Consider the following 56,141-nt stretch of genomic DNA (forward strand, 5'->3'; position numbering starts at 1 on the left):
GATCGAACTGTTCTTCAAGGAGTTGAAAAGCACATTGGGCTTCGCCCAATGCCGCCTGCGCCGGTTCGAGGCGACGGAGGGATGGCTGGAGCTGGTCCTGGTGACGTTCCTGTGGCTGGAGTGGCATCGGGCGAGGCAACTGGCCAAGTCCGGCCTGACGACGAAGCAGAAAGAGCGCTGGCGACACCAGCGAACCCACGGCCTCTGCCTGGCGGTCCGCCGCCACAGCGAACAGGCCGACTTGGAATACCTGGCCCGCGCCATGCAAACACCCGGCGGAATCCGGCGTTTGCGACGAAAACTCCGGCAGGCCATCCCGGCCGAGTTTCGCACCGCCGGATAAAAAGCGCAACTTCAAAACTGGCGCGTCGGGCTATGGTTGCGACGGGCTTTGGACTTGGGAACCAGTCACGCCTTTCAAGCTGGAACCATACGCAACCATAGCCCGACGCGCGAGCGAGGGAACTGCGATTTCCAGTGGTCCAACGGTTTCCCGACGGGCGATGGCAGGGTTCGACAGGGTATGGTGGGAGAAGGTTAGAGGAGGGATTTTTGGCTCTTTAAGCCGCTATTCTAATCTGATCCGCTCACACATGGAGGTAACCGACGAATTGCTTCCTCTCGGAACCATGCTTCGGCATCTGGAGGCAGATTGGCTTGGATTTTTTCAAACTCCATCGATCCATCAATATCCGAGTAAAACGCCAAAAACACTAACTCGCCACATAAACGATCTGAAAATTCAAGCCACATCCCGTCTCGTTGGAGATCGGAAGCCATGACCACTTCATAGCGAATGTCGAAATCAGAGTTTTGCATCAATCTGAGTCATCGATTCAATAATCCGGCTGATGTTCCGGGTCGGCTACGGCCCGCATGTATCGGGCCAAAAACATTTGCGTGGCCTGAATGGTCTGCCATTCAGCGAAGGCAATTTTGACTTCGGAACCTTCTTCGTTCGCTTGGATGTTTTCGGTGGCGAGGGTCAGGCCGCGGTGCAGGAAGTCGAAGATTTCCGCGAGGCGGGCCGATTGGGAGGGAGAAAGTTTTTGCGGCAGAGGGGGCAGGTCGCTTTCCGTCCTGGCCCAGTCGTAAGCGGTCCGGTCGGAGACGCCGTTGGTTTGCGAAATGGCGTTGAGATCAAAGTTGAGATCGTCCCCCGGAACGGTGCCGGGGGTCGTTATCCCTTCAGTCGGGACATTGCCGGCCTTGGCGGTGGGGCGTTCGGTGGCTTTGCGAGCGGCAATTTCCTCAAGCGTGCCGTACAGGAGCATCGAGCGGCCGACGTTGATCTGATCGCCGGCCCGGAGGCGGCGAATTTGGATGGGTGAGCCATTCACCCGTGTGCCGTTGGTGCTTTCGAGGTCGGTGAGGATCACATCGCCGTCTTCCTGTTGCACCTTGGCATGGAACCGGCTGATTCGCTCGTCGTTCAGGCGCAGCAAATTTCCCTCTTCCCGGCCGATGGTGACCGGAATCGGCAGATCACGGAAGATTCGCCCCTTGTCCACACCCTCAATCACCTGAAACGTCAGCGTCTTCATTTCACGCCCCTGATTGCAAATCCCGCCGACGGGTCGGGACTCACACACATGGCTTATAGCACACGGTCCCGTGATGCGTTTACACAGTAACGATATTTTTCGCCAACTTCAACGGGTTGACCCGTCAGTTGCCCAGATTCCCGCCACTTCTTTGGCCGTGGCAAAACGCACCCCCGCCAAGCCGCGAAACCACGTGAGTTGTCGCTTGGCGAATTGCCGGGTGCGCAGTTGCACTTCCAAGATGGTGTCGGCCAGCGAGCGGCCTCCGGACAGATGCTCCCGGATTTCGCGATAGCCGAGGGCCATCGAGGCTTCCCGGCTCCATCCGAGTTTGTTGTCGGCGAGTCTTCGGACCTCTTCCACCCAGCCGGAATCAAACATCCCGCGAACACGGGTGTCTATTCGATCATAGAGGATTGGACGGGGGATATCCAAGGCGAAACAGACTTCCGGGCCAAAAGCCGGTTCGCCGTCTCCCCACCAGCCTTGTTGCTGCCACTCGCCCAACGGCTTCCCGGACAGTTCCCAAACTTCCAACGCCCGGACCACCCGCCGCACGTCGTTGGAGTGCAAACGCCCGGCGCTCGCCGGATCGACGGCTGCCAGCCGGGCGTGCAGAAGTTCGTTTCCCGTTGTGGCGGCTTCGTGTTCCAATCTCGCCCGAACGTCGGCATCCCGAGGCGGGCCATCAAAAAGCCCGCAGAGCAGGGCCTTCAGATAAAGCGGTGTCCCCCCGACGAACATCGCCCGGCGTCCCCGGCTTTCAATATCGCGGACGCATTCGGCCGCCCGTTTCAGCCACCACGCCACGCTGGCCGATTCCCACGGATCAAGTTCGTCGACGAGATGATGCGGAATCCGTTGTTGATCTTCTGCCGATGGTTTGGCCGTGCCAATGTCCATGCCCCGGTAGACGGTCATCGAGTCGGCCGAGATGATTTCGGCCTTGAGGCGTTCGGCCAATTCCAAAGCCAAGGCCGATTTCCCGGAGGCCGTTGGCCCGGTGAGGATGAGTGAGTTTTGGAACGGTTCGATCACGGGGCACGGAAATCGTAAATGACAAACGACCGCGTTTCGGCCATCGGCTGTTGTTTTCGGATGAATTCCAACGCCGTCGGCATGGATGGCGTAATCAACGGATCGCCCAGAAGAATGCTTTTGCCGACAGCCACAATGTGCCCGCGAACATACTTGGCGAAGTCTTCCGGTTTCTCGGCCGGATAAATCCCATTGTGGTGTAGCGGCAATAATCGGTTGGGATCGTCCGCGATTTTCGGGTCCATTCCATAATACCACACGCGGCAAAGCGGCAGTCCCCGTTCTTCCGTCCAACGATCGAGTTCGGTCACTCCCTGCCCCCAATCGGAATTGGAGTCGCTCAAATATAGGTGAACCCGATCAGGGCCGCCCCAAAGTTCGTTGGCATACCGCAAACCATCCGGCCAGACTTGCAGGGGAGGGACCGCCGCCAGACCGCTGAACAACAGCAGAACCGACCAGCGCAACCCGGATTTCCATTTCTCGCTTGTCCGGGCAAAACCGACGCCGAGCATCAGCAGAAAGAAGACCACAAACGGGAAAATGAGCCGAATGCCGATCTGAACCCGGATGTTAAACGCAAACAGAAACAGCCCCAGCACAATGAGCGTCAACGGGGTCGCCAAAGATCGCGGTTGGGCAAGCAACAGGAGGAACAGCCCCAGCACGGGAAGCGTCAGTTTGATGCTCAGGGCCACCGGGAAATAATGCCGGACGGCACGCGGATACCACTCTCCAAGCAAATAGGCTCCGTGTCCCCGGATGTTGTGTTTGATTTGATAAACCACGCCCTGTCCGGCGTTGGGGAATATCTTGGCGTTCCGGGTGAGCCAGCGCATTGGCGGCCCCCACGTTTCATCCTGAAGGTTCTCGGCCCATTTCACCCCCGAGGGGAGAACCACCCAATCGCAACCGCAATAGCCCCAGAGAACCACGGTCGCCACCAGAAGCATTTTCCAAAAATCGGCCCACAACGGGCGAACCTGATTCCAGACATGCGGAATCCGACCGACGCCGACCGGGGGACTCCAGATGCGATTGACCCGCCAGCGGGGAATTTCGAGGGCGAACATCACGATGGGCACAAAAGTAAGAGCGGATGCCTTTGCCGTCATCGCCACGCCGTAAAGGACGCCGGGCAAAAACCATCTTCGGAACCATCCCCTGGTGCGGCCAGTTTGGTAATGAAACGTGAACAACAACATCGCGGCCGTAATGGCGATGTCCGTGGTCGCCAGACAGGCATGGCCGAGCAGACTCGGCTCTGTCGCCAGCAACACGACTCCCAAACGCCCGGCCCAAGCCCCGCCGTAGAGGTTGGCCACGCGAAAGCCATACACAAGCAAAACCCACCAGAAAACGAGGTTCCCGGTCCGGCCGATTTGTAACAAGCGATGGAATTCTTTTTCCTCGTCAAACGGCTGGCCGCGAACTTGTTCCCAGAGGTAAACCGGCAGATATTCAACGTCCACCGGCAAGGGCATCGTCCCGGCCTTCATCAACTCGAAGTTACTGCCGGTCCGCCATGATTTGAGGGAAGACCGGAGATAGAAGGGTTCGTCAAACGTCGCCGACAGTTCGGGGGATGCGGACAGAATCCACCCGGTCGAGAGAAGACCCCACAGGACCACCCAAAGAACATCCGGCAAGCGACGCATCCGCAATCAACTCCCGCTGATGGAATTCCCTTGCGGGTCTTCCCTTCCGTGAGTAGAGATGAATACCCTGTCTTTCCCTAATTGACCAGACCGGAATACCGATGGCCGACACGCACGAACTAATTCGCAACGACTTCCCGAGGGGCGATTTCCGGGCGGTGTTGTTCGATTTCGACGGCACGCTCTCTCTCTTCCGCGAAGGCTGGCCCCGTTTGATGACGGACATGATGGTCGACTTTCTGCGAGAGGCAGGGTGTGTCGAACCAAATGATTCGCTTTCCCTGCGGGTCGAAAACTTCATCATGGAACTCAACGGCCGGCCGGCCATTTTCCAGATGATGCGTCTGGCCGAGGAAATCACCGCGTTGGGGAAAACTCCTTTGCCCGCCGAGAGTTACCTGCGGGAGTATGACCGCCGCCTGCTGGCGATGACCGCCGACCGCACGGCCGAGGTGGAACGCCAGCCCGAAAAGGCCGCCGTTTGGGCGGTCCCCGGAACACACGATTTTCTCGAAGAACTGAAACGCCGGGGTTTGAAACTGTACCTCGCCAGCGGCACGGAACGGCATTTCATGCAACCGGAGGCCGACTTGTTGCGGGTAAGCGGGTTCTTCGAGGAAATCCACGCCCCCACGGCCGGGGACCGGAGTTTCTCCAAGCGGGCCGTGATTGACCGCATTCTGACGACGCATTCCCTCCAAGGGCATCAATTGATCAGTTTCGGGGATGGCGTCATCGAAACCGGCGAGACCCGCAAAGCCGGGGGAGTGGCGGTGGCCGTCGCCAGCGACGAGGGGGGCAATGGAACGATCAACCAGTGGAAGCGGATTCGGCTGGCCGAGGCCGGGGCCGACTGGGTGATCCCTGATTACACCGGCCAGAAGACTTGGCTGCCCGAACTGCTGGGATCATGAGCTTTTCGCCACTTCGGTGTTGCCCGAGGCCGTGTGTTGGGGCACAATACGCTCTTCCCGCCTTGAACTCACCTTGAAAGGTTTCCGGCATGACTCGGCTGTTTCTGTCCCTCGGCCTTCTGACGGCCGTTACCGCGATTGCCCAAGCCCAAGCTCCCGTGGAAGTGCGCGCGCACACCGCCTTGGTGCATCACATCGCCTTCAGCCCGGACGGCAAGTTCTTCGCCACGGCCGGCTTCGACAAGACGGCCAAAATCTTCGAGTACAACAACGGCCAGCCCAAAGAACTGAAGCCGATCGCCGGACACACAGACCCGGTGTATTGCGTCGCTTTCAGCCCGGATGGCAAACAACTGGCGACCGCCAGCCTCGACAAGACCGTGAAACTCTGGAACATCGCCGACGCCAAGATGGTGATCGAGTTCAAGGGCCATACGGACATCGTTGACACCATCGCCTTCAGCCCGGATGGAAAAACGCTCGCCTCCGGTTCCGGCACGCAGGACAAATCGGTGCGGCTCTGGAACGTCGCCGATGCGAAGGAAATCAAGAACCTCGGCGCTCATGCCGGTTCCGTTTACTCGGTGCTGTTCTCGCCGGATGGCAAAACGCTGTTTTCCTCGGGCGCGGACAATCTCATCAAGGTCTGGGACGTGCCCGGCCTGAAACTGGTGAAAGATTTGAAGGGGCATGAGATCGGCGTGACCGGGATCACGCTGGCCGGAGATCCGAACACGCTCGTGTCCATCAGCCAAGACCGGACGATCCGTGTGTGGGATGTGGCGGGCGGGAAGGAAACCAAGAAGTTTGGCCCGACGACCGATGACCTGTACGGCATCGCCTGGTCAAAAGACACCAAGACCATCGTGACCGCCGGTTATGCCGGAAATCTCAATGTGTGGGATCTGACCAACTCGAAGCCGGTGTTCACGACGCGGATCAAGAATCCGACGTATTGCGTGGCCTTCGCCCCGGACGGGAAGACCATCCTCGCGGGGCATGAAAACGGCACGGTGACGATTACGAAGAGATGAGCCGGTGAAACTTGTTCCGTTTCACTCGTCCGAAACCAGTCTGGCAATCGGCTGGGTGGCTTCGATATGGGAACAGATGATTTTGGCGATCACGGTCAGGGGCACGGCCAGGAACATCCCGGTCAGGCCCCAGCAATAGCCCCAAAATGCCAAGGAAATCAGGATCACCAGCGGGCTGACTCCGACAGCTTTGCCGATGATGGCGGGTTCGCCAACCGTGGCTGTCAGAATGTGAATCGTCAGCAGAATTGTCGCAATCGTCACAAATTCCCAGCCAAATCCAAACTGAAGCAACGCATACAGCGTGGGAAGCGAATAGCCGACCATGGCGCCCAGATACGGGATGAAGTTTGCCAGAAAATTCAGCACGGCCCAGACAAGGGCGAAGCGCGTTCCGAACACAAACAACACCACAAAAATGGGCACGGCCAGTGTGAGACTGGCGTATACTTTGGCCCGCAAGTAGTCGGCGATTCCCGCGTTGATGCTGGCGATGGTTTGCATGATCTGATCGGCCCGGTGATCGGAAAAGGCCGACCGCACCCGCTGCGGAAACCGACCGGCCTCGACCAGCATGAACATCAGATACAGGCCCACCACCACGCCAACCGACGCGGTCTCGGCCGCCACCCCGGCCACCCGGCCGATCAAATCCCGGATCACGTTTTCGCTGTTTTGCTCGGTCTGGGTCAGCTCGCTTATCATCCGCGTGGAAGATGGAAAGCGTTCCCCGCAGTAGGCCGTGAACTGGCCGATTAGGGATTTGGCTTGTTGAGAAAGGGCCGGAAATTCTTCGTAAAGCGTCCGGGCGTTGGATTGGACGATGGCCGTCAGGCCCGCGAGAGCCAGAAGAAAGAGTACCGCCACCGCCACGATGGCAAACCGGCCGGGAACCCGCTGTTTCACCCGTTGGTGAAACGGGATAATCACATAAGCGAACAGAACGGCGAGCAAGAGGGGTTTGAGAATCACCCCGAGTTCCCGCAACAGGAAAAGCCCGGTGGTGAGAATAATCATCACCCACGCCACCGTGGCCAGCGGAGGAGAGGATTCGACAACGGAAACAGACGGCGGCTCGCTGTTCATGGCGTGATTATTGAAGCAAGGCCGCTTCAATGTTCAAGCCCGGACCAAATCCGAGGGCCACGCACGGACCGGTCGCCCCGCGTTGCCGCATGCGATCCAGAATGAACAGCACCGTCGCGGAGGACATGTTGCCGTTCTCGCCCAGCACTTCGCGGGAGGCCCATGTGGCCTCTTGCGACAATCCCAATGCCGAAACCACACCGTCAAGGATTTTCGGGCCGCCGGGGTGGATCGCCCAATGTTTCACATCCGGAATGGTCAGGCCGTGCTTCGCCAGCCATTTGTCCATCCAGCCGCGAAGTTTCTGCTGGATCACTTCGGGAATCTTCTTGGAAAGCGTCATCACGAAACCGTGATCGCCGATGTGCCAGCTCATGGCGTCGGCGGCCTCATGGACGACATGGGAACCGTTGGCCACCAATTCCCAGTGCTTGCCCTTGTGATGCCGGCCGGGGACGCCGACAAATGCCGCCGCCCCGTCCGCGAAGAGGGCATTGGCGACGATTTTTTGCGGTTCCCAGCCGTAGTGGTAATGCAGGCTGCAAAGCTCCACCGAACACATCAGCACGCAGGCGTCCGGGTCTGACCCGGCGAAAGCGTTGGCCACCCGCATGCCGTTCAGGCTGCCGTGACAGCCCATGAAGCCGACATGGGTGCGCTGGACATCGGCAGAGATGCCGAGTTCGTTGGCCAGTTCCAAATCAAATCCGGGGGCGGCAAATCCGGTGCAGGAAACGGTCACCAAGTGGGTGATGTCCTTGGGGAGCCGTCCGGCCGCCTCCAAGGCCGTGGCCGTGGCTTTGACCGCCAGCCGGGGAGCCTCCCGGCGATAGAGTTGCATCCGTTGATGGGTTGTGGGGCCGTGCTGGTCGCCGGCTTTGGGCAGGAACGGCGACCCGGAGATGGTCGTCCCCTCGATCAAATCCGTGACAACTTGTTGCCCGAGGCAAACATGTCGGTGACGAATTCCCGTGCCGCCGTACATGGCCGGCAGCCATGTTTTTTGTTCGGCGGTGTTGCAGCACAACAACTCGGCAACTTCAAGCGCCTGCTGTTGACTCATTGTCGCGGGCGGGACTGCCGTGCCAAGCCCAAGGATGGCTAATGTCATTCCGGCCTTTGGATTTTCACAAAGCGGGAGAATTAAAGGAGCATTTCTCGTGCCCCCGCGGAAAGCAACCGGGCGGCGAGTTCCGCCCCGACGTTGAGGGGCTTATCCATAGGCCCCCGGAGACTTTCGGTTATTCTACGCACTCCGTCCTGAGAATACACGCCCGCTTTGAGGGTAATTTCGGATTGTTCAAGTGTCACAATCCCCCCAATCGGGACCAAACACCCACCTCCAAGCGCATAGAGCATGGCCCGCTCAGCCAAAACGCTTGTCATCGTCGGCCGGTGTGTCAGGGATTCGAGCACATCCCGTGTCTCGTGGTCGTCCTCCCGGCATTCCAAACCGATGGCCCCCTGCCCCACGGCGGGCATCATCCAGGAATTGTCGAGAAGATGGGTAATCCGGGAGCCCAATCCCAGCCGAACCAATCCGGCCTCGGCGAGGACGATGGCGTCCAAATTCTGATCGGTCAGTTTTCTCAACCGGGTTTCGACATTCCCGCGAAGATCGACGATCTTCAAATCCGGCCGCTGGTGCAGCAACATGGCCCGCCGCCGGAGACTGCTGGTGCCGATCACCGCTCCTTGGGGCAGATCCTCGAATCGCTTGTGCTTGGCAGAGACAAACGCATCCCCCGTCGGCCCCCGCGCGGGCACCCCGCCAAGCATCAATCCCGCGACCGGGAAGGTCGGCAGATCTTTGAGGCTGTGAACGGCGATGTCGGCCCGGCCGTCCAGCAAGGCTTCTTGGATAGCCTTGGTAAACACGCCGAAGCCCCCCATCGCCGAAAGCGGCCGGTCCAGCACCTGATCGCCGATGGTGTCGATGATGACCAGTTCGACCTCCTGCGGAACGATCAGGGGCCTTAGAAGGGCGGCCACATGATTCGCCTGCCAGAGGGCGAGTTGACTGCCGCGAGTGCCAAGCCGGAGGGGATTCATGGAAAGGATGGTGTGTGGGTGCCTATTTTTAAAGTTGGTCGCGGACCTTAGATGTGATGGCCTCTGGGGCGGCATCAATTCAAGCCTTCCGGTCGTGCATTTCAAAGAAGGTTCTGTCCCATTCGGTTTGGTATTCAATTCCCCTTCGGATCGGGCCGGCCTTTGACAGTGTCCCAAACCGCGAGGACATTGACATGCCGATCCTCGGCGATCACTTCGTACTCAACCGCCAGTATTTCGAGTTCAATCGTGTAAACCGTGTCAAATTCAAGCGTTCCGTGAGTTTCCGCATTCAAAGACAGAATCTCATCAAGTTGATTTGACAACTCCGCCAAACGGTCACGATTGGCGGAATGAATCCAAACATCCGCCAGATCGTTTTCCGCATTGGCCGTCCAGAGGACGAGATAATTCATTGCATCTCTCGAAGACGGGCGAGAATTTCAGAGAGTGGCTTGCCACCTTTCTGTTTTCGACGTTCTTCAATCTCCTCACGCGAAAACGGCGACTTGGATTTGGTGGTGGTTTGGGATTTGACATCGAAGTGTCCCAGAACAACACCTGTTGGATCGACGAATTTGACCGCGTCGGTTGCCGAACGAATCTGTTCCGCTTGTTCTTGGCTGAAGGTAATGATGGTCATTGAATTCTCCCAAGGGCACAACGAATCGGGGATGTGATTCCTCCGATTCTCAGAAATCCATCATATCACGCCACATTATCACGCGGGTCGGTGATGACGCCGGTCAGGGCGCTGGCGGCGACCGTCATCGGACTGGCGAGGAACACTTGGGCTTCCTTGTGGCCCATGCGGCCGGGGAAGTTACGGTTGGTGGTGCTGATGCAGGAAATCGGCGTGTTCAACCGGCCGAAGGTGTCGGACGGGCCACCGAGACAGGCCGCGCAGGAGGCATCGCCGATGCTGGCGCCGGCGTTGAGGAAAATTTCCTCCAACGTGTGCGTCCCGATTTTCTCGGTTTTCAGGCCGCGAGCGACTTCCGTGGTGGCGGGAACAATGAACGTCGGGATGCGCACCTCGGCCCCTTGCAGGATGGCGGCGGCCGCCCGGAAGTCGGTCATTTTGCCGCCGGTGCAGCTTCCGATGTAGGCCCGGTCCAGCTTGGTTCCCCGGACGGAACTCACGAGGGCCTTGTTGTCCGGCGAGTGCGGCTTGGCGACCACCGGCTCCATCTTGGAGAGATCAAAGACTTTTTCGTAGATGTATTTGGCATCGCCGTCGGACTTCATAACCGTATATGGCTTGTTGCCGCTCTTTTTGCCCCGGCTGTTCACATAGTCGAGGGTCACTTGGTCGGGGGCAATGCAGCCGTTTTTACCGCCGGCTTCGATGGCCATGTTACACAGGGTCATGCGCTCTTCGATGTTGAGGGCGAAGACGCCGTCGCCGTCGAATTCCATTGCCCGGTAGGTGGCTCCGTCGACACCGATTTCCCCGATGACCGAGAGGATGAGATCCTTGGCCATCAGGTATGGGGGAAGTTTCCCGTGGAACACGAACCGCATCGTCGGCGGCACTTTCAGCCACAATTTGCCGGTTCCCATCACGAAACCGGCGTCCGTGTTGCCGATGCCCGTGGCGAATTCGCCGAAGGCCCCGGCGGTGCAAGTGTGACTGTCTGTCCCCAGCAGGATTTCCCCCGGACGGGTGTGCCCTTCTTCCGGCAGGGCGATGTGGCAGACGCCTTTGTAGTTTTCGGTGCCGACATCGTAGTAGTACGGCAGGTCTTGCTCTTTCACGAAATCCCGCAGCACGTCCACGTTGCGGTTGGCCATCGCATCCTTGGTGAAGATGTAATGGTCCGGGATGATGACGACCTTTTCGCGGTCCCACACATTGGCGTTGGCCCCGAAGTGCTTTTTGAAGACGCCAATCGTGCCCGGTCCGCAAACGTCGTGGGTCATGAGGACATCGACATTCACCCAGATGTTGTCGTTCGGGCCAACCGCGTCCCGGTTCGCCGCTTTTGCCAGCACTTTTTCCGTCAACGTCATACCGGCCATCTGGATGCACTCCGTCCGATTGCAGGGAAAGATTGTGAACTTAGATTGTAGCGACCGAAGGAAGATTCGTTCACGCCTTGGATGACGGGAATCTTCCACTGGTCATTGTCGCCGAGTTCCCTATGCCAAATGTTCCGGCATCCATGGCCGGGCCGTCCGATACCCCAATGTGGGGGATTGGCGTGATATTGTGTGCCGAACTTTGTTCACCGCTCCGGTCGTGTGGCCCTCAACCGGCGGTCAGCAGCACACCCGATTCATCGCCCGGTGAATCGGCGACCTACATTCCCAAAAAGGAAGGGCATCATGGCCGGCAAGAACAAGACGAACCGCAGTCTGAAGAAGCGGTTCAAGATCACCGGGACGGGAAAGCTGAAGCACAGCAACACGAAGCGACGCCACTTGTTGGCCGGTCGCCGGTCGAAGTCGAAGCGGCAGGCCCGCCAGCCTGGCGTGACGACCGGACCGACGGCGGACAAGTACATCATCGCGATGGGCGGCCTGTAACCAGCCCCGAGTTGCCTTCACACCCAAACTAACACCCCGGAGGATTTTGAAACATGCGAGCAAGAAGCGGTAAGACCGTCCTTCGCAAGCGCGCCCGGACCCGGAAACTCACCAAGGGTTTCCGTCTGAGCCGTCACAACCTGTATCGACAATCGTTGGTGACGTTGATTCGCGGCCGCAAATATGCGTACCGCGACCGTCGCAATCGCAAACGGCAGTTCCGCCGATTGTGGATCATCCGTATCAATGCCGCCTGCCGGATGCGCGGCCTGCGTTACAGCCAGCTCATCTGCGGGCTGATTAACGCCCATGTTGAACTGGACCGGAAGTCCTTGTCCGAAATCGCCATTCACGACCCGGTTGCCTTCGACAAGATCGTCGAAATCGCCCGGGCCCACATGCCGAAGGATCTCAAATAAGTCGGCCCCGATAAAAAGTGAACCAACGAAAAGCCCCGCCAAATTGGCGGGGCTTTTTTATTTGCGGATCGCGATGAACCTTTCGGGTCGGAATTCGTCCGGCGGGTGCGGCGGGGGAATCTCGTCCACCACCACAATCCAGTCCTCCGAATCACGGATGATCTGGCACAATTTTCCGTGTGTGTCCGTTTCGACAATCAAAAGCCGGGCATCGAATCTCTTCAAAATTTCCAGTGCGTCCGGTTCCCCGGCTTTCACGTTGAGGCAGACATCCCAGTGTTGTTTGCTGAATACATGGGCATGAGTGAACAGCGTCACCGGCATTTCCGGCGGCAACGCCCAAACGAGAAAGTCTCCCTGTGTTTCGCTGCTGAAGATGACGCCCTTAAACTTGCCGTCCGGGAACTGGCGATTGATTTCCGTCCGCAACTCTGGAATCCACCCCCCGTGACTGCTTTCCTTGGAATCCAAGAGTTCCCATGCGAGCCGCCAGGGTGTTGCCTTCGACAAGACGGTGTTGCGCTCCATCGGCGGCGCCACAGGAACGTATCGCTCTAAGACAAGCGAACCCAGGCAGTAGGCCGTGATGGCGGCGCCGACGAAGAACTTCCACCGTTTCGGTTCCCCTTCCGGCAGGCTTGGAATCGTCGGAAAGCGTTCACCCAAGCCGGGTCCAAGCCGGGCGAGCAGCCACATGGCGATGATCCACCACCAAAGCAATGACCGCTCCTGCCACCAAGGCCAGAGGGCAAACGGCAACGCCACGAGCCACCCGGCCGCTCCGACTTTTCTTCGGCCGAGAAACCAGATGAATGCGAGCAGCACCAGCGACATGATGTATGGCCAATGAGTTCCTCCTTCGAGCTTGAACGTCATCGGCAGCCATTCGGACATGGTCTTCAAATTCGGGTGGCCGGAGAAAGCCACGATGTGCCAGTAGAGTGCTGGCCCGTGCGGGTTGACCATCGTGGCAAGAAACGACAAAACGCCGACGGTCACCAGTTGTCGCGTCTCCGAATCGGCGAAACCTCGCTCGATGGTCCGCCCCAGTGTGTGTAAACCAAGGACGGCCAAACCCACCACGAACGTGCCGTGCATGTTGGCCCACAAACCGAACATGAGAGGCAGGCCGACCATCCAACCACGGGAAAGCCTTGGGGAGCTGAGTGAATAGAGTAGCACCGTCATGAAAAACAGCCCAAAGGCTTGCGGCCGCTGGATGGCCGTGCCAAGGCCGCTTGCCAAAAGGTATAACCCGAGGCAAACGGCGGCCCAGGCGTTGGACCCGCCGAACCGTCGGAACATGAGCCAGGTGAGCGTGAACCGGGCCATCATCATCAGGAAGTGGAACAGGTTGAGAGCCTCGGCCCCGGAGGCCAACCGCCCCTCCGAAGAGAGGGCGAATATCTCCCCGAATTTGTAGAGCTTAAAGTACAACACTTGCGACAGCCACGCGACATGGGCAAACGGCGCTTCGTGATCGGTAAACGGCGAGAGGGGTTCGTGGTCGAAAAAGCCAAGCTTCAAATAAGCTTCGCCATATTTTGCGTGCGCCCACACATCCGTGTGCCAAAGGGGATAACGAACGAGGGAGAAGAATGCGAGCGAAAGTATCACGATGCCAAGCAGCATGCCATTCGTGATGCGGGGAATTTTCATGAGGAAATGTTAGCATTCAAAATTGACGGGCGTGAGTGACGAACACACTCAACTTGGAAAACAATCACTCGCCGAGGTAATCCAAGCCGATGTCCAGAGCCTTTGCGGAATGGGTCATCGCCCCGACGCTGATGCGGTCCACGCCTGTGTCGGCGATTCCTCGGATTGTTTCAAGACTTACCCCGCCGGAGGCTTCGAGTTGCACGGCCGGGTCGAGCCGGTTCCGGGTGGCGACGGCCGTGCGGAGTTGATCGTTGGTCATGTTGTCGAGCAAAATGATATCCGGTTTCAGAGGGAGCAGTCGGTCGAATTGTTCGAGCGAATCAACCTCCACTTCGAGGACAACCCCCGGATAATCGGCCCGGATCTTGGCCAGCCGACCGGCGAACACTTTCCAGAAATCCTCCGTCGATCCGTGCGTCTCGGCCTCGCGGATTGCCGCCAGATGGTTGTCCTTGATGAGGATGGCGTCGTACAAACCGATGCGATGATTCCGGCCGCCGCCGCAGCGCACGGCATATTTTTCGAGAAGCCGCCAGCCGGGGGTGGTTTTGCGGGTGTCCAGCAAATGGGTTTTCGGATTTCCGACTGTGTCCACAAATTGTTGGGTGAGCGTCGCCACGCCGGAGAGCCGTTGCAGAAAGTTAAGGGCAGTCCGTTCCACCGCCAGCAGGCCTCGCATTGGCCCGGCGATGGTGGCGATCACCGCCCCTTTTGTGAGCCGGTCACCGTCGGCCAGTTTGCCCTCGAATTTCAACCGGGGATCAATTCGCCGGGCGACGGCTTCCGCGACCGCCAACCCCGCCAAGACACCCTCGGTGCGGGCGGCAAACGCCGCTTTCCCCTCCAGTTTTTCCGGGATGGTCGCCACGCTGGTGATGTCCCCCAAGTCGCCGAAGTCTTCGAGCAAGGCGAGGTCGATCAGATGCAAGGCCGAGGCTTGTTCGGCTTTGGAGAAAGTCGGCATGGGGCACTTCGATCATCGGGGAGAAACTTGGTTTTGTTTTACAACCCCGTGATCCAGACCAGCCACATATCCTCCCGAATATTTCACGTTGATGGCCGTCAATGACCACTATCGTGATTAGGAACTCAACCCCCTCGTTTTGGAGTTTTGAATGCCTCGGCCAGCCATTCGGTTTCTCTTGGGTTTGGCGATATTTGCCATCCCCCTCGTCTCTTTTGCGGATGAGCCAAAACTCAAAACCGAAAACGTGATCTTCGTCATGTTGGATGGTTTGCGCTGGCAGGATGTCTACACCGGGGCCGAGGAAGATTTGCTGAACAAAGAACGCGGCGGGGTGGCGAATGTCGCCGACACCAAGAAACAATTCTGGCGGGAAAAACCCGAGGAACGACGCCAGGTCTTGTTGCCGTTTTTGTGGAACACCGTCGCCAAGGAAGGGCAGCTTTTTGGCAACCATCAAAAACAAAGCGTGGTCAGTGTCACCAACGGGATGTGCTTTTCCTACCCCGGCTACAACGAGATTCTGTGCGGTTTCCCGGACCCGAAGGTCAACAGCAACGCCAAGATTCTGAACCGCAATGTCACCGTGCTGGAATGGCTGCACAACAAGCCGGAATTCAAATCCAAGGTGGCGGCGTTTACCTCATGGGATGTGTTCCCGTTCATCATCAACACCGAACGCAGCGGCATCCCCGTCAACAGCGGGATGAAACCTCTGACGGGCGTGGAACAGACCGACGAAGTGAAATTATTGAACCGGCTGATTGTCGAGAATCCGTTTGTGGGTGAAACCACCCGGCACGATGCCCTCACTTATCATGCTGCCCGCATTTACTTGAAACAGAAAAAGCCCCGCGTGTTGTTTGTGAGCTTCGACGAGACCGACGAGCATGCCCATGCCGGTCGGTATGACCGTGTGTTGGGATCGGCGCACAAAGCCGATGGCCTGATTCGCGATCTTTGGGAAACGGCCCAAGGAATGCCGGAATACAAGGGGAAAACAACACTCATCATTTCCACGGATCACGGCCGGGGCGGCCCGCCGCTCGAATGGAAGAACCACAGCGCCAAGATCAAAGGGGCTGAGTTCATTTGGGCGGGGATTCTCGGGCCGGACACGCAACCGCTGGGCGAACGGGAAAAGACGGACCCGCAGACACAAAGCCAAATCGCGGCGACGTTGGCCGCATCTCTCGGATTTGATTACTGCAAGGATGTCCCGCAGGCGGGCAAGCCGTTGCCGGGAGCGATCGGCGCCGGGAAGTGATTCCCGCTCAGTCGTGCCGCAGAGCTTCGATCGGGTCCAGTCTCGCGGCACGCCACGCGGGGTAAAGCCCGAACAACACGCCGATGCCGCTGGACACGAAGAACGAGTAGATCATCGAATCCCATTGCGGAGCCGAGGGAATCGGCCTGTATCCGAAAACGGACGACGCGAACGGCACGCCGTAGGCGATGGCGATGCCCGCCCCGATGCCGAGGATGCCGCCGATGGTGGTTTGCACCACGGCCTCGACCAAAAACTGAAGCACGATGTCTTTCCGCTTCGCCCCGAGCGCCCGGCGAATGCCGATCTCGCGGGTTCGTTCGGTCACCGTCGCCAGCATGATGTTCATGATGCCGATGCCGCCGACCAGCAGCGAAATCGAGGCGATCAGCACCAGCAAGTTCTTGAAGTTCTGTTCGGTTTCCTCGGCTTGTTCAAGCCGGTCAAGCGGGATGGTGATGGCAAAGTCCCGCTTGAGATGGCCTTCCTCCAGAATCTGCTTCACCAAATCGCCGACGGCCTTCACCTTTTGTCGGCCCTCTCGGGAGTCCACATCCGCATCCACGGTCATCGTCACCTGGCTGATTTCCACCTTCTCGGCTCCGCGCGAGCCGGAAGTGCGGATGAATATCGTGTCCCCCACCCGGCGGCGGGAGGTGGGCAGGGGCATGTAGACATCACTGTTGAAATCCTCGGCCGCCTGCGATCCGCCGCTGCCGCCGGTGGGCATCCGGTCCTTCAACACGCCGATCACTTGAAAATCCTGCCCGGCCAGCACGATGGTTTGATCCAGCGGGTTGTCAAACGGGAACAACCGGTCGGCTGACACCGAGCCAAGGACGACCACGTTCCGCATCAGGATGCCGTCTTGTTGCACCAAGAAGCGGCCGCTGGCCATTTCCAACCGGTTGACTTCCATGTATTCGGGCGTGGTGGCCACCACCCGGCCGTTGTGCATTCGTTCCAGTCGACGAATTTCACGGGGAAACACCCGCATCGGCACCAAGCGGTTCAGGACGGAGATGTTTTCAAACTTCTCATAGTCACGGAAGGTGAGACCATAGGTTGCCACGAAACTGCGGGAACCGGTCGCCGAGTCGTCCGGCGGCTTCTGGCTCCGGGCGATGATGTTGGTGGCTCCCTGACGCTTGATGGCGTCCAAGGCCTCTTGCATGGACCCTTTGCCGAAGGCGAGCAGCGCGATCACCGAGGCGATGCCGATGATGATCCCCAACACCGACAGGAACGCCCGAAGTTTGTGCAGCCACAACCCCCGGATGGCGAGGATGGTGTTCCGACGGAATTTGACCAACTCGGTTAACATCGATTCAAATCCAAATTGGGGGCGAGACCGCCGTTAGTCTCTGTTCCGCACATCACTCTCAATATGCCCGTCCCGTAACCGAATCACTCGCCTCGCCCATTCGGCAATGTCGTTTTCGTGGGTCACCATGATGATCGTCTTGCCGATTTTGTTCAAGCCGGTGAGCATCTCCATGATTTCCACGCTGGTTTTCGAGTCGAGATTCCCGGTGGGTTCGTCCCCCAGGATCACGTTCGGGTCGTTTACCAGCGAACGGGCGATGGCCACCCGCTGTTGCTGACCGCCGGAGAGCTGCAACGGGCGGTGATCGAGGCGTTCCCCGAGACCGACCATTTGGGCGAGGCCGATACACCGTTGCTTCGTCTGGGCATTCAGGTTGATTCCCTGATAAAGCAGCGGCAGTTCGATATTTTCCACCACCGTGTATTGCGGCAGCAAGTTGTACGACTGAAAGATGAACCCAAGATACCGGCTGCGCACATCCGAAAGCCGGTCGTCGCCGAGTTTTGAGATATCCCGGTCGTTGAGGAAATACTGGCCGGAGGTCGGACGGTCCAGACAGCCGAGGATGTTCATCAGGGTGGATTTGCCCGATCCGGACGGACCCATGAGCGCGACAAAATCCCCGGTTTCGATCTCCAAATCGATCCGCTTGAGGACGTTGACGGTCACGTCCCCCATGTAATAGTTCTTGACCAGATTTTGAATGCGGACGATGGCGGCCATAAATCTCTTGGATTCGGAAGTTCACAAAGCGGGATCGAACTTCATTTCCCCGGCGGGCCGCCTTTGCCGCTGCCTTCCTTGCCCTTGCCGCCGCCTTTCCCGCCTCGGGTTCCCTTTTCGGCCGTGTCCTCGCGGGTCTTGGCCTTGTCCCCGAGGATGGCTTTCGGGTTGAGGATCACTTGATCGCCGGCCTTGATGCCTTCGCGAACTTCGGCCATCTTCTCGTTGCTGATGCCGAGTTGAATCTCCCGTTCTTCCGGACCGGCCGGCCCCATGACCAACACCTTGCGGTTTCGGCCGCTCTCGGCCCCGCCGACAATGGCCTGCACCGGCACGGCCAGGACATCCTTCACGGTGTCCTCGACATGGATGGTCACCTCGGCGCTCATCCCCGGCCGCAGACCTTCGATGGGTTCGTCGATCACCACGATGGTGGTGTAGACCTTCACATCCGAGGACATGAAATCGGATGAAGAAGCAACCGTGGCGACCGTTCGCACGTGGCCCTTGAAAATTCGCTCCGGGAAGGCATCCACCCGGATGCTCGATGGCTGGCCTTGGGCGGCGAGACGATATTCCCGGTCGCGGTATTCTTCTCGTTGGAGTTCCAAGTTTTCGTCCGAATGGGCGACCAAGGCGTGCAAGGGGTTGAGGTTCAGCAACAACCCGACCCGGACGGATTCGTGGATGCCCGTCGATTTGCGATCATCCCCCTTGATGCGGGAGAACATCGCCTCGTGGACACGGGTGGTCACCTGCATCACATTGAGGTTTGGAATCCGCATCATTTTCTGGCCTTCTTGCACAGAGGCCCCCTGTTGGATCAGCCCGCGTTCGGAAGCGCTGAACCGGCTTGATTCAGGGATGTAATAGACGACGATGCCATCCTGCGGGGCGTGGATCTTGCATTCTTTGATCTGCTCGTCGATGTCCCGGAGTTTGTCTTCTTCCTGCGAGAAAATCGACCGTTTCGTCCGACGTTCCGCATCAGCTTGGACTTCCTTGGCGTGCGCTTGGTTGGTCACGCGGTCAAACGCCCGCCATGCTTCCTGCACCTTTGCGGACAGGTCTTTGACTGTGCGGGCCGAGATAAACTTCTGGAGAAGTTGTCGTTCGGCCTTCACCTTCTTGAGGGCTTCGCGGGCGCTGGACAGACGAGATTCGTCCGCTTGCACTTGGGCCGGGGAAAGATAGCCCTTAAGTTGCATCCGCTGGGAATAGGAAGCCCGGTCCTTGGTCATTTCCAAGTCGGCCTCGGCCAGTTCAATGCGGCCAGTCACGTCGTCGATGGCTTGTTGAAATTCCCCGTCCGAATCGTGGGTGTCGATCTTGCGACGGGCGAGGAACGATTCGAGGCCCGCCTCCATGTCCAGCAACATGATCCGGGCATCCTCGCGTTTTTGTTGCAACAAGGTGCCCTTCGGCAGGCCGACATACTTTTCCAGATCCAGTTCCGCGAGTTGAATGGCGATCCGGGCGGTTTCCCGGTCGCTTTCGTTCTGATTCACCGTGATGAAAAGGTTTTGCTCGGCCGCGATCATGGCCGCGTGCGCCTGTTCCTTGACGATCTTTTGGGCGCGTTGTTGGTCTTCAAGGGCGGAGGAGTCCAGCGTCATGATCGGCTGGCCCTTGACCACCTTTGTGCCGTCGTCGATCACCCATTTGATGGTGGCCGCGTAGTTCCCCTTGGAACCGGCCTTCACCCGGCAGATCACATCTTTGTTGTCAGATGATTCGAGCGTGCCGCGCTCCACCACGGTCAGGTCGAGGTTTTCGTTTTTCACCGCGTGAAGGAGAATGTCGGCCCGGTTGGCCGCCGAACTCATCCCGTACTTCCAGTACAACCCGCCGCCGATGCAGAGCATCAGCACGATGCCGGCGGCGATGAGGATCGCGGGGGTCGTCGAGGATGTTCCTTCGTCTGTTTCAGCGGGATTCGGCGAATCGGGCAGGGGGGCCACTCCCGCCAGCCCCGAGGGGGGAAGGTTCGGGGAGAACGGCTGGCCGTTCTCCTCCGGATGTTGGATCGGGGAGGACGGCGGGGAGAGGTTGCTCATCAATCCAAACTCCGCGCGGATCGAGCGGAAGTTGCTCGATATCGCGATAGAACGACATTCTGGCCACCAAATAATTCACCCAGATGGTGTACAACGAATTCTGGGCCTGAAGCAGGGATGCCTGGGCGTTCAACAACTGCTGAGTCAGCGAGGCAGCGTTCGCGGCCTGTTGTTGAGTTTGGGCGGCCGCCCGCCCCGGTTGTCCCCCGGCATTGTCCGGGGTTGGCGGGGCTTGCAGCACATCAAGGGCGTTTTCCACCTGATCGAAGGCCACTTCAACCGCCCGCTGCTGGATGCGGTAATTCTCGGCCAAAACCCGCAGGGAGCGGAGATCCGTCCGCACGTCGTTCAGGATAAAGTCTTCAGTGGCCTGTAGGTTTCGCCGCTGACGCTGGTAGGCAATCAGGGCTGTTCGGTAGGCATTACGCTCGGCCCGGCGCACCAGCGGAAGTTCTCCGCTGATAACCAATTGATGGACGCTGTGAGAACCGCTGATGGCTAGTGGTTGGTTCTCGCCGGGGTTGGTCGTGGATTGGTAATTATAACCAACATTCACCACTCCAAGCAAGGCATTTGCGGAAACGGCGATTTTTCTCCACGCATCCACCAGCTGGCCGCGAGTGTTCATCAATTCCAAACGATTGCCCAAGGCCATTTGGGCGGCGACGGTTTGGGACCGGTCGAGGTCGTCCTCCAGCAGGTTCACATTCTGCACGATCACGGCCGGGAGTTTCGGCCAGGACTTCCGCACGGTTTGCTGGCGTTCGCGGCGGGCCTCGCTAATCACCAGAATAAAGTAGTTCACCGCCTCCTCGTATTTGACGGCCGAGTCCCGCAGGGTATTCGGTCCGCGCTTGCCAAGACCGGCTTCATAATTTCGCAGGGCCAGTTCAAGCTGACCGATGGCGATGTTGCGGGGGAGTTCCGCCAGTCGCGCGGCTTCCACCGGGGGGAGTTTCTCTCCGCGCAGTTCGACTTGGGCTTCCCGCAATTCCAAGTCACGCAACTCTTCGCCGAGCGTTTTGATTTCGTCCTTGATGACATTCATGGTGAGTTTCTTCCAGCGTTCCCATTGAGGCGGGAAATTTTCCCGGAATTTGGTTCCTTTCACCAACGGGGAACTACGGGAAAGATTGTCTAACAGTTCTCGCAACCGCACTTCAATGGGCATCGTGGCGGCCAATCCCCCGGCAAACAACAGCAATGGTTGCCGGAGGCGAAGCGGGTATTGTTCAATCTCGTCATGCACGGCCGCAAAGTCCTTGCGCACATCCGTGAAACGGGCGAGCAAGTCGTTCATGGGCCGGATTGGTTCGTCGTCCAGGGCCAGCGGCGTTCGGGTCGGCACACCGAGTTGCAATTTGAATGAATCAAGCCCGTTCTGCACATCCTGCTGCCGGGCGAGATACGTCGACTGGCCGCGAAGCAATTGCTGCTCGACCTGCCCGATTTGAAGTTCGGAAACGTCGCCGCGACCTTGGTATTCCCTGAACAGGTCGAGGTATTTGGTCAGCGTCACAATGTTTTCGCGCTCATTGTTTTGCTGGGCCGAGGAAAGCAGGGTGGGAAGATAACCCTGCGACGGGGCATTGAGGCTCGGGCCAACCCCCCGCAGGCTTAAGCCCGCATATGAGTACGGCGCATTGAGAATGTCCCCGCCCCCGGCGATGCTCACGTAATAGTTTTTGCGGAACCGGGCATAAGAACGCACGCCGTACACCAAATCGCGCTCGGCCTGTGTCAGCGGTTCCAGCGTGACCGCCCAGCCGCCGCCACGAAGCAATGGTTGTGTGAGTGTGAGGGCCAGATTTGAGAAACCGATGGTTGGTTTCTTGGTGCTCAGGTCGATCACCAACCGGTTCGCCAGTTGGGCCACCAGCGTGGCCCCGGTCGGGAACAATTGCGAAACCCCGGTGTTGCTGTTGAGCGTCCACCGCGATCCCGGACCGTCGGGTGAATTGGTTGCGGACAATTCGCGAACAGCCTGCTCCGTGGCGTAAAACTGCGAAATGAACGCAAAGCGTTGCAGTGTGACCGGTAACGCCGCCGTATAAACGTCTTCCCGGCGGTCTTGAAATTCCCGACTGTTGAAAAGGCTCAGTTCGGCCGCTTGGTCCAGCGTCAGCACGAACGGCGGTTCAATTGTTTTCAAGGCCCGGTCAAAGCTACTGGCGTTCGGGCCGGCCGGGGTGACGTCCGGCAATGGCAGCCCGTTCGCCTCACGCATCGCCCGGTTGTTGGCATCGCAACTGCGGATAAATTCCAGATAACCGCCCCCCTCGCGATCAGGGACGGTGCAAAAGTGGCTGCGAATCGGTTGCGGATTCGGGGCGTGGCTGTCGGTGTATGGATCGTCCGTCGGCTTGCCGGGTTGATCGGGATTGCGATCAAAGTCGGCGTATCTGGCCCGGCCGTCCGGGTAAACACGCCATTGATCGAGCTTCCACCGGTCGTCGTCGTTCCTGTTGTCCAGCAACCCCTCGACATCTTGGTCGGCCCGGTCACGGTAAAACTTGCGGGTGCAACCCAAGGCCGTTAGGGCCAACAATGAGACGAATACCCAGCGGCGCCAAGGCTGAACAGCCCGGAGAAACGAACCGATGGCGCGAGGGGTGGCGTGGTATCCCATACAATCGTTATCGGCCGAAGACTTTGCCCAACTTTACTTTCTCCTTTCGGCACAATCGGCAAAATTCGCCCGATTATCCGAACGAGCGTTTTGCCGTTCCTCTTTTCTGTTTGGAAAACCAGATATTGCCGGATATAAAGATTGTGATTGATCTGACTCACGAACGGATTGCGACCCGGAGATCGCCATTGATGGCGATGGAACGGGCGAATTCGGCTGGGATCAACCCGGCTGGCCGACGATCCATGTGATGATTCATGGACGAATCTCTTTTTTGACGCCCCTCCTGTTAAGAGAGAACGGCTTGGACCCGGAGTTTCGCAACATGCGCCATTGGCACGTATTGACTTGTTTGATTTCCCTCGCGCTCATCGGCTCATCCGAGGCGGGGCCATTCCGAAAAGGCAAGCCGGACCCCGAAATCCATGTTCCGGCCCTGATTAATGTTCTGAAGACGGACAAGGACGAACGTCGACGAGCTGACGCGGCCGATGAACTCGGCGAACACGACGGCAAAGCCTTCCCGGCTATTGTCCCGACCTTGGTGGAAGCCCTCACAAACGATCCCAGCTCGTCCGTCCGGACCGAAGCTGCCGAATCCCTCGGGAATGTCCGGCCGATATCCTCAAAAGCGGGATATGCCCTCGAACAGGCGATCAACAACGACAAGTCGTTCACGGTTCGCGTGGCCGCCCGGACATCGTTGCTGCAATATCGGTTCATGGGCTACACCGGCGCCAAACCGGACGCGACCGTGGCCCAAACGGCCGAACCGCCGTTGGCCTCGCTGACGGCCGATTCGTTCAAGCCGACGCCGAGTTCCACCCTGATTCACCCGGCTCCCACGACCCCCACGATTCCGCCTTCAAGCAACATGCCTCTGCCGCTTCCCCAGACGGGGACGCGGGAGCCCTCCAATAACTCAAGCATGTTTCCGTTCCTGAACCGGTTCAATCCGTTCAACCGTTCGGCTCCCTCGCCAACGAACCCGGCCGCCACCGTGGTCGTCAAGGATAAGAGCCAGACGGGCGAACCGCCGATTGCCCGGCCGACCGCTCCCGCCCCGAGGAAGGACTTCCAGTTGATGGACGAACCGCCGGTGTCCCCGAAGAAATTCGTCCCCCCGACCGGCCCGATTCCCTCGTTGCCCCGACCGATGGCCGTTCTGACAAGCGACCCGAAGCCGGTTCTGACAAGTGATCCCAAACCGGAAGCGGAAGCCCGGCCGGTGTTGGTGATCCCCGCGCCCCCCGCCCCGCCGGTGCTGCAAACGATTCCGAATGTCCCGGTGCTGAAGCCCGTTCCCGCCCCGGCGATTCCGGCCCCGCCGGCGGCCCCCAACGCAGATGATGGCCCGGCTCTGCCCGCCCCGAAGTAATTGAATGTGGAAGTAAAAAACGAGTCGGGCCGGTGAGTTTCACGGAAACTCACCGGCCCGACTCGTTTTTACTCGCTGATCGCTTGCCGATTATCGGAAGTCGCGGGGCCGCTTCTTGGCCACCTTGAAGGCCGATTGCAAGTTCTTTTTCAGCCGACGTTTGGTCGCCTTGCGGCGGGCCTTGCTCTTCTGCATCTCAAATCTCCGGTATCATGTTTTTTCGCAATCCTTGAGTTATAGGAACTCACCCAGCCAAGAGCGAGGGTGAACACCGGCTCTTCCCCGGCAAAACTCGTTCTCCGGCCCGACTTGGATACAACAACTTCCCGCCCGCTTCCTTCCCCGGAGTTCCTGCCGATGTCCTCTCCGTTTCGTCGCTGTCTATTGGTCGCCGTGTTGATCGGGTCGCCGATCTTGGCTCAAGGCCCCAAGGGGCCGTCCATACCGGACGATGTGGTCTTTGAAACCGGGATTGAATACGCCAATCCCGAAGGTCAGCATCTTCAATTGAACATGGCCCGCCCGAAGACCGGCGACGGCCCGTTTCCGGCCATTGTCTGCATCCACGGCGGCGGTTTCCGGGCGGGCCACCGGGATTCTTACAACAACCTCATCATCAAACTCGCCCAAAATGGCTACGTTGCAGTAACGGTTAGCTATCGCCTCGCCCCGAAATTCCAGTTCCCGGCGGCTGTCAACGACACGAAGGCAGCCGTGCGTTGGGTGCGGGCGAATGCGTCCAAATACAAGATCGATCCGGAACGCATCGGCACCACCGGCGGCTCGGCCGGCGGCCATCTGGCCCAGTTTCTCGCCGTCACCGGGGAGGTGAAAGAATTCGAGGGAACCGGCGGCAACGCCGATCAATCCAGCAAAGTGGCCTGCGTGGTAAACGTCTATGGTCCGAGCGATTTCACGAAATCTTACGGCAAGAGCGTGGACGCCCATGAAGTGCTGCCGTTGTTCCTTGGCGGCAACTTAGAAACCGCCCGGCCGATGCACATCCGCTCCAGCCCGCTTTATTGGGTGACGCCGAACGCCGCCCCGACGTTGTGCATCCACGGAACGGATGACAAGTACGTCGCCCACGAACAGGCCGTGTGGATGGTTGACAAACTGAAAGCCGCGAATGTTCCGGCTGAATTGCTGACCCTTGAAGGAGCCGGTCACGGCTTCAAGGGAAAAGATGCCGAGACTGCCGAGAAAGCATTGATTGCTTTTTTTGATTCACGACTGAAGAAGAAATAAGCGAGGAAAATTTTGAGCCACGGATTCGTGTTCAATTTGTGGCTCAAAACTCTCACTTCTTCGGTTCTTCACCTGTGATGAGTCTCGCCGCCCGGTTGCGGGTGACGTAGTTCCAGAACCATTGGAACAGCACCAAAATCCGGTTGGAGAACTGGATCAGGTACATGATGTGGATGAACAACCAGCCGAACCAAGCGATGCGACCGGATAACTTGATCCAACCGGATTGCATCACCGCCGCATTTCGGCCGATGGTGGCCATGCTTCCCTTGTCCCAATAATGGAACGGCTCGCGTTCCGTTTTCCCGGCGAGTTTGTTTTTGATGAGCCGGGCGACGTGCTTCCCTTCTTGGATCGCCGCCGGGGCCACGCCGGGGACGGGCTTGCCGCCGGATTGGGCCGAGGCCGTGTCCCCGATCACATAAATATCCGGTTGATTCGGCAAACTCATGTCCGGTTGCACGATCACCCGGCCGGCCCGGTCGGTGGTCGCCCCGGTGGCGTCGGCGATCATTTTGCCGAGCGGCGAAGCTTTTACCCCGGCTCCCCAGATGGTGGTGAGGGCGTCGATCCGGTGTTCTTGCCCGTTGCGAGTAATCAGCACATGATCGGCCTGAATGTCCACGACTTTGCTGGAGGTCCAGACTTCGACACCTAATTTTTTCAGGGACCTTTCAGCCTTGTCGGACAATTTTTCGGCAAACATTTCCAACACGCGGCCGCTTCCTTCGACAAGAATCACCCGGCAATGGGCGGGATCAATGTTGCGGAAGTCTCTCCGCATGGTGACGGCCGCCAGTTCCCGGATGGCCCCGGCCATTTCCACGCCGGTCGCCCCGCCGCCGACGACCACAAAGGTCATCGCGGCAATTCGCCGGGCGCTCGCCGGTTCGCGTTCGGCAATCTCGAAGGCCGTGAGGACTTTTCGCCGGATGGTGGTGGCTTCCTCGATCGTTTTGAGGCCGGGGGCATGCTCTTCCCACTGAGGTTTCCCGAAATAATTATTTCCGGCCCCGGCGGCGATCACCAAACTGTCGAACGGAATTTTTTCGTCGCCGAGAATCACTTGGCGGTTTGGCACATCAAATCCCGTGACTTCGCCGAGGATGACACGGCAGTTCTTTTGTGATTTCAGCACGGCACGAAGCGGCGAGGCGATGTTGGCGGGAGACAAGGCTCCGGTGGCCACCTGATACAGCAACGGCTGGAACAAGTGGAAATTTCGCCGGTCCAGGAGGGTGATGTCCACATCCGCGCGGCGCAACCCGGCGGCGGTGGATAATCCCGCGAACCCGCCCCCCACAATTACGAGTCGATGACGCATGGAACCGCCGTCCTGCCTTGGGTGAAAGAAACGAAGACCATGTCCGATATTGTCCTATGGCGAATACGGCTTGCTTTACATGGGGAACCGACTTAGAATTCCGACGACATTTTTTGAAGAAGCCGTGAAGCTTCCCGGCGAGTCTCGCGGCTTGTTTCTCCCCGTCTTGTCGCGACGCCGGGCTTGGTGGTTTTGAAACGTAACGGTGCGCGAGACTTTCAACGCAGGTTGTCCCCGTCGTTGACCCGTGCATAAGATGGTAATCAGCAAACCGGAACAGTCTTCCCCCGAACCTGTTTGACTTGACCGCGGCTCTATGTTTTTGTCGGGGGATCGGTGTCGATGACCTTGGGCTTGGGGGCGTCCCGGCCACACAGTTGTCGATCGTCGGAGAAGTCCTCAGATGTACGAGCGATTCACAGACCGGGCTCGCAAAGTGATGCAGTTGGCCAACCAAGAAGCCCAACGCTTCAACCACGAGTACATCGGCACGGAACACATTCTCCTCGGATTGGTCAAGGAAGGCTCCGGGGTCGCGGCCAACGTCCTGAAAAATCTGGACGTGGACCTGCGAAAGATCCGACTGGAAGTCGAAAAGATCGTTCAAACCGGGCCGGGCGGGGATCAGGTGGTCCTGGGCAAGTTGCCGCACACGCCGCGCGCCAAAAAGGTGATCGAATATTCGGTCGAGGAGGCGCGCAACCTCAACCACAATTATGTGGGGACGGAACACCTGTTGCTCGGCCTGCTCCGCGAACAGGAAGGCGTCGCCGCCCAAGTCTTGATGAATTTGGGCCTGAAGCTTGAAGATGTCCGCGAGGAAGTTCTCAACCTGCTGGGACACAACATGCCGGAATCCAACGAAGGACCGAACGAAGGGGCCGGGGCCAACAGCGGCAACAGCGGCGGCGGGAGCGGTGGAACCCGCGAACGCTCGTCCAAGGGGAAATCCAAGACCCCGGCGCTCGACAGCTTTGGCCGCGACCTGACCGAACTGGCCCGGCAAAACAAGCTGGACCCGGTCATCGGCCGGGCCAACGAAATCGAGCGGGTGGTGCAGATTCTTTCCCGTCGCCAGAAGAACAACCCGGTTCTCTTGGGCGAAGCGGGCGTCGGCAAGACGGCTATCGTCGAAGGTCTGGCCCAACTGATCATCGACAACAACGTGCCGGAAATCCTGCGGGACAAGCGGTTGATCGTGCTTGACCTCGCCATGATGGTTGCCGGGACGAAGTATCGCGGCCAGTTTGAAGAACGCATCAAGGCCGTGATGAACGAAGTTCGCCGGGCGAAGAACACCATCCTGTTCATTGACGAGTTGCACACGCTTGTCGGAGCCGGGGGGGCCGAAGGGGCCATTGACGCTTCCAACGTGTTGAAGCCCGCCCTTGCCCGTGGCGAAATCCAGTGCATCGGGGCGACCACGCTCGACGAGTATCGCAAATACATCGAGAAGGACGCGGCCCTCGCCCGCCGGTTCCAAGACATCTTGGTGAACCCGCCATCGCAAGACGAAGCCGTTGAGATTCTCAAGGGCTTGCGAGATCGCTACGAAAGCCACCACCGGGTGCAAATCACGGACGGCGCCTTGCGAGCCGCCGTGGAACTGTCCGAGCGTTATATCTCCGGCCGCTGCCTGCCGGACAAGGCCATCGACGTGATTGACGAAGCGGGGGCCCGTATTCGTCTCAAGTCCATGACCCGGCCGCCGAACCTGAAGGAACTGGACGAGCAGATCGAAAAGCTCAATCAGGAGAAGGAAGCCGCTGTCGCCGAGCAGGACTTCGAGAAGGCCGCCAGCCTGCGTGACCAAGCCGACAAGGTGAAGAAGAAGAAGGAAACCGTCACCAAGGAATGGCGGGAAAAGGCCAAGGAAGCCGACGGCGTGGTGGACGACGAAGTGGTTGCCGAAGTCGTCTCCAAGATGACCGGCGTGCCGCTGAAGCGACTGGGTGACGACGAGACGGCTCGACTCCTCAAGATGGAAGATGAACTGCACAAGGCGGTTATCAGCCAGCACGAGGCGATCATGTCGATCTCGAAGGCCGTCCGCAAGAGCCGGGCCGGGATGAAAGACCCGAAGCGGCCGATGGGAAGCTTCATCTTTGCCGGGCCGACCGGGGTCGGGAAGACGTTGCTGGCCAAGCAACTGGCTAAGTTCATGTTCGGCAACGAGGAAGCCCTCGTTCAGCTCGACATGAGCGAATACCAAGAGAAGCACAACGTCAGCCGCTTGTGGGGTGCTCCCCCCGGCTACGTCGGTTACGAAGAAGGTGGCCAGCTCACGGAAAAGATCCGTCGCCGGCCGTATAGCGTGGTGCTGCTTGACGAAATCGAGAAGGCCCACCCGGACGTGTGGAATTCCCTCCTCCAGATCATGGAAGAAGGGCGCCTCACGGATAGCTTTGGCCGGGTGATCGACTTCAAGAACGCGATCATCATCATGACCACGAACATCGGGGCCGGCGAAGTGATCGCCCAACGACCGTTCGGGCTGGACCAGTATGCGAAGAAGGACAGCGAGCAGAACTACGGTGACATGAAGAAGCGGTTGAAGGCCGAAATGGAAAAAGTCTTCAAGCCGGAATTCCTCAACCGTGTGGATGACATCGTCGTGTTCCGCAGCCTGGGTCAGGACGATCTCAAGCGGATCGTGGACATCGAACTGGTGAAGGTGTCGAAGCGCCTCAAGGAAAAGGGCTTCGCCATGATCGTGACCGAAGACGCCAAGCAGTTGATGATCGAGCGGGGCACGAACACAGACTACGGGGCACGACCCTTGCGTCGGGCCATCGAAGGTCTGTTGGAAGACCCCCTCTCCGAAGATCTGCTGCGGGGGACGTTCGCCGGGACGGACACCATCCATATCTCGGTGGGCGGTCCGGACGAAGACGGCGAGAAGAAGTTGTTGATGGTCGGCCAGACTACCAAGACAGAAGCTCCGGTCGAATCGGCCGTCGCGGCCGCTGTGGCCGACGCCAAGTAATCAGTCGGACAACGTGAAGCCTACTGGGCGGTTCCCGAAAGGGACCGCCCTTTTTTGTAACACTTAAACTCGTTTTCGTCGGCTTGTCGCCGCCGTCACTAAAGCCGGTTCCGTCATGGCCAATGTTTCGCCGCCCGCCAGCGTGGCTCCCGCGTGGGCGGCGCGGCGGTAGGTGGTTTCCATCGACTCCAGAAACAGTTCCTCGCCCCGCCAGAAGGGCAGGGGGCCGAGGCGTCTCGGCAAGGCGGCCATCACTTTCGGAATCTCCAGATTGCCGATCAAGTCTGTTGGCAACTTGCCGATTCGCCAGAAGATGGCCGGGTTGGTCGGCAGCGGTTCGCCTGGCGCCGGAGTGGCCGTCTTTGCGGGGCTTGTCACCGGTTCGGCGGCGTGAAGTTTGGCGAACAGGGCTTCGCGATCCAACCCGCGAAGCCGGAACAACAGGAACGGGTCGCGGTCGAAAGTCTCGGCCAGCAGGTAGTACACGGCCGCGATGTGCTTGCACGGGTTCTCGTAATCCGGGCAGGAACAATTGGTTTTCAAATCCTTCGCGGCCGCCGGAAACAGGGACACTTTGTTGTCCGTGAAAATCTGCTCGACCTCCGGGGGAAGTTCTCCGGCCAGTAACTTTGCCGAGAACGCCGCCTGGGCCGCGAGGGCGGCGGTCACTTTCTTCCATTCGGCTTCTGTGAGTTTCGTCACTTCAATGATGACGTTGTAAGGCTTGGGCATCGAACCTTGGACCTTTGCCGAGACTTTGCCTGCCGTCACGTCGATGGACAAGACCTGACCGCCTCGGGCATACGTCCGGCCGCGTTGCAATCGGCCGCCGACGTGGAAACCCTCGATGACGGACACCCATTTTTTCGCCCACCAATTCTCGCCGAAATCGCCCCGTTTTGACTGGGCTTTGATGCCCCCTTTCGGGACGATCTTCTTGCGAGGCGGTTCGTCACGCCACCACATGGTCATTCCTCCACGGCGTCCGGACGGAGCGCCAGCAGTTCCTTCAACTCGGTGTTGGACATCTCCGTCAGCCAGCCCTCGCCGGTTCCCACCACGCGCCCGGCGATGTCTTTCTTCTGTTCGATCATCTGATCGATCTTCTCTTCCATCGTGCCGACACAGACAAACTTGTGAACCTGCACGGATCGCGTCTGCCCGATTCGGAAGGCCCGGTCGGTCGCCTGATTTTCGACGGCCGGATTCCACCAGCGGTCGAAATGGAACACATGATTGGCGGCCGTCAGCGTCAGCCCTGTTCCACCCGCTTTGAGCGAGATGAGAAAAATCCGCGGCGAATCCGGGTCGGCGGTGTTTTGAAACCGGCTCACCATTTGTTCCCGTTGCGGTTGCGGCACACCGCCGTGCAAGAACATCACCTCCCGGCCGAAGGTTTCCTGCAAATGCTTCTTGAGGATGTCTCCCATTTGGGTGAACTGCGTGAACACCAACGCCTGGTCGCCGCTGTCCAGCACTTCTTCCAGCATTTCCGTGAGGCGTGCCAGTTTGCCGGAACGATCCGGGATGGCCGAGTTGTCCCCGAGAAACTGCGCCGGGTGATTGCACACCTGCTTCAACTTGGAGAGCGTGCCGAGAATCATCCCTTTGCGTTTGATGCCGTCTTCTCCTTGGCCTTTGAGGGATTTTTCCAGATCGCGCACGACGGCCTCGTAAAGCGAGGCTTGTTCCTTGGTGATGGTGCAATAGACCTTCGCCTCAAACTTGTCCGGCAGATCGGCGATAATGGATTTGTCCGTCTTCAGTCGCCGCAACAGGAACGGCCCGGTGAGTCGTTTGAGCCGGTTGGCGGCCGCTTCGTCTCGCCGTAGTTGAATGGGTAGCAAAAACTCTTTGCGAAACGCCTCGCGCCCGCCGAGAAAGCCCGGATTCAAAAACTGGCTGACAGACCACAAATCGCCGACATGGTTTTCCACCGGTGTCCCGGTGAGGGCCACCCGAAAACCGGCCTTCAACGCGCGGGCGGCCTTTGATGTTTTCGCATCGGGGTTTTTGATGTTCTGGGCTTCGTCCAAAATTACCCCCGCCCATTCGGCGGAATTAAACGCCGCTTCATCGCGGAGCAGCAGTTGATAGCTGGTGACGACGATGGCGAAACTCTTCACGCTTTTGGCAAACGCCTCCCCCTTCGTGCGTTTCAATCCATGATGGATCATCACCGTCAGCGATGGCGTGAAGCGGCCTGCCTCTCGTCGCCAGTGGCCGACGACGGATGTGGGACACACCAATAGGACGGGCCGTGTTTCGCCGTCATCGCGGGCGGCTTGAATGGCCGCCAGTGTCTGGATGGATTTGCCCAGGCCCATGTCGTCCGCGAGGCAGGCCCCCAAACCGCAACGTCGCAGGAAGGTAAGCCAGGAATAGCCGCGAAGCTGATACGGCCGCAAGGAGCCGACGAACCCGGCCGGGGGTGGCAGTTCGGTGAGCGTTCCTTCGCCGCGAAGTTGGTCGAGAAATTCGCCAAGTTTGCCGCCCGCCTTCACGCGACTAACTGGTAGACCGTTGGGACCATCGGCCGCACCGAGGGACATTTTCAGGGCATCCCGCAAGGTCACGTCGGTCTTGGGATGCTTCTTCCAAAAATCGAGGGCGTTGCGAATCTCGTCCGCGTTGACCTGCACCCAACGACCACGAATATTCACCAACGGGGATTTCAACCGGGCGAGGGCATCCAGTTCGGCGAGCGTCAGTTCCGTGTCGCCGAGGGCGATTTTCCAATCGAACTTCACCATCTCGTCGAGGGACATGCCCCCGCCGCCGGCCGAGAACTTCTTGCTGCTCTTGGCGGACGCTGTGAGGGAAAGTTGCTTGACGCCGCTGCGGGTCCACCAACCGGGAAGCAAGACGCCGAAACCCGCTTGCTCCAGTTGACCGGCCGTTTCCGAGAGGAAGCGATTGGCCATCACCGAGTCGCCGGTGAATTCACCGGGGGCGGCCGATTTCAAACTGTCGTCCACTTCGCGGCATAGCTTTGCCGCCTGCCCGAGCGAAGTGAGCAGGAATTCACGGGAGGGAAGTTTCACCCGGCCGATGACCGAGAGTGATCGCGGCTTCCACAGATCGGCCATCGGAATCAGCAGGCTTGGGTCGTCCTCGGCTTGCAAAAGATACCGCACCGTCCAGAGCGAGTCCGGGGCGGTGTCCTTGGGTTCTTCCAACCGGAAGCATAACCGATACCCGGAACCGGCCAATACGGTCAGCGGGCGTCGCCATTCATCCAGCGAGCGGGCCAAATCCGCGAACTCGGCCTCGGCCAGTTTCATTTCCCCGTCGTCGGAACGGAGGGCGGCCAGCCATTGAGCGTGAACACTGTCGAACTTGGCGGGTTTCAACGTCTTCGGCTGCCCCGACCGGACGAGATGATCGACGGCGAGATTCAGAAAGTCGTTCAACGCATCGGCCGCCGACCGGCTTGTTTCTCCTTTGCCCGGCGCGCCAACCGCCCGGCAGGCGGCGGGCATCGCGGCCGCCAATTCACGGAACCGGCCACGCTCGGCGCCAATAATTTGTGGAAACCAAACCGCCCGGAGATGATCGCCAGATTTGGAAACCCCCGGCAAAAACTGCTCGCGGGCCACCAACCCGGCCGCGAACCGCAATCCGGCGGCCCAATAGTGAAGGGTGCCGCCAGCCAGCAAGCCGGGTTTCAACAGTGGCTGTTCCCCGCAGGCGAGCAACAATTCAACCACCTTCGGCCATTCCACCGGCAACACGGCCACCCGCCAGGGAGCGAGCGTGACGGTTTCACCCTCCGTCGGCGGCTCCCCGATCAGCGGATTGGAGACGACGGGCCGTTCGCTGGTGGTCGGAAGAGAAATGACCGCCTCGGCGGCTTTCGATTTGCCGGAGCTTGCTTTTCCCCGCCCTTCAAGAGCCTCGGCCAAGTCGCGTTGCGTGGCCGCAAACGGATGTGCCGGTGTCCCGGTGCGAGACTTTCCAACCGACCGCTTTTCAACGAGATCGGTTTCGCCCCAGAGGAGGAATTGTCCGTTCTGAATGATGGCGTGAAGTGCGATCAACGCGGAATCTCACTGGAGGGCCAATCTCCGACATGAAGATCATGTGGAAATTTCAATCCTATCAGTTTGATCCTTGAAGCTCTCGCTGTTTCCCCAACCAGACACGGATCTCAATGAAGACTCCGGTTTGCGAGGAAACCGGAGTCACATCGTCGGTGACGAAATGCTGTGGCACGGACTCAATCAACTTCAAGGGTCGGTTGACTTCCGACCAGCGCCCTTCGGTGTCTTGGGCGCGTCGGCCGCATTGGCCGGCACGTCAAAATCCTTTGTCGATGCGCTGTCTGGAAGGTCGGCGGTTGTCTCATAGCGGGGGAAAAGCAGGGCCACCGTGGCTTCTTCGGATGCTGCTTCCTTCTTGTCTTTTGCCGTTTCTTTCTTGTCTTTTGTCACGGCTTTGTCAGGATCGATCGCCTCGATGGCGACAGTCATCGGCCCCTTCCCGGCATTGGCGCCCCCGGCGGCCGCCGTGTCGTACTGCCCGTTCACAATGTCGGCGTAACCCGCCGATCCTTTGTTCCCCTTGGTCGCATCAGGAAGAAAGTAGATTTTTCCCGACTTGACAGGTTGCCCTTTGAAGGTCACCTTCCCGGAGACCCGGTTGGTTCCGTTGCCGCAACCGGCCAGAAAACCACACACCAACATCATCAAGGACAAACAACATACCCGACCGGGTGAGAACCGGGACATGAACAGGCTCCAGATAAAATGAATAAAACCCCCGACAAGAATTGACGGGGGCCGGAGATCGGTCCGAAAAACACGTTAATTGAGGGTGCTCGCTTCGCCGCCATCCCGGCTGGCCGCCGCCTTGAGAACATTAATGTCGATTGTTTGGCGGAGGAACCGGACACTGCCATCCCCAAGGCCAACGTTGGCCCCGCCGGTGTGGTTGCTACCGAAACTGATGTCGTTGAAGTTGCTGCTCCCGTTGTAGTTCGTCGAGTTGATCGGGTTCGTCACGTTCTTGCTCGCCCCGCACGGTCCGTTGCAACCACGGGACCAACTCCGGTAGCTGTTCGTGCCGTTTGTCTCGTTGTTTGACTTCTCACCCGCCAGAATTGTGTTGGACAGGCCGTCTGACGCATCAGTCAACTTGATGACCGCGGTCTGATGGAAGTATCCCTGGCTTCCCATCGCGTTGTTGGTGCCGCCGTTCACTGATGTGTACGTGTAAGTCGTGCTTCCAAGGACGGCGGTTCCCGTCGGACCCATGTTCCCGTAATAGTGAGGCGCGAAGTGCTGGGTGCCGGCCGGGTAAGCCTCGTTCGCGTTCGGACTCTTGAGATTGGATCCGGCGGGGCAAGTGTACACGTTCAGTTGCACAGATCCGATGGCCGCGTTTGGCGGCGTGGTCGAGGTGTTGTCAAAATCCAAGGTCAGATTGTACGCCTTGAACAGATTGTCTTGCTCCATGAACGGCAGAATATACACAAGCCAGCTTGTGTTCGCAGACGTTGGAGTGGTGGTGGAAATCCCGTTCGGGGGCATCCGGTTGTTGACGTCAAAGTAGTTGTGGACACCGAGGCCGATTTGCTTGAGATTGTTGGAACACTTCATCCGGTTGGCCGCGTCACGGATCTTCTGCACGGCGGGCAGAAGAAGACCAATGAGAATGGCAATGATCGCGATGACGACAAGAAGTTCAATCAGGGTGAACGCTGATCGATGCCGAGCCGGGAGAGGGCGGACGGACATTCGAGACTCCTAATGAGTTTGAAAAGACCGGGACGAATTAAGAAGACTGGCCGCATAAAAATGCGTTGTGTGACTATATCCTCGATGCCTAAATTGTTCAAGAGTTTAGATGAAGGTATTTTACTCATACTTTGGGGCCAAAAGCGATCCATCCATGACGTCGGGCTGTCGAACGTCATGAACGTTGAGAACATCGCAAGTTGTTGCCGTAGATAGGTTTTCAATTCGCTGATTTGAATGGAAAATTGTCGAACAATAGTGAAAGCAAAAAGATTAAAACATTAAAGCATTAATATTAAAACATCAATATATCTTATAGACTATCTGGAGAGCCCACATTCCTCGGCGTTTTCGGGCATGCAATGCCCCGCAAACTGGCTTCTTAATTGGCTTGCGGAGCCGCTTTCTTTTCGCCTCGTAACTCAAGAACGGCTTCGGCGAAGGCCCGGCCCATGCGCAGCATTGTTTTGGCGCTGCCGTAATAGTGATACGCGTAATCGCTGCCGACTTTGTTCCATTCGTCGATGTTCTCCCGCCAGCCTTTCTTGAATACAGCTTCCGCGTCCGTGTCCCAGAAGAGGTCTGTTTTCACCAAGGCCACGTTGCCTTTGAACTCGGGAACTTCCATCACCGCCGCCTGGGCATCCTTGAATTTTTTGACGCCGGCGTTGGGATGGTCGCCGTCCACACCCATTTGCCCGATGACAAACGGCAACTTCGGCGACTTCAAATCTTTTCGCACATCGCGGATGAAATGCGTGAGATTGGCCGTGTGGGCCGCCGTGTAGTCGGCGTTAATCATGTCGTTCCATCCTTGAAGCCAGATGAACCCGGCGAGTTCATAACCCTGTCCGGCATAATCGGGGAAGTGCTTCTTCAAATCAGAAAGTGTGTTGTTGATCTCGGAGAGCATCTCGCGGTAAGAGGCCCCAAAAGGTTTCTTCACATCCTCGACGGTGGTTTCCGGCTTCTTTTTTCGCTGATCGGCCAACATCGCATCAACGATCTTCTCGGCCGGTTCCCCGGCGCCGGGAGAGCGAAAATCACGGTACAAACTGCGACCGCCCCACGCGGTCTTGATGAGCAACACCTGTTCGCCATAGTGATCGCCGACCACGGCGCCGAACTCCAGTTCCGGGCCAATGCACTTGGGCGAGCCGTAACCCACGGTCAGCTTCCCCTTGCGGTCGAGGAACTTGATCCACACATCATCCCGCTCGATCCATTTGTCCCCCGCCCGCCAATGTTTGAACAGATCGCGGGTGGCCGGTTGCGTCGCCTGGAAGTCAACCAGAGACATCTTGGCCTTGCCTTCCATGTTCGACTGACCGGCAAGGATAAACACCTTGACGGGTTTCGGCTTGTCATCGGCCTGAAGAGCGCCGGGCAGAGACAGCAGCACCGCGCAGAGGAGAGATTTGTTCATGCGAATGACCGTCATTAATTGGAGTGATGGGAATAGCGTATGAAGCCCGCTGACGATCACTGTGGCGAGGCTGAAATTTCAGAAGTGGAATCGAATGACCGTCGCATCGGGATGAACCGGATGGTCTCTCCATTGCCGACCGAATACTCCACGATCTCGCTCCCGTGGTAACCCAATTTGCTGTAAAACCGTTGGCCTGTCAGCGTTGCCATCAACTCGGCGGCCTTGAATCCGTTGGCCATCGCCTCGGATTCACAACGATTTAACATGGCCCGCGCCAACCCGTGTCTCGCCCAATCAGGATGCACAAAAAATGCCCGGATGCGAGCGGCGTCACAAGCCGGATCAAGGAACTCCGATTGCCGCCCCGGCCGGGCATCCCCGCCAAACATGGTTTTCCGTCGTCCCCATCCGCCGCTAGCGATCAGATCACCGTTCGCCTCGGCGACAAAATAGGTGCCGTCCCGAATCAATTCGCTGTCACATCCCCATGCCGTGCCAAGGGCCGCTTCGATTTGGGCGGCCGTGTAGTCCGACAGGCACAAGCCTCTCGCCGACAACCCGATCAATGCCGTGATGGCGGGCACATCGGCCAGAGTGGCCAAACGTAACGGGTGGGCTTCCATCGAATCACTCTCTGACCGCTGCGAACTGTAGCGTTTCCAATACTTGTTCGGGATCACATCCGTAAATCCCGGAGGCCCAGGCAGCGTTCTGTTCGACAACCGCCCAGCCACGCCCGGCGATCACGCCGACATCAATCACCGTTGCCTTGGGAAGATCCACTCGCGGGTCTTCAATCACCTGACGGGCGAATGCAAGGGCGTCGGCTGTCTCGCTTGCCTCGGCAGCGAAGTCTTGTTCTCGCTGAAGAATCCCGTTCCGAAGATAAACCGAGATCGTCCGGACAACACGGTCCAACACGAAGCAACGAAACTCTTTTTCCCACCTGACCACCTCAGCGATCAAGACCGGAGCAAGATCATCAACCCCGGCGGGTAGTTGATCGCTTACAAAAACACCCGCCTTGAAACTTTTGTCATTGGGCGGTTTCACGAACGCCGGTTCGGTGAGTTGACGGGCGGCGCCAAAAGTGGTCAATGTGATATGCCGTCGGCGATATTCTTTGGGCAGCCGAGGCAACCAGTCAATGGCTGGTTCGAGCAGTCGCAGCCCGAACTGTTCGGCAAGGGTTGGGCCGAACAATCCTTCGAGATAGAGGACAGGATCGGGAGCCAATCGCTCGTCATCAGAAACCCGCCACGAAGTCAGTCGGCGAATGCCCCAGCCCATGCGTCCGGCGGCCCGCCATAATGCCTGGGCATCGTCCGTGAATCGTGGTGTCAGGATCAGGGTGGGCATTATTTTGTAGAGTTCGCATTGGTCGATGCCCATAAACGACACCGGCCAATCAGCGAAGGTTCGACGGCGGTTGACACCGCATCTGATCAATCACCCTTCCAGCTCAAAGTCCAAGGTGTTTGACCCGTTTTTTACTTCGCGTTGCAGGGTCGATTGCTTGTTGTACTTGGCCGGGACGGCTTCCACGGTTTCATCAATCATCGTGTTGGGCGGGGCCGGTGAACCGGCGACCACCTTTCGGCCGGTTTTCTTGGGATACCAGATCGCAATCCGGTATTTCCCGGCGGCGGGGAGGCTTGCCCCGTCCAGATGGAATGCGCCATCCAAGATGGGGGCGCCCGCGATGACCGGGCCGCCGTTGGGCGGGAGCAGTTCGATCCGGCCTTCCGGGATCGCCGCGCCGCCCAAGGTGACCTTGCCGGAAATGCGGGCGCCGTCGGCTCCGCATCCGGTTATCAGAAACAACGACAACAAAACCAGCATGCGGGAGAGACCCAGCGGTGTCATGTCATCCCCCCGTGGAAGAGTTGTTCAACACCTGTCCGTCGGCGATCCAGCCGAGGTATTGCCACTGGTTGGGATCGACACGGTTGGTGACAAAGCGAACACTCCCATCCATCAATTGCACGTTGACCCCGCCGGTGTGCCGACTGCGGCTTCCGGCGTAGTTGGTCTCCCCGAACCGACTGCCGTTGCTGGCCGTGCAGGGCAGATTGGCCGCCGGTTGGTTGTTGTTCCCCTGACAGAATCCGGGGTAATCAATCAGAAGATCAGGGGCCGAGGAATTCGGCGTCAATGTCACATACAGAAACTGCGCGGAGGCTCGATTGGTGTAAAACATGCCGCGAACATCGAGTGAATCCACTCCAGTCAGGTATTCCGCCAAGCCCATCGTGTTGCTTAATCCGTCGGTGATATCACTCATGGACGTGGCTCGGGAGAGGCCCATGCAGAAGACAGCCTTCTGGTTGGACGGATAACTATTGTCCCATTGATTGGCGTCGCTGGTTCCTGAAAAGATGCCAAGGTAATTCGACTTGGTCACCCGCACGCCGGTGCCGAAGTCGGCGATTCCGTTCCCCCGCCCGTCACTCGGGCAAAGGAAGGCGTTGATCTTCATGTCAATCACCGATGTCGGCCATGTGCCGAGATTGCCGGCGATCCAAGGCTTGGCGGGAGTCCATGTGCCGGCGCCGATCAACTTGAAATAGTTGTCCTGCTCGATGTAGGGGAGCAAATAGTGCAGCAAATAAGGCCATTCCGGGTCGGAGAAATTGACGGTCACCATCGAACCAGGGGGAAACCGGCCGTTTGTGTCGTGATGGTTGTGTAACGCGAGGCCGAGTTGCTTGAGGTTGTTGGAACACTTCATCCGATTCGCCGCTTCGCGAATCTTTTGGACGGCGGGCAGCAACAGCCCGATGAGAATGGCGATGATTGCAATCACCACCAACAATTCAATGAGGGTAAACCCCCGACGGTTACGCATGGGAGAGGCTCCGTGAACAAGAACATTGGGGAGAGATTAAACAACGGTTCTCGGAAGCAGGCAGTAGGAAGGTGAATACTACCACGAAGAGACGGGCCGACGCAATGTTTGAATGTAACGATGGTCTGGCCAATTTTTCTGGCTCGGTCGACGACTGATTTTCGCCCCAAAGGAGCGCCCGAAAATAGCCAGGGGCGTAAGTCCCTGGAACTCTGCCTGTTGAGAGTTTTCTGCCCCAACGGGGCAGCACATGTTAGTTGTGCCACCCCGTTGGGGTGGATTCCTTTTTTGCCGTCGTTGTCCAGGGGCTTCCGCCCCTGGCTATTTTCGGGCGCCCCTTTGGGGCGAAAACAAAACGCGATTTTGCTAATTGGACTTTTTGGATAACACCAACCGCCCGATGGTGATGAGTCCGGAAATAGCGATCAGTTGAACCAAGGCGAGGGCCGCGACGGTGCTGGTGACGCCGTAGTGCATCTGGTTCATGAGTTCCTGCACGAAGGTTTGCCGGCCGGGAACCTGCACCATCTTCCCGGCACTCACTTCTCCGACGGCGAACGCCGTCACCATCAAGCCGCCCGCCCACGCTCCCGGTCGAATAAATGGCCATGTGATGTGTCGGAATTGGCCCCAAGGTGTTGCTCCCTCTTGGCGGGCCGTTTCGACGAGGGCCGTCGGAACTTGCCCGAGCAACGGCCACAAGACGAGGGCCGCATACGGGAGGAAGCGTAACACATGGGCCGCCATGACTGGCGCGGGAGTGGAGCCGTCGTAGAGCAGATATCGAAACGGCCGGGCATCCGTGATTTGCCCGAGAAGAACATCTTCCGCATCCATGCCGATGAAGATGGCTTTCAGCAAGCCGAAACCCAGCACCGGCCCCGGTGTGATGGCCAACGCTCCGAGCAACCCGGTTGCCAGTCGCCGTTGCCAACGAGAGTCTTTCACCAACTCGTGAAGCAAAATCGCCAATCCCACGGTGATGAGGCCGACCCCGGCGCTCTCCGCGATGCTTTCCCCGAGGACGGCCGCGTTCAAGCGGACGCCCCGAGAGAGTTCACGGGCGAAGGTGGCGAAATTCCCCGTCGTGTCCCCCCGATGTCCGGCGGCCTGACGGATCAGATTCCATAGCGGCACACCGGCCCAGCCGATGGCAAAGGCAGCCAGAAGCACAAACAGCGGCCAGCGCCGACGATTGACGCTTTCGGCCACCGACGGACGAAAAACCAAGACTTGCTTTGAGGATTGAAACTTCCGGATGAGGCAGGCAAATATTCCGAGCATCAAGAAGTTGAACGGCAGACTGACGGCCACCGCCCGGCCGAGGCCGTCGCCGCTTCCGGCCACGAATTGCGTGTAGACTTCTTCCGCGAAGGTCCGCACCAGTGCCATGTCCGTGACGGTGATTTCCCCGGTGGCTTGCAGGACGATCCAGCCGATGGCCGCCAAGACATGCGAGCGGATGGCGGGGAACGTCACCCGTCGGAACACACCCAATGGAGGCAAGATCGTCCGGGCGTCTTCCTCCAACTCTCTCGGAACTTGGTTCAATCCCAGCCCGATGATCCAGACCACCCCCGGCAGGGCCGCGAGGGCGTGAACGAGGGCGGCGAACATGATGCCCCGACCCCACGGAAAGTCATAACCGAGTGTCGGCTGCCACGCGCAGGCGAACACCGGCAGCGGCACAAACACGCCGAGCAGCAAGAGGCGCCGGACAAATCCCGAAAGGGGCAGGGCGAGACGAAAGAGAATCACCGCGAGCGCCAGCCCCGGCGGCAGGGCAATAATAAGCGTTACACCAACAAAAAGCAGCGTTTGACCGAGAAGGTCTGAAATGCGAACGGCCTCGCTCCTGACAGGGAACGAGGCCAGTTCGAGCAATGGCAACAACAACGGAACCGCGAGCAGGGTGAGGATCAGCAACCGGCCCGCGAAACGCATGGGAGCATCATTTTCAAGGAATGACGGCGACAAGCCCGACCACCAACGCCGCTTCTACCAGCGACCCGGTGACGGTGAATTCGGGCGGGTACAACAAGTACGGCACCGGATCACCCGGCCAGCACAGCCCGGCGTTCGTGTCGAAGCGTCGGCAATTGTACGAGGTGAAGTGCTTCGGGAACCAGAGCGTGTCGCTGTAAAACCACGCGATGGAAACGAGCGGCTGCACAACCGGGCCAAGATCCCATCCGTAACGCTCGGCGTTCTTTTCCTCGAAGTACAACCGGCGATAAACCACATATCGCGGCTCTTCGTAAATCGCGGAGGGAGCCAACGTCCGGGTGTGCATTCGGTCGTCGGTCGTCAGGACCGGCTTCTCCGGGAATTGAATGCGATCCCGCCCGGCGTCTTTTTCAAGTTGACTGAAACGTTGTTCGAGTTCTTTCTCAGTTTCACGGGCGCCGAAGACCTTCTCGCGTCCCGGCGGTTCAAGACGCACATAAGCGTCAAAGAGGTCTTGATTGCCTCGCGGGGGAACACCGAGAATCGGCGGCCGGGGCGGGTCGCCGCCGGGAACGGTGTCCTTGGGGGCGTCTTTGGGCGTGTCCTGTCCCTGAGCCTGAACGACTTGCCTTGTCGGGGCGGTTCCCCTCGGGGCAACACCAGGGGCGCCGCGCGGCACATAGGTGGACCGCACCTGTCCCGGCATCTCCGGCTCGGCGGCGACGGCGAGGCCGCCGAACGCCAGCAAGCCGGCGGCCAGCATGCTACATGCCGTCCGACTTGGTGTACTCTTCCCGAGAAGAGTAGTTCGGGGCTTCCTGAGTAATGAGAATATCATGCGGATGGCTCTCCTGCACCGAAGCCGCGCTGACCTGGATAAACCGGGCCTTCGTGCGCAGCTCTTCCAAATTTTGTGTCCCGCAATACCCCATGCCGGCCCGCAGACCGCCCACCAGTTGGTAGACGAACGGGGCGAGAGGCCCCTTGTAGGGGACCCGGCCTTCCACGCCCTCGGGGACCAGCTTGCCGTTGCCGGCCGCGTCCTTCCCCTGGTTGTACCGATCACCGGACCCGGCCATCATGGCCCCCAGCGAACCCATGCCGCGGTACGCCTTGAAGGTCCGGCCCTTGTGCAAAATCGTCAGCCCCGGACTTTCGGCCAGCCCGGCGAACAACCCGCCGATCATGACGGAATACGCCCCGGCGGCCATCGCCTTGGTGATGTCCCCGGAGTATCGCACGCCGCCGTCGGCGATGATCGGAATGCCCGTGCCCTGCAAGGCCCGCACCGCCGAGGCGATGGCCGAGAGCTGCGGAACGCCGACCCCGGAGACGATCCGCGTGGTGCAGATGCTCCCCGGCCCGATGCCCACTTTCACCGCGTCCGCCCCGGCCTCGGCCAGGGCTTTTGCTCCTTCAAACGTAGCCACGTTGCCGGCGATGATGTCGATGGAGTGTCGTTTCTTCAATTCCCGCACGGTGGCGATGACGTTTTCGGAATGTCCGTGGGCGGAATCGACGACCAGCACATCCACCCCGGCCGAGATCAACATCTCGGCCCGCTCGAAATCCATCACCCCGATGGCCGCCCCGACTCTCAGCCTTCCACGCCCATCTTTACAGGCATTTGGGAAGTTCAACATCTTGTCGATGTCTTTGATCGTGATCAACCCCTTCAGACGGTATTGATCGTCCACAAGGAGCAGCTTCTCCACTTTATTTACAGTCAACAATCTTTCCGCTTCCTCTAAAGTCGTGTTCTCCTTCGCCGTCACCAGATCGTCCTTGGTCATCACCTCGGAGATTTTCTGGTTCTGGTCGCCGAGAAACTTCAAATCCCGCCGGGTGAGGATGCCCTTGAGGTAGCCGTCCACGGTGATCGGCACGCCGCTGATGTGGTACTGCTCCATGATCTTGCGGGCGTTCGCGACCGTTTCGTCCGGCCGCAGGGTCACCGGGTCGCTGATGACTCCGTTTTCAGATCGCTTTACTTTGTCCACCTCGCGGGTTTGCATGGCGGCGGGCAAGTTCTTGTGGATGACACCGAGGCCGCCTTCCTGGGCCAAGGCAATGGCCAGTTCGCTTTCCGTCACCGTGTCCATCGGCGACGACAGGATGGGGATGTTCAGTTTGATGTGGCGGGTGAGTTGGGTCCGCACGTCCACGTCCTTCGGGACGACGTTTGAATAACCCGGTTCCAGCAAAACGTCGTCGAAAGTGATTCCCGGATATGCGATTCGTTCGTGCATGACGACGTTCCCCTGATTGTTCCCGAAATTCTTAATGGAAAAGAATTATAGGGGGCATTGCTCCGGAGGAACGGGTCAGGTACTCTGGGAAAGCTGATTCAAGGGACTTGAGCTTCCCCCCGCCGGAAAAGATGCCACCACCCAATCGGAGAAAATTTCATGAATGGTTCACTGTCGCGTCGTCATTTTCTCCAAGCCGGGGCCGCCGGTTTGGCGGCCGGGACGCTTCTGGCCGAAGAGAAGAAGGATCTCCCAAAATTGCCGGCCCAACCCGTCCGGGTGGGTGTTGTCGGCCTCGCGGGGCAGGGGCAGTACAATTGGGGCCAATTGGCCCAAACGGGCTGCGAAGTGGTTGCCATCTGCGACGTGGACGAATCCCGCACCGGCCCGGCCCGAAAGCAATTTCCGAAGGCCGTCTTCCACACGGATTACCGGAAACTGATCGAGGCCAAGGGGCTTGATGCCCTGTTGTGCGCGACCCCGGACCACAACCATTTTCACATCACCTCGGCCGCCATCGAGGCCGGGTTGCATGTCTATTGCGAAAAGCCCTTGTGCCACACGATTTGGGAAGTGCGCAAGCTTCGGGAATTGGTGAAAAAGCACAAACGCATCAGCCAGATGGGGACGCAAATCCACGCGGGGGACAATTATCGCCGGGTGGTGGAAATGGTGAAAGCCGGGGTGATCGGGGCGGTGAAGGAAGCCCACGTCTGGGTCGGCGGGGCATGGAACGGCAACGGCAAGCGACCGGAGGCCAAGCCGGTCCCCAAGGGGCTGGATTGGGACCTCTGGCAGGGACCGGTGGTTGAACGACCGTATGCCCCGGAATACGTTCCGTTCCACTGGCGCCGATACTGGGCTTATGGCGGCGGTCGCATGGCCGACATGGCCTGTCACCACATGGATCTTGTGTTTTGGGCGTTGGACCTGACCGCCCCGACCAAAGTGACCGCCCAAGGATCGCCGCTGACGACAGAAACGGCCGCCGATTGGATCACCGCCGAATACGAATTCCCGGCCGTTGGGAAACGTTCCCCGGTGAAGGTGTTCTGGTACGACGGCGACAAGCGGCCCAAACAACTCGCGGATTTGAAACAGGAAAAATGGGGAGACGGCACCCTGTTCATCGGCGAAAAAGGAATGATCCTCGCCAATTATGGCAAGCGGTTGATCCTCCCGGAAGATCAGTTCAAGGGAGTTGATGGCGACCGGAGCATCCCGAATTCCATTGGCCATCACAAAGAATGGATCGAAGCCATCCGCACGAACGGCACAACGACTTGCAACTTCGACTATTCCGGCGGCCTGACCGAGTCCGTCTTGCTCGGCGTCGTCGCTTACAAAGTGGGCAAACCCTTGGAATGGGACGCCGCCACGCTCAAGTGCAAGGGGGTTCCGGAGGCCGATGCGTTTATCACGAAGGAATACCGCAAGGGTTGGGAACCTCGCGGGTGAGCAAGTTCTAGACGGGAGTTCTGGTGCGTTCTGGAGGAGACGTCCGCCGAACTCCTGGACGAATAACGCGTCGGGTCAATTGGCGGGGGGAACCGTCACTCCTGTCGGCGGGGAATTGAGGATGCGGAAATGCCAGATCCCTCCCGAAATGCGTTTGTCCACATTGCCGATCAGATACAGCACCGTTCCCGCTTTCGTTTGCATGAGTTCCTTGACGACAGTGTCGTGGATCGCCGGGATGCTTGCGACGATTTCAGGACCGTTGGCGGCATTGGGGTCCTTGATCGTGAACATGACCTGACTTTCTTTGTGAACGACTTTCAGCACCTTGGCATAAATCACCACCGGTTTGTCTTGATATTTGCTTGCGCCGTCCCCCGTGGCCAAGGCGGCCGAAAGTCCGGCGACGGTGAAAGGAATTGCAGGATTCGGCCCCGCAGACACAATTTCGCATTGCTGAACCGCGAGCGCGTCCTTGCGGGCAATCCCTCGGACGGTCAATTCCTGGCCCTTGGCGAATTCCTTCTGTCCCTGAAACTTGTCCTTGTCGGCCGCCCCCACATGAATGTAAACTTGAAAAGTCGTTGACGTTTTCGGATTGGTGGCTCCCTCCAAACCAATCACAATTCGCGTTCCCGACTTGAAATCCTTGTCCAGATGGACCGTTTGAATCAAGCCCGTCATTTCAACGACTTTGCCGCCGTACTTGGAGCCATAAGCAGTTTCGCTTTTGATGAACGCCTCGGCCAATTCCTTCGAGGTCAGTTTGAACGCAACCTGCCCAAGTTTCACCGGTTCGGGACTGCTGACAGTCTTGTTCTTCGGATCGGCCCCTTTGTCTTGGGGCGTCGGCGAACCGGTTCCGTTGACTCCTGGGTTGGTCTGTGCGGCCTTGTCATCTTTCCCGCAGCCGACGACGATCAAACAACCCGAAAGGATCAGAATCTGGCCATATCGCATGATGGTTCCTTATTGAATTTGAGAGTTTCAGCGGTGAGCACGGAGAAAAAGCAGCACGGTCAGGACGACCGTTGGCGGTTGTGAGTGATGCCCGCCGAAGATCGGGTGGTTGTCACTGCAACTGCACGCCGCCAACGCCAGCATGGCAACAAGGCATTGGTTCGCATTGACGGGTACGTCGGAAGGAAGTTTCAAACGATATCCTGTCACTCCGCTCGCTGATCGGTCACGCGGCCGAGGAACAAGACGGTCTTGGTTTTGGAATCGGTGATGAGAGACAAAAACGGATGATTGAACCGGATCATATGGGCCCGCGACGGCTCGGATTTCTTCGTTGAGCATTCGTCATGCCTTGTTCCTCGCTCCAGACAGGATCATTTCGCCTTCCCCGAAGGCAACTCCACACCCTTGGGAGGCTGTTCGAGAAGACGCACATCAGCGATCCGAATCGGATCGATCTGGTCGATCTCTCCGATGGCGATGACGACGGTTCCGGGTTTGGTTTTGGCCAGTTCTTCCCCGACCTGTTTGGAGGCGAGGAACGTGTTGTAAAACATTTTCAATTCCTTCCCCTTGGCTGATTTGGGGTCGATGACTTGGAACACAACCGTGTCGTCCGCCTTGTTCACTTGCTGAACTTTGGCCTGGAACACCACTGTTTTGTCCTGGTATTTCGTCTTGGCTTCTTCCTTGCCACTGGCGGCTAGCAGTTGGGAGACGGTCACCGGCATCGCCGTGCTGGGAACGGCGGACAGAATCTCGCAATCCTTCAAATTCAGTCCGATTTCCATCACGTGGCCGCGAATCTTGATCTCCTGGTCCCTTGCCAGTTCCTTCATGCCTTGAAAATTGGTTAGTTCGGCCTTTTGAAATAGGCAATGCAAATAATACTTGTGAAAATCAGGAGCTTCCGGCTTGGTGTTCAGCACAAGCTCCACTTGGTCTTTCCCCCGAAAGATGATCGAAAACAACTTGGCAGTCACTTCCGCTTTCTTGCCAACGTATTTGTCCGCATAAGCTTTTTGATCCGCGACGAACGCGCTGGTTAATTCTAAACCTGTCATTTGGAAGTCAGCCGGGCGTGATTTTTCGGCCGCGAGTTGCCGGGCCTTGTCTTGTTCGTCATTTGCGGCGTTTGGCTTCGATCCCCCCGTCCCCTCCTTCCCGCCGCAGCCAACGGCGGAGATCAAACAAACCAGACAAAACGCACCGAGACGCATACGCATGCCAACTCCCACTGATCGAAATGGTTGAAGCGAAATTCGACAGACTTGGTTTCGAGTGAATCTGTCGATTTCTTCAGATTCATCCAGTCAATGATTTGACAACGGACAGGCAAGGAGGCATCCACGATTTTCGTCGGAATTCGGAAGGAATGAAATGAAGGCGACAGGGAAGCCGTCATTCGACTCGCTGGTCTCGCGGATCGGTCACCCGGCCGAAAGACCAGACCTACCCCACTTCCACGTGAGCTTCATGGATCACCCGACCAAGGAACGATGCCCGGTGTTCATTCCGCCAAGTCGGCGTCCGGTTTGAAAATCAAACTCACCCAATGCCCCGAACATCCTCGTTCAACGACCGGCGTGTTGAGAATTGAAACTTCGGCAAACGGAGATCAAATTGGTTCGGCCGGCGTCTGGATCGCCCTCTCCTTCGATTGTTTGGCGGACAGGTTTTTCTCCAGTTTTGCCAGACCGCCAGGGGATTTTGGAAGTGCCAACACCATCTTGAACCGGTCACCGTGAAACGGTATGCTCACCGCCATTCCGTCAGCGAAATCAACCCTCGGCAACCGACCGGGTTCGTAATGCGACATCGTGGGAATGCGTTGGCAGATTTGGAATCAAAATCCTGACACAATATTTTCCCAAGACTATTTCGTCGGTCACGGGCTTCCGGTCATCATTTCCGTCAAGGTGCCATCGGGTCGGAGTCGTTTGAGCCAGCCGTGAAAGCCTTTCTCGATGTCGGGGACGCTTTGGCCGACCCACTTCTCAAAATTGCTTAATGGCTCGCCGCCAGTGTTGATTGCCTTGAGATACAAGTCTCCCTTGGGGCTTCCCAACACGCGCCGGTCGAACATGAGGTAAGAGGCGAAGGCCCATGCCGTGAGGTAGGCTCGGTCGCTGTCGGGGAGTTTCCCGCCATGGGCGACCACGAAACCTTTGGAACCGTTGGTCATCAGATCGGCGATACTGAGCAATTCTTTCTTATCCAGCAAATCTCTGGCCCGCTCCAATCGGTCTTTGTCCGCGTGGCCGATTCGGAGTTCACCCGCCTCGAACACGGCCGTCTCGAACACTTGGGCCATCCCCTCGTTCAGCCAGCGGGGGAGTTCGCCGGGGGTATCCTTCAGGTTTGGCGGGTAGACGAAGTTGCCGACATAAGCATGGAACGCCTCGTGATAGAGCTGCCGAAAGAGGATCTGAGTTGCCTGATCGAACGCCAGTTCATTGGCTTGGGCGGCCTGTTTGATTTGAGATCGGGTGTCCAAAAACGGTTGAAGGTGGCGGTTCAACTCGGGTTTCTTGCCATACAATCGGCGGACTTCCGCTTCCTGTTTGGCCACATCTTCCAGCAACAGATTCGCCTGTTGCCGGAAGCGGGACAAATCCTCGCCGAGCTTTTGCAGATCAGTGCCGCAACAAACGCGGTTGGCGGCCGGGTCGTAGAACGCCGGGTTCTTTAACATCAATCCGGCGGGCAATGCCTTTTGGTAGCCCTCAAAAGATTGGTACACTCGGATGACGGTGGGATTGCCTCCGCGATATCGGGGCGGCAGGAACCCGGCGTAGGCCGCGTAAACATTCTCCAGCCGATATGCGGCCCGTCGAATTATTTCTTCGGGCGCGTCCGAGAGCAGGGAGAAGTAATCCGAATCGTAGCGCAGGCCGCCCCCCTTCTTGCCTCCCCAGTCGCACGACTTCAAATCCATCTTTTCCATGCGGCGGGCCTCGGCCGCCGGGTCGAGTTCGACCAGTTTGGCTTTGACCGCCACGCGGTCCTCGGCCGTGATCTTCTCAATCTTTTCGATTTCGTTGTGCCGAAAGACACAGGTGAACCACACGGTTGGCCGACCGGGGAATCGCCGGACGATTTGGAACCGCACCGCCAGCGGGGCTTCCTCAAGGATGAGGCCCTTGTGAACGATGCCATTCTTGAGTTTGAGGGTGTCGAACGGCCAATCGTTGACGCCGGGAGGGCCGGCCGGGGCCGATATCGCCGCCCACGCGAGAATGAGGATGGCCAGCCGCTCGCGCATAACGGGTTCCAAATCCTCAAAGACCAATCAGAAGGGAGAATGTCAATTTAGCAGCTTGGTGACGGGAATTAAAGCGAAAAGCGAGCGGCCGACGATGACTTCGTCAACCACTCGCTTCGAGGATGTTCGTAGGTGATCGATCCGGCTTACTTGAGCATTTCCTCGGCCCGGTCGATTTCGAGGCGAACGCGCACATCGGGGTCTTGTTTCCCGGTGGCCAGCAGCGCCAGGAACGGCGTGTCCCGCACGCCAATCTTGACCAGACACCGCACACAGGTGGCCCGCACGTTCGCCGACGGGTCGTTGGCGGCGGCCGTCAGCAACAAAGAACGCACGGCCGCCGAGTCGGCGCCGACTCCTTCGGTCAGCAATTCGGCGGCGTTTTCCCGTGCCGAGGGTTGAAGGGCGTTTTTCAGCTTGTCACCCAAGCTGACGATACGTTCTTCCCGCTCGTAATTGCGGGCCTTCGGGGTCGTCTGGCTGTTGTTCACCGGGATCACAAAGCCAAGCGAAACCGGTTCGGCCACGGCGGGCAGGGCGGCCGGCCGGCGAACCATGTTCAACGGGGCGGGTTCGCCGACCACCATTGCGGTGCCGCTGCTCGCGGTCGAAATCGTTTTGCCGGGCATGCCGCCCGTGCCATCAATCATCGCCGTTCCGATATTCGAGGCGGACTTCATCATGTCCGTCGGGACCGGCTGAGGCTGGCGAATGGGATTGGCGCGGGTGACGATGACCGGTGTTTGCACTCCCGGTGCCGGACGTTCTTGATTCTTGGAACCGATTGGAATCAATTCTTGAAGCCGGTGCAACGGGCCATCTCGTTTCGTCGGAGCCGTGGCCAGTGCCGTGTCGCCGGGCTTGGACACATCGTCCGACTTCGCCGGGTCAGCGTTCTTTGCGCCGGTTGGTTGCCGAAGAGAAGAGGCCAGGAGGGGATCGCTGCTCACCGATGGTTTCGGTTGGCTGGCGCTTTCGGCCGGAAGCGGCCGGGTCGCCCCCGAACCGGGACGATCATAGATCGTCAGCACTTCGCCGTTGTCGATCGCCTTCATCCGGTATTCAATCGTGCCGTCCGCTTGCGGCTTGGCCGCAATGATGACGCAACGACGATCCCCTTTTGTCCCGATCCGCACAATGATGTGCTGATCAGGCTTGTAAGCAACGGGGGCGTCCGCGCGGGATTGGAAAGCAATACCGGCAAACGCAAGGGCGGTGGCCAGCCAGCGTGAGCGGAGGACGTCAAACATCGCGGTCCCCGAAAATTACCAAGGAATCCATGAACACGGGAAACATCGGTTGAGCGGGAGGCAACGATCAATTGAGATGCCGCGAGTTGTGAAACTTTGCCGGTAAAATAGGGTGACCTTGCGGGTCCGGTGGAGGCATATCTCCGCTGTCGTCAGTTCAAATAAATAAATTCACTGGAAGCGAAAATTGCCTGGCAAAACCCGGCCCACGCCGTCCGGGCGCGCTTCTCGGGGTCCGGTATCTTGGCGGTCAGGGCCGTCTCGTAAGCGTTGACGAAACGCTCGGCTTCGGCGAGTTCCTCTGCTTTCGGCCGTCGTCCGTAGGCTCGCAAATAGGCGGACTGAACGCGGCTCTCGACATTTGCCGGGTGATCCTTGAGCAATTGTGCCGCCAGAATTTCGGATTGTTGCCGGACGAACGGGCTGTTCATCAAATACAACGCCTGCGGGGCGACCACCGTGTTGGCCCGTTTGCCGTTCGGAACATGCGGCTCGGCCATGTCGAACGATTGGAAAAAGTCGAACACCCGGTTGCGGATGATCGGCAGATAGATGCTTCGCCGTGCGTTGTCATACCGGCTGGCGTCCATCGTCGGATTGCTGGAAATGTAACTGAAGTTTCCGTTGTTCAACAGGCTGCCCCCCATTTTGAGGTCGATGTTCCCGGCGGCGAACAGCATCCCGTCGCGGATTTTCTCGGCCTCCAGACGACGACGGTTAAACCGCCACAACAACCGATTGTCCGGGTCCGCAAGGGCCGCCGCCTCGTTGTGTGTTGAACTCATCCGGTAGGCGTTCGACATCAGAATGGTCTTCTGTAATTTCTTGATGCTCCAGCCTTCCCGCACGAACTGGGTGGCCAGCCAGTCGAGCAATTCCGGGTGGCTTGGTCGTTCGCCCAGCTTCCCGAAATTGTCCGGGCTGCGGACGATTCCCTCCCCAAAGAGGTGCAACCAAATCCGGTTGGCCATCACGCGGGCGGGCAGGGGGTTCTTGGGATCGGCCAGCCAGTTCGCCAACTCCAGACGACCGCTGGCCGACCGGCTGTGGCCGTACTTGGTTTGGTTCACTTCATGCTTGGGAATATCGGAAACCATCGACAGCCCGCCGACCGGGGATTGTGATTCACCCGCCAGAATGCGCGGGAAGACGGCCGGGGCCTCTTCGCCGGGGGTCAGGTAACTGCCGCGAATTTGCACGAAGAGACTGCGGGGTTTGCCGTCGGCCCGCACTTCGCCGTATTTGGCCCCCTCTTCGACCGCCAGCACGGCAATCGTCGGCGGGGCCAGTTTTTGCATGGCCACGATTTCCCCGTTGAGGGAAGAGATGGTGGCCAGTTCCGCCGGGTAAAACGCCTCCGGATTCGCGGGGAGCGTGGCTTTCAGCGCGTATGGCCCGTTGGCTTCCGCGAGGATCTTCTTGCCGGTTTCCGAACCGGTCAGCGCTTGTTGATACTTCTTGGCGAACTCGGCAAGCGTCTTCGCGGGCGGGCCTTCCAATACTTCCTTCGGCATGGTGAATTTGGCGAGGATCGGGGCTGATGCTTCCGCAAAGCCTTCGTCGGGAAGATCACGCACGGCCAGCCACGGGGCGAAGAACGGATCTTCTTTCTTCCGCTTCAAATACTCGGTCCAGCCGGTGATGAACTCGGGGATCAATTTGCGGGCTATGCCCACATCCGGCACGCTCCCGGCGCTGGCCCGGCCGGAGCCGTTTTTGCCTGTGGGCAGGGGGGGCATGACGGCGATCTTGTCGAGATGCGGCAACAAGCCGACGCCTTCGATGGAGATTGTGTTCTTCCCCTGATTCAGCGGAATGCTGCCCTCGGCTCGCCATGTCTGGTGTTCTGGGTTCCAACCGCCGGTGGTGGCCTTGGCCGCCTCCTTCAACACCAGCTTACCGTTTACACTGATGCGAATTGGCCGGCTTTCGAGGGAGGCGTACCTCAGTTCCAGTTCGTAATCCCCGGTCTTCGGAACGCTCAGGCTCAGCGTCGCTTTGTTGTTCTCCGGCTTCAAACTGTAGATGATGCCGATGCCTTTGCCGAGGGCGTTCGTGTCTTTGTCGGCCGTGCCGGTGCTGTATTTTTCGGCCTCAAGCACGACTGTTCCGGGCGGGTTGTCCTTGGTTTGCCCCATGCGCGCCACCCCGGCCGTTCCCTTCGCATCGGCGGCCGCGAGGAGATATTCCCCGGCCCGTTCTTTTGCCTCCCGCAACAGGCGTTCTCGCAATTCCTTGGTGATCTGTTGCACCTCGGCTTCCTTAGCGGCAATCTTCTTCGCACGGGCCTCGGCCACGGCGGGCGATTCTCCGGTGGGCAACGACCGTTCGTAAGCGGCGGCGACGGTTGAAAGGTTCTTCATCGTGCGCGTGCTGGTGAAGATGCCCAACAGACCGTAATAATCCCGCGTCGGGATGGGATCGAACTTATGATCGTGACAGCGGGCGCAACCGAGGGTCAGGCCGAGGAATGCTTTCCCGAGGGTGTCCACCTGTTCGTCCGCGATGTCGAGTTTCATCTTCTGCTTGTCCGGTTCGGCCAGTAGCTTCGGACCCAACACCAAGAAGCCAGTGCCGGTGATCCGGTCCGGGTTGGTGTTCGCGTCCGGCAGCAAGTCCCCGGCGATCTGTTCTTTGATGAAGAGATCGTAGGGTTTGTCCTCGTTGAAACTCTTGATGACGTAATCGCGATAGCGGAAGGCATTGGCGAACGCGGTGTTTTCGTCCAAGCCGTTCGAGTCCGCATAGCGGGCGATGTCCAGCCAGTGCCGGGCTTGTGATTCGCCGTATTGCGTGCTTCGCAACAGCCGGTCCACCACATGTTCCCAAGCGTGGGCCGAGTTGTCGTCCACGAAGTCCAAGATTTCCTGCGGCGTCGGCGGCAGGCCGGTCAGATCGTAAGTCACCCGGCGAATCAGCGTCCGGCGGTCGGCCGGTTTCGCCGGGGTGAGTCCTTTGGTTTCGAGCTTTGAGAGAATAAACGCATCGACGGGGTTTTTCACCCAATCAACATTCTTCACGGTTGGTTCCGGTGAATCGGTGACCGGCTGGAAGGCCCAGAATTTTCGTTGTTCCTCGGTGAACAGTTGGCCCGGTTTTGGCTGGCCGGTATTTGCGTTCGCTCCCGATTCCGGCCATGCGGCTCCGTCCTTCACCCATTTGGTGAAGACAGCGATATCGGCCGCGGGAAGTTTCCCTTTCGGCGGCATCTTGAGGTCGTCGCTGGTGTAATGCAATCCCTTGACCAGCAGACTTTCCTCCGGCTTGCCGGGCGAGATCGCCGGGCCAGTGTCTCCCCCCTTGAGCAGTTCGGCCCGTGTGGTCAGCCGCAGACCGCCCCGGATTTTCTTCTCGCTGGCCCCGTGGCATTCCACGCAATGAGTGGTGAGGAGCGGCCGGACGCTCTTCTCGAAGAATTCAATTTGCTGGGGGGTCTGGGCGTTGGCCGAGATGGAGCCAGCCAACGACAGCGAGAAAACAACCAAGCCGCGACCGAACATGGATGGCGGGCCTCAATGATGCGTGGATGAAAAACGGAAACGCGGAAGGCGGGGCCGACCATTGAAGTTTATCGCATCAATGATCGGTTGCAAAGTTGGACATTCAGCGAAACAAGGATCGCTGGTTTAGGCCAGCATCTTTTTGACAACCTCGCCGTGAACATCCGTCAACCGGAAGTCGCGACCTTGGAAGCGATACGTCAATTTGGTGTGTTCCAGCCCCAATTGATTCAGGATGGTCGCCTGCAAATCATGAACATGAACGCGGTCCTGAACCGGCGAGAAACCGAACTCGTCCGTTTCGCCAAGGGTGAACCCGGCTTTCACGCCGCCGCCGGCGAACCACATGGTTCCGGTGTCGATGTGGTGATTTCGGCCGACGGTGTCGCGGGCCTCGCCCATCGGAGTGCGGCCAAATTCCCCGCCCCAGATCACCAGCGTGCTGTCCAGCAGGCCCCTCTTCTTCAAGTCTTGGACAAGGGCGGCCATCGGCTGATCGACTTCCTTGCAAACCTTGTCGAGTCCCTTGTCCAGATTGTTGACGGAGTCCCCGTGGTGGTCCCAATCGGTGTGGTAAAGCTGAACAAACCGCACGCCTCGCTCCACCAACCGCCGGGCGAGGAGGCAATTATTCGCAAACGAGGCCGCCCCGGCTTTGGCCCCGTAGGCATCGAGCGTTTTCGCGTCTTCCTTGGTCAGATCGATCAGTTCCGGGGCGCTGGTCTGCATCCGGTAGGCCATCTCGTAGGAGGCGATCCGGGTGGCAATCTCCGGATCGCCGGTCGCGTCGAGACGCTCGCTGTTTAACTCTTTGACGGCATCAATCACATCCTTTTGCCGATTGGAAGAGACTCCCGTTGGCGACGACAGATTGATGATGGGATCGCCGCCGGAACGGAAGGGAACACCCTGAAACGTCGTCGGCAGGAAGCCACTCCCCCAGTTCAACACGCCGCCGCGCGGACCGCGCGGGCCGGATTGGAGGACGACAAACCCCGGCAAATCCGTGGACGCGGACCCGATGCCGTAAGTTACCCACGATCCGATGCTCGGCCGCCCAAATTGCGGCGACCCGGTGTTGAAGAACACTTTCGCCGGGCCGTGATTGAAGACATTGGTGGCGACGGTCTTCACCATCGTCACATCGTCCACGATCTTCGTGAAGTGCGGCAGACATTCGGACACCCATGTGCCGCTTTTGCCGTGCTTGGCAAACTTCCGTTTGGTGCCGAGGAGTCTTGGCTTTTCTTTGCTAAAGGTGTCCATGAAGGCGAACCGCTTCCCCTTCACAAACGAATCGGGAATCTGTTGGCCGTGGAGTTTCTGCAATTCCGGTTTCGGCTCGAACAATTCAAACTGGCTCGGCCCCCCCGCCATGAACAGGAAAATGACCGCCTTGGCCTTCGGCTCAAAGTGAGGCTTCTTCGGCGATAACGGATTGACACTCGGAGCCGCCAACCCATCTTGCGCCAGCAACGACCCAAGGGCCATCCCGCCAAGACCGATGCCACAGTCGCGGAAAAAATGCCGCCGAGTCGGTTGTAATAAATTGTTGTTCATGACATCTCGCGTCTCGAAACTCGGAATGACTTGCAGGAATGACCAATGACCAATGACCAATGACCAATGACCAATGACCAATGACCAATGACCAATGA

General features: G+C 58.7%; 45 protein-coding genes. 10 read left to right on the forward strand and 35 right to left on the reverse strand.

Annotated features, from left to right (window positions below):
- Position 1: 1 nt before the first annotated feature.
- Complete coding sequence (locus tag BGIM_RS48435; RefSeq protein ID WP_238537508.1) at positions 2-343, forward strand: hypothetical protein; 342 nt, start codon at positions 2-4, stop codon at positions 341-343.
- Positions 344-573: 230 nt separating this feature from the next.
- On the opposite strand, the gene BGIM_RS0102895 is transcribed toward BGIM_RS48435, so the two are convergent.
- The 4 genes from BGIM_RS0102895 to BGIM_RS0102910 form a co-directional block, all read right to left on the reverse strand.
- The gene (locus BGIM_RS0102895) at positions 574-819 is read right to left on the reverse strand and encodes a hypothetical protein (RefSeq protein WP_020468292.1); all 246 of its coding nucleotides are present in this window, start codon (positions 817-819) and stop codon (positions 574-576) included.
- Positions 820-836: 17 nt separating this feature from the next.
- On the reverse strand, positions 837-1,544 hold the full coding sequence (locus BGIM_RS0102900) for an FHA domain-containing protein (protein ID WP_020468293.1): 708 nt from the start codon (positions 1,542-1,544) through the stop codon (positions 837-839).
- A 108-nt stretch (positions 1,545-1,652) separates the two neighbouring features.
- Complete coding sequence (gene miaA / locus BGIM_RS0102905; RefSeq protein ID WP_020468294.1) at positions 1,653-2,582, reverse strand: tRNA (adenosine(37)-N6)-dimethylallyltransferase MiaA; 930 nt, start codon at positions 2,580-2,582, stop codon at positions 1,653-1,655.
- The gene (locus BGIM_RS0102910) at positions 2,579-4,240 is read right to left on the reverse strand and encodes an ArnT family glycosyltransferase (protein WP_020468295.1); all 1,662 of its coding nucleotides are present in this window, start codon (positions 4,238-4,240) and stop codon (positions 2,579-2,581) included. The genes miaA and BGIM_RS0102910 overlap by 4 nt, the downstream gene beginning before the upstream one ends.
- A gap of 101 nt (positions 4,241-4,341) precedes the next feature.
- Between BGIM_RS0102910 and BGIM_RS48440 the strand changes: the two genes are divergently transcribed.
- Both BGIM_RS48440 and BGIM_RS0102920 read left to right on the forward strand, forming a co-directional pair.
- Positions 4,342-5,154, forward strand: coding sequence for an HAD family hydrolase (locus BGIM_RS48440; RefSeq protein WP_020468296.1), 813 nt, complete (start codon positions 4,342-4,344; stop codon positions 5,152-5,154).
- Between the two features lie 89 nt (positions 5,155-5,243).
- Positions 5,244-6,188, forward strand: coding sequence for a WD40 repeat domain-containing protein (locus tag BGIM_RS0102920; RefSeq protein ID WP_020468297.1), 945 nt, complete (start codon positions 5,244-5,246; stop codon positions 6,186-6,188).
- A gap of 21 nt (positions 6,189-6,209) precedes the next feature.
- On the opposite strand, the gene BGIM_RS0102925 is transcribed toward BGIM_RS0102920, so the two are convergent.
- From BGIM_RS0102925 to BGIM_RS0102950, 6 genes are all read right to left on the reverse strand, one after another.
- Positions 6,210-7,274, reverse strand: coding sequence for an AI-2E family transporter (locus BGIM_RS0102925; RefSeq protein WP_020468298.1), 1,065 nt, complete (start codon positions 7,272-7,274; stop codon positions 6,210-6,212).
- Positions 7,275-7,281: 7 nt separating this feature from the next.
- Positions 7,282-8,385 (reverse strand): type III polyketide synthase, encoded by a 1,104-nt coding sequence (locus tag BGIM_RS0102930; protein WP_020468299.1) that lies wholly within the window; start codon positions 8,383-8,385, stop codon positions 7,282-7,284.
- A 32-nt stretch (positions 8,386-8,417) separates the two neighbouring features.
- Positions 8,418-9,326 (reverse strand): hydroxymethylbilane synthase, encoded by a 909-nt coding sequence (gene hemC, locus BGIM_RS0102935; protein WP_020468300.1) that lies wholly within the window; start codon positions 9,324-9,326, stop codon positions 8,418-8,420.
- A 134-nt stretch (positions 9,327-9,460) separates the two neighbouring features.
- On the reverse strand, positions 9,461-9,742 hold the full coding sequence (locus BGIM_RS0102940; protein ID WP_020468301.1) for a hypothetical protein: 282 nt from the start codon (positions 9,740-9,742) through the stop codon (positions 9,461-9,463).
- Positions 9,739-9,969 (reverse strand): hypothetical protein, encoded by a 231-nt coding sequence (locus BGIM_RS0102945; protein ID WP_020468302.1) that lies wholly within the window; start codon positions 9,967-9,969, stop codon positions 9,739-9,741. The genes BGIM_RS0102940 and BGIM_RS0102945 overlap by 4 nt, the downstream gene beginning before the upstream one ends.
- 65 nt (positions 9,970-10,034) lie before the next feature.
- On the reverse strand, positions 10,035-11,348 hold the full coding sequence (locus BGIM_RS0102950; RefSeq protein WP_020468303.1) for a 3-isopropylmalate dehydratase large subunit: 1,314 nt from the start codon (positions 11,346-11,348) through the stop codon (positions 10,035-10,037).
- Positions 11,349-11,654: 306 nt separating this feature from the next.
- Between BGIM_RS0102950 and rpmI the strand changes: the two genes are divergently transcribed.
- A complete protein-coding gene (rpmI, locus tag BGIM_RS48445) occupies positions 11,655-11,855 on the forward strand; it encodes a 50S ribosomal protein L35 (RefSeq protein ID WP_020468304.1) in 201 nt (66 codons plus the stop codon).
- Between the two features lie 53 nt (positions 11,856-11,908).
- Positions 11,909-12,274 carry a 50S ribosomal protein L20 gene (rplT, locus tag BGIM_RS0102960; protein ID WP_020468305.1) on the forward strand — a complete coding sequence of 122 codons (366 nt, stop codon included), beginning with the start codon at positions 11,909-11,911 and terminating at the stop codon, positions 12,272-12,274.
- Positions 12,275-12,331: 57 nt separating this feature from the next.
- Here rplT and BGIM_RS0102965 read toward each other — a convergent pair whose 3' ends face one another.
- Positions 12,332-13,933, reverse strand: coding sequence for a hypothetical protein (locus BGIM_RS0102965; protein WP_020468306.1), 1,602 nt, complete (start codon positions 13,931-13,933; stop codon positions 12,332-12,334).
- Between the two features lie 64 nt (positions 13,934-13,997).
- The gene (nadC, locus tag BGIM_RS0102970) at positions 13,998-14,900 is read right to left on the reverse strand and encodes a carboxylating nicotinate-nucleotide diphosphorylase (RefSeq protein ID WP_020468307.1); all 903 of its coding nucleotides are present in this window, start codon (positions 14,898-14,900) and stop codon (positions 13,998-14,000) included.
- Between the two features lie 151 nt (positions 14,901-15,051).
- Between nadC and BGIM_RS0102975 the strand changes: the two genes are divergently transcribed.
- Positions 15,052-16,167 (forward strand): alkaline phosphatase family protein, encoded by a 1,116-nt coding sequence (locus BGIM_RS0102975; RefSeq protein ID WP_020468308.1) that lies wholly within the window; start codon positions 15,052-15,054, stop codon positions 16,165-16,167.
- 7 nt (positions 16,168-16,174) lie between these two features.
- On the opposite strand, the gene BGIM_RS0102980 is transcribed toward BGIM_RS0102975, so the two are convergent.
- The 3 genes from BGIM_RS0102980 to BGIM_RS0102995 all read right to left on the reverse strand — a co-directional run bounded on the left by BGIM_RS0102980 (position 16,175) and on the right by BGIM_RS0102995 (position 22,903).
- Positions 16,175-17,491: an ABC transporter permease gene (locus tag BGIM_RS0102980; RefSeq protein WP_020468309.1), complete on the reverse strand. Its 1,317-nt coding sequence runs from the start codon at positions 17,489-17,491 to the stop codon at positions 16,175-16,177.
- Positions 17,492-17,524: 33 nt separating this feature from the next.
- On the reverse strand, positions 17,525-18,217 hold the full coding sequence (locus tag BGIM_RS0102985; RefSeq protein ID WP_020468310.1) for an ABC transporter ATP-binding protein: 693 nt from the start codon (positions 18,215-18,217) through the stop codon (positions 17,525-17,527).
- A gap of 1,926 nt (positions 18,218-20,143) precedes the next feature.
- The gene (locus tag BGIM_RS0102995) at positions 20,144-22,903 is read right to left on the reverse strand and encodes a TolC family protein (protein ID WP_020468312.1); all 2,760 of its coding nucleotides are present in this window, start codon (positions 22,901-22,903) and stop codon (positions 20,144-20,146) included.
- 325 nt (positions 22,904-23,228) lie between these two features.
- Here BGIM_RS0102995 and BGIM_RS0103005 point away from each other — a divergent pair, with 325 nt between their 5' ends.
- Together BGIM_RS0103005 and BGIM_RS0103015 are read left to right on the forward strand one after the other, a co-directional pair.
- The gene (locus BGIM_RS0103005; protein ID WP_162136212.1) at positions 23,229-24,281 is read left to right on the forward strand and encodes a HEAT repeat domain-containing protein; all 1,053 of its coding nucleotides are present in this window, start codon (positions 23,229-23,231) and stop codon (positions 24,279-24,281) included.
- 357 nt (positions 24,282-24,638) lie between these two features.
- Positions 24,639-25,529: an alpha/beta hydrolase gene (locus tag BGIM_RS0103015; protein WP_052639747.1), complete on the forward strand. Its 891-nt coding sequence runs from the start codon at positions 24,639-24,641 to the stop codon at positions 25,527-25,529.
- A 52-nt stretch (positions 25,530-25,581) separates the two neighbouring features.
- Here the strand turns inward: BGIM_RS0103015 and BGIM_RS0103020 are convergent, their stop codons facing one another.
- Positions 25,582-26,853 (reverse strand): NAD(P)/FAD-dependent oxidoreductase, encoded by a 1,272-nt coding sequence (locus BGIM_RS0103020; protein ID WP_020468317.1) that lies wholly within the window; start codon positions 26,851-26,853, stop codon positions 25,582-25,584.
- A gap of 403 nt (positions 26,854-27,256) precedes the next feature.
- On the opposite strand from BGIM_RS0103020, the gene BGIM_RS0103025 reads away from it, so the two are divergent.
- Positions 27,257-29,839, forward strand: coding sequence for an ATP-dependent Clp protease ATP-binding subunit (locus BGIM_RS0103025; RefSeq protein WP_020468318.1), 2,583 nt, complete (start codon positions 27,257-27,259; stop codon positions 29,837-29,839).
- A gap of 63 nt (positions 29,840-29,902) precedes the next feature.
- Here BGIM_RS0103025 and BGIM_RS0103030 read toward each other — a convergent pair whose 3' ends face one another.
- From BGIM_RS0103030 to guaB, 12 genes are all read right to left on the reverse strand, one after another.
- On the reverse strand, positions 29,903-30,805 hold the full coding sequence (locus tag BGIM_RS0103030; RefSeq protein WP_020468319.1) for an SWIM zinc finger family protein: 903 nt from the start codon (positions 30,803-30,805) through the stop codon (positions 29,903-29,905).
- A 2-nt stretch (positions 30,806-30,807) separates the two neighbouring features.
- Entirely contained in the window at positions 30,808-33,879 is a 3,072-nt protein-coding gene (locus tag BGIM_RS0103035; protein WP_020468320.1) for a DEAD/DEAH box helicase, read from the reverse strand.
- A gap of 189 nt (positions 33,880-34,068) precedes the next feature.
- A complete protein-coding gene (locus BGIM_RS56860; RefSeq protein WP_157368580.1) occupies positions 34,069-34,569 on the reverse strand; it encodes a hypothetical protein in 501 nt (166 codons plus the stop codon).
- A 75-nt stretch (positions 34,570-34,644) separates the two neighbouring features.
- Positions 34,645-35,577: a DUF1559 domain-containing protein gene (locus BGIM_RS0103045; protein WP_020468323.1), complete on the reverse strand. Its 933-nt coding sequence runs from the start codon at positions 35,575-35,577 to the stop codon at positions 34,645-34,647.
- A gap of 382 nt (positions 35,578-35,959) precedes the next feature.
- The gene (locus BGIM_RS0103050) at positions 35,960-37,003 is read right to left on the reverse strand and encodes a sialate O-acetylesterase (protein WP_238537509.1); all 1,044 of its coding nucleotides are present in this window, start codon (positions 37,001-37,003) and stop codon (positions 35,960-35,962) included.
- Between the two features lie 56 nt (positions 37,004-37,059).
- Positions 37,060-37,686, reverse strand: a complete 627-nt coding sequence (locus BGIM_RS0103055) for a GNAT family N-acetyltransferase (protein ID WP_202947215.1) — start codon at positions 37,684-37,686, stop codon at positions 37,060-37,062.
- Positions 37,634-38,398: an ATP-grasp domain-containing protein gene (locus BGIM_RS0103060; protein ID WP_202947216.1), complete on the reverse strand. Its 765-nt coding sequence runs from the start codon at positions 38,396-38,398 to the stop codon at positions 37,634-37,636. Before BGIM_RS0103060 ends, BGIM_RS0103055 begins: the two co-directional genes overlap by 53 nt.
- A gap of 57 nt (positions 38,399-38,455) precedes the next feature.
- Entirely contained in the window at positions 38,456-38,872 is a 417-nt protein-coding gene (locus BGIM_RS0103065; protein WP_020468327.1) for a hypothetical protein, read from the reverse strand.
- Position 38,873: 1 nt separating this feature from the next.
- Positions 38,874-39,854 carry a DUF1559 domain-containing protein gene (locus BGIM_RS0103070; protein ID WP_020468328.1) on the reverse strand — a complete coding sequence of 327 codons (981 nt, stop codon included), beginning with the start codon at positions 39,852-39,854 and terminating at the stop codon, positions 38,874-38,876.
- A 366-nt stretch (positions 39,855-40,220) separates the two neighbouring features.
- Positions 40,221-41,798 carry an ABC transporter permease gene (locus BGIM_RS0103075; protein WP_020468329.1) on the reverse strand — a complete coding sequence of 526 codons (1,578 nt, stop codon included), beginning with the start codon at positions 41,796-41,798 and terminating at the stop codon, positions 40,221-40,223.
- A 13-nt stretch (positions 41,799-41,811) separates the two neighbouring features.
- Complete coding sequence (locus tag BGIM_RS0103080) at positions 41,812-42,564, reverse strand: hypothetical protein (protein WP_020468330.1); 753 nt, start codon at positions 42,562-42,564, stop codon at positions 41,812-41,814.
- A 1-nt stretch (position 42,565) separates the two neighbouring features.
- Positions 42,566-44,050, reverse strand: a complete 1,485-nt coding sequence (gene guaB, locus BGIM_RS0103085) for an IMP dehydrogenase (protein ID WP_020468331.1) — start codon at positions 44,048-44,050, stop codon at positions 42,566-42,568.
- Positions 44,051-44,209: 159 nt separating this feature from the next.
- On the opposite strand from guaB, the gene BGIM_RS0103090 reads away from it, so the two are divergent.
- Positions 44,210-45,508, forward strand: coding sequence for a Gfo/Idh/MocA family protein (locus BGIM_RS0103090; RefSeq protein ID WP_020468332.1), 1,299 nt, complete (start codon positions 44,210-44,212; stop codon positions 45,506-45,508).
- Positions 45,509-45,583: 75 nt separating this feature from the next.
- Here BGIM_RS0103090 and BGIM_RS0103095 read toward each other — a convergent pair whose 3' ends face one another.
- From BGIM_RS0103095 to BGIM_RS0103135, 7 genes are all read right to left on the reverse strand, one after another.
- Positions 45,584-46,468: a hypothetical protein gene (locus BGIM_RS0103095; protein WP_020468333.1), complete on the reverse strand. Its 885-nt coding sequence runs from the start codon at positions 46,466-46,468 to the stop codon at positions 45,584-45,586.
- A 206-nt stretch (positions 46,469-46,674) separates the two neighbouring features.
- Positions 46,675-46,836 carry a serpin family protein gene (locus BGIM_RS68150; protein WP_157368774.1) on the reverse strand — a complete coding sequence of 54 codons (162 nt, stop codon included), beginning with the start codon at positions 46,834-46,836 and terminating at the stop codon, positions 46,675-46,677.
- Positions 46,837-46,842: 6 nt separating this feature from the next.
- Positions 46,843-47,694 carry a hypothetical protein gene (locus BGIM_RS0103105; RefSeq protein WP_157368581.1) on the reverse strand — a complete coding sequence of 284 codons (852 nt, stop codon included), beginning with the start codon at positions 47,692-47,694 and terminating at the stop codon, positions 46,843-46,845.
- A 662-nt stretch (positions 47,695-48,356) separates the two neighbouring features.
- Positions 48,357-49,733, reverse strand: a complete 1,377-nt coding sequence (locus BGIM_RS0103120) for a DUF1570 domain-containing protein (protein ID WP_020468338.1) — start codon at positions 49,731-49,733, stop codon at positions 48,357-48,359.
- A gap of 146 nt (positions 49,734-49,879) precedes the next feature.
- Complete coding sequence (locus tag BGIM_RS0103125) at positions 49,880-50,983, reverse strand: HEAT repeat domain-containing protein (RefSeq protein ID WP_020468339.1); 1,104 nt, start codon at positions 50,981-50,983, stop codon at positions 49,880-49,882.
- Between the two features lie 152 nt (positions 50,984-51,135).
- The gene (locus tag BGIM_RS56865) at positions 51,136-54,483 is read right to left on the reverse strand and encodes a DUF1553 domain-containing protein (RefSeq protein WP_020468340.1); all 3,348 of its coding nucleotides are present in this window, start codon (positions 54,481-54,483) and stop codon (positions 51,136-51,138) included.
- A gap of 126 nt (positions 54,484-54,609) precedes the next feature.
- Positions 54,610-56,043, reverse strand: a complete 1,434-nt coding sequence (locus BGIM_RS0103135) for a DUF1501 domain-containing protein (protein ID WP_029629696.1) — start codon at positions 56,041-56,043, stop codon at positions 54,610-54,612.
- Positions 56,044-56,141: the final 98 nt, after the last annotated feature.

It is taken from the genome of Zavarzinella formosa DSM 19928 (assembly GCF_000255705.1).
Lineage (GTDB): Bacteria > Planctomycetota > Planctomycetia > Gemmatales > Gemmataceae > Zavarzinella > Zavarzinella formosa.

What these genes read in the sequence shown, in the direction of transcription:
- BGIM_RS56865 (WP_020468340.1), bottom strand. Translation starts at nt 54,483, where the DNA reads ATGTTCGGTCGCGGCTTGGTTGTTTTCTCGCTGTCGTTGGCTGGCTCC.
- BGIM_RS0102995 (WP_020468312.1), bottom strand. Translation starts at nt 22,903, where the DNA reads ATGGGATACCACGCCACCCCTCGCGCCATCGGTTCGTTTCTCCGGGCT.
- BGIM_RS0102945 (WP_020468302.1), bottom strand. Translation starts at nt 9,969, where the DNA reads ATGACCATCATTACCTTCAGCCAAGAACAAGCGGAACAGATTCGTTCG.
- BGIM_RS56860 (WP_157368580.1), bottom strand. Translation starts at nt 34,569, where the DNA reads ATGTCCCGGTTCTCACCCGGTCGGGTATGTTGTTTGTCCTTGATGATG.
- BGIM_RS0102910 (WP_020468295.1), bottom strand. Translation starts at nt 4,240, where the DNA reads ATGCGTCGCTTGCCGGATGTTCTTTGGGTGGTCCTGTGGGGTCTTCTC.
- BGIM_RS0102895 (WP_020468292.1), bottom strand. Translation starts at nt 819, where the DNA reads ATGCAAAACTCTGATTTCGACATTCGCTATGAAGTGGTCATGGCTTCC.
- BGIM_RS0103020 (WP_020468317.1), bottom strand. Translation starts at nt 26,853, where the DNA reads ATGCGTCATCGACTCGTAATTGTGGGGGGCGGGTTCGCGGGATTATCC.
- BGIM_RS0102985 (WP_020468310.1), bottom strand. Translation starts at nt 18,217, where the DNA reads ATGGCCGCCATCGTCCGCATTCAAAATCTGGTCAAGAACTATTACATG.
- BGIM_RS0102940 (WP_020468301.1), bottom strand. Translation starts at nt 9,742, where the DNA reads ATGAATTATCTCGTCCTCTGGACGGCCAATGCGGAAAACGATCTGGCG.
- BGIM_RS0103135 (WP_029629696.1), bottom strand. Translation starts at nt 56,043, where the DNA reads ATGAACAACAATTTATTACAACCGACTCGGCGGCATTTTTTCCGCGAC.
- BGIM_RS0102900 (WP_020468293.1), bottom strand. Translation starts at nt 1,544, where the DNA reads ATGAAGACGCTGACGTTTCAGGTGATTGAGGGTGTGGACAAGGGGCGA.
- BGIM_RS0103045 (WP_020468323.1), bottom strand. Translation starts at nt 35,577, where the DNA reads ATGTCCGTCCGCCCTCTCCCGGCTCGGCATCGATCAGCGTTCACCCTG.
- BGIM_RS0102965 (WP_020468306.1), bottom strand. Translation starts at nt 13,933, where the DNA reads ATGAAAATTCCCCGCATCACGAATGGCATGCTGCTTGGCATCGTGATA.
- BGIM_RS0102950 (WP_020468303.1), bottom strand. Translation starts at nt 11,348, where the DNA reads ATGGCCGGTATGACGTTGACGGAAAAAGTGCTGGCAAAAGCGGCGAAC.
- BGIM_RS0103075 (WP_020468329.1), bottom strand. Translation starts at nt 41,798, where the DNA reads ATGCGTTTCGCGGGCCGGTTGCTGATCCTCACCCTGCTCGCGGTTCCG.
- BGIM_RS0102975 (WP_020468308.1), top strand. Translation starts at nt 15,052, where the DNA reads ATGCCTCGGCCAGCCATTCGGTTTCTCTTGGGTTTGGCGATATTTGCC.
- BGIM_RS48440 (WP_020468296.1), top strand. Translation starts at nt 4,342, where the DNA reads ATGGCCGACACGCACGAACTAATTCGCAACGACTTCCCGAGGGGCGAT.
- BGIM_RS0103015 (WP_052639747.1), top strand. Translation starts at nt 24,639, where the DNA reads ATGTCCTCTCCGTTTCGTCGCTGTCTATTGGTCGCCGTGTTGATCGGG.
- BGIM_RS0102925 (WP_020468298.1), bottom strand. Translation starts at nt 7,274, where the DNA reads ATGAACAGCGAGCCGCCGTCTGTTTCCGTTGTCGAATCCTCTCCTCCG.
- guaB (WP_020468331.1), bottom strand. Translation starts at nt 44,050, where the DNA reads ATGCACGAACGAATCGCATATCCGGGAATCACTTTCGACGACGTTTTG.
- hemC (WP_020468300.1), bottom strand. Translation starts at nt 9,326, where the DNA reads ATGAATCCCCTCCGGCTTGGCACTCGCGGCAGTCAACTCGCCCTCTGG.
- BGIM_RS0103030 (WP_020468319.1), bottom strand. Translation starts at nt 30,805, where the DNA reads ATGTGGTGGCGTGACGAACCGCCTCGCAAGAAGATCGTCCCGAAAGGG.
- BGIM_RS0103005 (WP_162136212.1), top strand. Translation starts at nt 23,229, where the DNA reads ATGCGCCATTGGCACGTATTGACTTGTTTGATTTCCCTCGCGCTCATC.
- BGIM_RS0103125 (WP_020468339.1), bottom strand. Translation starts at nt 50,983, where the DNA reads ATGTTTGACGTCCTCCGCTCACGCTGGCTGGCCACCGCCCTTGCGTTT.
- nadC (WP_020468307.1), bottom strand. Translation starts at nt 14,900, where the DNA reads ATGCCGACTTTCTCCAAAGCCGAACAAGCCTCGGCCTTGCATCTGATC.
- BGIM_RS0103090 (WP_020468332.1), top strand. Translation starts at nt 44,210, where the DNA reads ATGAATGGTTCACTGTCGCGTCGTCATTTTCTCCAAGCCGGGGCCGCC.
- BGIM_RS0103060 (WP_202947216.1), bottom strand. Translation starts at nt 38,398, where the DNA reads ATGGGCATCGACCAATGCGAACTCTACAAAATAATGCCCACCCTGATC.
- BGIM_RS0103065 (WP_020468327.1), bottom strand. Translation starts at nt 38,872, where the DNA reads ATGACACCGCTGGGTCTCTCCCGCATGCTGGTTTTGTTGTCGTTGTTT.
- BGIM_RS0103025 (WP_020468318.1), top strand. Translation starts at nt 27,257, where the DNA reads ATGTACGAGCGATTCACAGACCGGGCTCGCAAAGTGATGCAGTTGGCC.
- BGIM_RS0103095 (WP_020468333.1), bottom strand. Translation starts at nt 46,468, where the DNA reads ATGCGATATGGCCAGATTCTGATCCTTTCGGGTTGTTTGATCGTCGTC.
- BGIM_RS0103070 (WP_020468328.1), bottom strand. Translation starts at nt 39,854, where the DNA reads ATGCGTAACCGTCGGGGGTTTACCCTCATTGAATTGTTGGTGGTGATT.
- BGIM_RS0102920 (WP_020468297.1), top strand. Translation starts at nt 5,244, where the DNA reads ATGACTCGGCTGTTTCTGTCCCTCGGCCTTCTGACGGCCGTTACCGCG.
- BGIM_RS0102930 (WP_020468299.1), bottom strand. Translation starts at nt 8,385, where the DNA reads ATGACATTAGCCATCCTTGGGCTTGGCACGGCAGTCCCGCCCGCGACA.
- rpmI (WP_020468304.1), top strand. Translation starts at nt 11,655, where the DNA reads ATGGCCGGCAAGAACAAGACGAACCGCAGTCTGAAGAAGCGGTTCAAG.
- rplT (WP_020468305.1), top strand. Translation starts at nt 11,909, where the DNA reads ATGCGAGCAAGAAGCGGTAAGACCGTCCTTCGCAAGCGCGCCCGGACC.
- BGIM_RS0102980 (WP_020468309.1), bottom strand. Translation starts at nt 17,491, where the DNA reads ATGTTAACCGAGTTGGTCAAATTCCGTCGGAACACCATCCTCGCCATC.
- BGIM_RS0103080 (WP_020468330.1), bottom strand. Translation starts at nt 42,564, where the DNA reads ATGCTGGCCGCCGGCTTGCTGGCGTTCGGCGGCCTCGCCGTCGCCGCC.
- BGIM_RS0103105 (WP_157368581.1), bottom strand. Translation starts at nt 47,694, where the DNA reads ATGCGTATGCGTCTCGGTGCGTTTTGTCTGGTTTGTTTGATCTCCGCC.
- BGIM_RS0103120 (WP_020468338.1), bottom strand. Translation starts at nt 49,733, where the DNA reads ATGCGCGAGCGGCTGGCCATCCTCATTCTCGCGTGGGCGGCGATATCG.
- BGIM_RS0103050 (WP_238537509.1), bottom strand. Translation starts at nt 37,003, where the DNA reads ATGAACAAATCTCTCCTCTGCGCGGTGCTGCTGTCTCTGCCCGGCGCT.